This window comes from Rhizobium sp. SEMIA 4085 (assembly GCF_013004495.1).
GTDB classification, from domain to species: domain Bacteria; phylum Pseudomonadota; class Alphaproteobacteria; order Rhizobiales; family Rhizobiaceae; genus Rhizobium; species Rhizobium gallicum.
In genome coordinates this window covers 1-44,577 of the sequence record NZ_JABEPH010000005.1, presented here as the reverse complement: position 1 = coordinate 44,577, position 44,577 = coordinate 1, and the positions used below count along the sequence as shown (strand labels likewise).

Genomic DNA, 44,577 nt, shown 5'->3' with positions numbered 1-44,577 from the left:
TCTTGACGCCGTCGATCCACTCCATGGTGATGACGTCGCGGCCGGTGCGTTCCCAATCCACCTTCGGAACGCGAAAGCCTGGATCCTGTCCCGTGTTTTCGGCGATCTCCGAAAGTGCAGCCGCCTCAAGCCGGAGGTCCATTTCGACTTTGGTCGACTGCTCGAGCGTTTTCATTACTTCGACCGGCCTCAGCCGCCGGCTCGAGGGCATGAAGCGCTCCTGCATACCGGCGACGAGATACATTGCCTCGATGTCATGGGCGAAACGCTGCCGTACGCCGGGGCGCACCACCTTGACGGCGACCTTCCTGCGACCATTTGGGGTATTCACCTCTGCAGGATGCACCTGCGCGATAGAGGCTGCGGCAATCGGATCGTCGAAAGTCGCATAAAGCTCTTCCATCGGGCGACCGAGTGAGCCTTCGATACTCGCCTTTGCCGCCGCAATCGGGAAGAAGGCCATCCGGTCCTGAAGCTGCGAAAGGTCGTCGGCGAATTCGACGCCGACGACGTCCGGCCTGGTCGCTAGAAACTGACCGATCTTCACATAGGAAGGTCCGAGCCGCTCGACTGCCTGGGCCAGCCGATCGCTGCGTTTCTTGGCTTTTGCGCGGCTGCGCGCAAGCAGGCCGACAAAGGATTTGGCAAGGCTCACGGCAGGCGGCAAGCCTTCCGAAGGCAGCGCCGAAACAACGCCCTCGCGCACCAAAATCCAGCCGACCCGCACGAGCCGAAAATATGCTCCGAAAGCACTCATTTAGATCAAAGCTTCCAGCCCGAGTGCAGGGCCGCGATGCCGCCGGTGTAGCTGGTGTAGGTCACGCGCGAAAAGCCGGCCTTACGGATCATTTCCGCGAAATTCTCCTGGTTCGGGAACTTGCGGATGGATTCGACAAGATACTGATAGGGCTCGCCGTCGCCGGTTATCGCCTTGCCGAACCTGGGAATGGCATTGAAGGACCAGGCCTCGTAAACCTTGTCCAGAAGCGGCATGTCCACTTCCGAAAATTCCAGCACGAGCAGCCGGCCGCCGCGCTTGAGCACGCGATAAGCTTGCGAGAGCGCCACGTCGATGTGCGGCACATTGCGGATGCCGAAGGCGATCGTATAGGCATCGAAGGTGCCGGCCTCAAAGGGCAGGTCCTCGGCATTGGCCTCGATGAAGGTGAGATTGTCGGAGAGTCTCTTCTTGTCCGCCCGCTCGGCGCCGACGCCGAGCATGGAGCCGTTGATGTCGAGCACGGTCGCATGCGCCATGCGGTTGGATGCTTCGACGATACGGAAGGCAATATCGCCCGTGCCCCCCGCAACATCCAGCACCTTGTAGCCCGGTTCCTTGCGCGGATTAAGCGCCGCGACCATCGCATCCTTCCAGGCGCGGTGCATGCCCATCGACATCACATCGTTCATGATATCGTAGCGTCTGGCGACCTTGTGGAAGACGTCGTTGACGAGACCCTGCTTCTCGCCACTCGGCACCTCGCGGAAGCCGTAGGATGTTTCCATGCCGCCATTGGCGGAAGTACGGCTTTGTGACATCGGACTACTCCGTTACTCGAAATCGGTACGGCGACCATAGCGAAAGGCCGCTTGAGACGCTATCTGTGCAGGCGGGTAATACCCGCGGCCTACTGGCGCTATAACCCACATCGTCCGCAGTTGAAACACGTTTAAATACAGATGGGTTAAGATGCCGGAATTGCCAGAAGTCGAAACGGTGAAGCGTGGTCTTTCGCCCGCCATGGAGGGCGCGCGCATCGAGCGGCTGGAGCTTCGCCGCGGCGATCTGCGCTTTCCCTTTCCGGAAAATTTCGAAGACGAGGTTTCGGGCCGCACCATTATCGGGCTTGGCCGCCGCGCCAAATACCTGCTGATCGACCTCGACAGCGGCAAGACCATCATTTCCCATCTCGGCATGTCCGGCTCCTTCCGCATCGAGCAGGGGCCAGTCAGCCAAACGCCAGGCGATTTTCGCTACAAGCGGTCGAAGGACGAGAAGCATGACCATGCGATCTTCCATCTGGAAGGCCAAGGTGGTGAGCGCCGCGTCATATATAATGATCCACGCCGCTTCGGATTCATGGATATCGCCGATCGCTCAGAGCTTCAGAACAATGCTTTCCTTTTCGGCCTCGGGCCGGAGCCGACCGGCAACGAACTGAGTGCCGCCTATCTGGCAGACCGCTTTGCGGGAAAGGCACAGCCCCTGAAGGGCGCCCTTCTCGACCAGAAAAACGTTGCTGGTCTCGGCAATATATATGTGTGCGAGGCGCTCTGGCGCGCGCACCTGATGCCGGTACGCGCTGCGAAAACCCTGGTCACCAAAACCGGAAAGCCGAAGGAGCAGCTTAGTCTTCTCGTCGCGTCTATCCGCAGCGTCATCGCCGATGCGATCAAGGCCGGTGGCTCGTCACTTCGCGACCATATCCAGACCGATGGCTCGCTCGGCTATTTCCAGCATTCCTTCTCGGTCTATGACCGCGAAAGTCTGCCTTGCCGCACACCGGGCTGCGGCGGTACGGTCTCGCGCATCGTACAGGCAGGACGTTCCACCTTCTATTGCCCGGACTGCCAGAAATAGGGAGGCGGCATGAAAGAGGCCGCGCCCGCTGAGAGAACGGATTACTGAGATGCAGTCGATGATCGAGGGACAGTCACGCTTCCAGCCTTTCGGCTTATCCTATTGGGGTTTCGAAGATCTCAATAAGGGAGTTGGAAGCATGGCTGCCTCTTATGAATACCATATCGGGGTCGACTACCACAAATCCTACAGCCACCTTGTGGTCCAGGACAGTAGCAGTAAGACGCTGCGCTCCGGTCGGGTGAAGAACGATCGCCAGTCGCTCGGCGGGTCTCTCGAACGCTACCGCGAGAACTCGCATGCGGTTGTCGAGGCGACCCGCAAAGCACTATGGAAGGCGCGTCGACGACATCCCGGTTGTCCTGATGATTGTTTAGCGAGCCCGGCAGGTCTCTGCTGCGCTCTTTAGGGAGAATGGGAAACCGGGAGCCGAACGCCACTCTGTGAGCGAAGCCACAGGCAAGGTCACGCCTTGGAGAATGGTTCAAGAACCGAACGGCAGATGCCTGTCGTTAAGAAAGAGATTTGCTCGATCGGCGAAAACGCCGGTCAAACCACAACGGAACCCAAGGAAAAGCCGCCAAATGGTGGTGTTTTGCCCCTTGCGTTCTTTCATTGGAGACAAGCATGGCCTATGAAACGGTGATCGTCGAAACCCGCGGCAATGTCGGCCTGATTACGCTGAACCGGCCGCAGGCACTGAACGCGCTGAATTCCACGGTGCTGAAGGAATTGAAGCAGGCCTTTGCAGATTTCCACGACAACGAGGCGATCGGTGCAATCGTTCTGACCGGATCCGAACGCGCTTTCGCAGCCGGCGCCGATATCAAGGAAATGCAGCCGCTGCAGTTTGCCGATATGTATAAGGCCGAATTCATCAGCGGCTGGGACGAGATTGCCAAGGCCCGCAAGCCGGTGATCGCTGCCGTCAGCGGCTTCGCACTCGGGGGCGGCTGCGAATTGGCCATGATGTGCGACTTTATCATAGCGTCGGACACTGCAAAATTCGGTCAGCCTGAAATCACGCTCGGCGTCATCCCCGGCATGGGCGGCTCGCAGCGCTTGACGCGTATGGTAGGCAAGTCGAAGGCTATGGATATGGTGCTGACCGGCCGAATGATGGATGCGGCCGAAGCCGAGCGTGCTGGGCTCGTTTCGCGTGTGGTCGCGCCCGAGCGGCTGCTCGACGAAGCGCTGGCGGCGGCCGACAAGATTGCGTCGCTGTCGCAGCCTTCGGTGCTGATGGCCAAGGAGGCGGTCAATCGCGCGCTGGAAACCACGCTGGAGGAGGGCTTGCGTTTCGAGCGCCGTCTGTTCCACAGCCTTTTCGCAACGGAAGATCAGAAGGAAGGCATGGCGGCCTTCATCGAGAAACGCAAACCGGCCTTTAAACACCGCTGATCTTCATTCCACGGAGAAAGGCGGCGTTTCCTTGAAAATGCGCGTTGACGCGGGCCGGCTTTAGAGTTATATGCCCGCCCACGGTTCGGGAAGCCGATCAGGTTTTCCGTTTATGCTCCCGCATTGCTGAAGATTGTGGCCGCAGGGCCCGCGGTGATGGCGGAGTTTGTTCGAATTCTTGAGAGAGGCATCCATGGCCAATACAACTTCGGCGAAAAAAGCGACCCGCAAGATCGCCCGCCGTACCGACGTCAACAAGGCTCGTCGCTCGCGCGTTCGCACTTTCGTTCGCCAGGTCGAAGAGGCACTTGCAGCTGGTGATGCTGCCAAGGCAAAGGAAGCCTTCCTCGCAGCGCAGCCGGAACTCGCGCGCGCCGCAAGCAAGGGCGTCGTCCACGCCAACACGGCATCCCGCAAGATCTCGCGCCTCGCTGCCCGTGTGAAGGCTCTGTCGGCGCCTGCGACCGCATAATCTTTCGTTAACAAATTGATCGTTATGATTAGCCCGGTAATCAAGCCGGGCTTTTTCGATTCCGACGATCATCTCCGGATTGGCTAATTTGGCGACTGCTTCGTGTCACTGGGGTGACATGAAAAATTGTTTAAAAACAAATAGTTGCGCAAGGACGTTTCCAGCTTGGGCGACTCTTCTGCGTTCCGGCAGGCTTAGTTGTGAGTCAAGCGGATTTTTATTTTTTTTCTTTCAATGCGTGTCCAAAATACCCACTTCGGGAATCTCCTTGATTCTCCTGCGATTCTTTTTTGACATTAGCGTGACGCCCAAAAACGGGCCCCGGAGTCAATGGTCGCTTCTTAATTTTGCGTAAAATTCATCATTGATCTCGGCAACCGATCCTGCCTAAATGACTTCCAGCAAAGGGCGCGGATATCACCTGCAAAGGCTCAGTCTAAACTGCCACACCGGCAGGGCGATGAGTTTGTGTCATTTGTCACGGAGTAGTTATCTCTCCGTTTTTTTCAAGCACTTGAGCTATTTGCGCCGGGACCGTGGCTGGTCACGGAACGAAGATGCTTTGTGCGCTCGGCGGCTCCATGTTCAAGGGAGCTGAAGGGGATGGGGACAGTAAAATTTGCGTTCGGGCAGGCTGGTCGGAAAACGAGGTCCGGTGGCCGGCTTGGCGCGGCGAACATGACGGAGGCCGCATGAAGGCGGTATCCGCCACGGTTGTCTGCGCCGGTCTCGCTTTGCGGGACAGTGTTTGTGTGAACCGGCATGCATGATGGTCCATGAAAGGGCCGCCGGCATGCCACAACGGGGAAAATTGATCGGGCGGCTGTTTGACTGATGTCGCCCGGTGAAATGAATTTGGAAGGCGGCATGATGCAAATGAATTCATTGACGACGGGTGCTCTTGATAATGGGGATAAGGCACCGCAGGCGTTTGGCTCTATTTGCCCGGATGCGGCGGGGGAAAAAGGAGACATGAAGCATGGCATACTTTTCGAGCGTGTTGGTGCGCGTCTGAAGGCCCAGGTCGGCCCGGATGTTTATGCAAGCTGGTTCGCACGTCTGAAGCTGCATTCGGTTTCAAAGAGCGTCGTGCGTCTTTCGGTTCCCACCACATTTCTCAAGTCGTGGATCAACAACCGTTATCTTGATCTCATCACCAGCCTTTTCCGGCAGGAAGATGCTGAAATCCTGAAGGTGGAAATTCTCGTCCGTACGGCAACGCGTCCCGGCATGAAGCCGGTGGATGAGGCAGCTTCCCAAGAGCCGGCATCACCGGTTACGCCAATGCGTCGCCCTCTTGCTGCTCAGCCAGCTGGTCAGGCGGTTCAACAGGCCGTTTCGGCCGCCGCTGCCGCCCGTCCCGCGACGGTCGGCCAGCCGCTGTTCGGTTCGCCGCTCGACTCGCGCTTCACCTTCGACACCTTCGTTGAAGGCAGCTCGAACCGCGTTGCGCTTGCTGCGGCAAAAACAATTGCCGAAGCAGGGCAGGGCGCAGTGCGCTTCAACCCGCTCTTCATTCATTCGAATGTCGGTCTCGGCAAGTCCCACCTTCTGCAGGCGATCGCCAACGCAGCGGTTCAAAATCCGCGGGCGCTGCGTGTCGTTTATCTGACGGCCGAATACTTCATGTGGCGTTTTGCAACGGCGATCCGGGACAACGATGCGCTGACGCTGAAGGACTCGCTCCGCAATATCGACCTTCTGATCATCGATGACATGCAGTTCCTGCAGGGCAAGATGATCCAGCACGAGTTCTGCCATCTGCTGAACATGCTGCTCGACAGCGCCAAGCAGGTGGTGGTTGCGGCCGATCGCGCGCCTTGGGAGTTGGAATCGCTCGATCCGCGGGTACGGTCCCGTCTGCAGGGCGGTGTGGCGATCGAGCTTGATGCGCCGGACTACGAGATGCGCCTCGAGATCTTGAAGCGCCGCCTGGCTGCGGCCCGTCTGGAAGATCCATCTGTGGAAATCCCGGCCGAACTGCTCTCGCATGTTGCCCGCAGCGTAACGGCAAGCGGCCGCGAACTCGAAGGCGCCTTCAATCAGCTGATCTTCCGGCGCTCCTTCGAGCCGAACCTGTCGATCGAGCGGGTCGACGAACTGCTGGCCCATCTGGTCGGCTCCGGCGAGCCGCGCCGCGTGCGTATCGAAGATATCCAGCGCATCGTCGCACGCCACTACAATGTGTCCCGCCAGGAGCTGGTTTCGAACCGCCGCACGCGCGTCATCGTCAAGCCGCGTCAGATCGCCATGTATCTGTCGAAAACGCTGACGCCGCGCTCCTTCCCGGAAATCGGCCGCCGCTTCGGTGGGCGCGACCATACGACAGTGCTGCATGCGGTGCGCAAGATCGAGGAGCTGATTTCGGGAGACACCAAGCTTTCGCACGAGATCGAACTTCTGAAGCGCCTGATCAACGAATGATCGGCGACCGTCCACCTGAAATTTGCGGCCGGAAGCAATTCCGGCCGTTTTCTTTTATGCGTTCTTTTCTATACAGCCTCAAGAAGTGAGCGCCGCGGCTTCGACGGCGCTGGGAGGGTAAAGATGAGTTTTAAGAGGATCGCCGTTCTCGGACTTGGTAAGGTCGGACGGCTTGCGGCAACGCTTTTGCATGAGGGCGGCTTCGAAGTTGCGGGCGCGGATGCGCAATTGCCGCAGGCCGAAGTGCCGTTCGCGTGCCGCGTCGGCGATGTTTCCAACGCGGCCTTCGTGACGGAGCTGCTATCGGGTGTGGAAGCAGTGCTCTCCTGCCTGCCATACCATCTCAATATCGAGCTTGCGCGGGCCGCCCACGTGGCAGGCATCCATTATTTCGACCTGACGGAAGACGTTCCGACCACCAATTTGATCATCGAACTCTCGAAGACGTCGCGTGGCCTGATGGCGCCCCAATGCGGCCTGGCGCCGGGCTTTGTCGGCATCGTTGGTACAAGCCTTGCCGATGGGTTCGACCGCTGCCGCTCGATCCGCATGCGTGTCGGTGCTTTGCCGCAGAACCCGACGGGCTTGTTGGGCTATGCCTTCAACTGGTCGCCGGAAGGCGTCGTCAACGAATATCTGAACGATTGCGAAGTCATCGAAGGCGGTGTGCGCAAGTTCGTCTCGCCGATGGAATGGCATGAGACGATCTATGTCGAGGGCGTCAAGCTTGAAGCCTTCACCACGTCGGGCGGGCTCGGCACGATGTGCGATACGCTGCACGGCAAGGTCGACAATCTCGACTACAAGACGATGCGCTATCCGGGCCATATGGACCTGATGAATTTCTTCTTCCATGAGCTGCTGATGCGGGAGCAGCGAAAACTCGCCGGCGAAATCCTGACCAATGCCAAGCCACCCGTCGACGACGACGTGGTCTATGTCCATGTCGCGGCCGAAGGCACGCAAGCAGGAAGCCTGCGCCGCAAGGAGTTCGTGCGCGCTTATTATCCGATCGAGATTGCCGGCGCGCGCCGCACGGCGATCGCCTGGACGACCTCGGCATCCGTCGTCGCCGTCATCGAAATGGTCCGCGACGGCCTGCTGCCGGCAACTGGCTTCCTGCATCAGGAGCACATCCCGCTCGATGTGTTCCTGCAGACGCCAACCGGAAGCCTGTTCAAGGCGAGCGCCTCAAGTCGCCATTAGCTCTTGAGGCTCGTCCAATAGGCGCCTTCGAAAGGCACCGCGGCAAAACGCTCGTTGATCTCGGCAAGACTTTTTGCCGGATCGACGTCGTCGAAAAGTTCGGGCCTGACCCAGGTTGCCACCGCTTCGGCTGCCAGAATGTTCAGCGGCACGGCATTGAAGAAATTCCACATACCGTGCACTTTGCCTTCGCGAACGGCCTTCAGCGGCGCAAGTGCCGGCATCTTTACCGTTTCGCCGAGCGAGCGCTGGGCTTCTGATGGATCGACGCCGGGACCGATGGAAAAGGCCGTATAGGTGCCGCCGGGTGATCCGGTAGCAATGTAGATATCAGGCTCGGCTGCGAGGATATATTCCGCAGTCACCTGTCCGCCCTGGGGTGGAAGGTTCTTGTCGGCGGCGTTGCGGCCGCCTGAAAGCGTTATCAGTTCTCCGAGCCCGGTGCGGCCGATTGCCCAGCTTCCGCGGACATCGCTTGGAAAGGCATCCATCAGTACGAGAGGGCCGGTGTCCCTCGGCGCCTTGGCTTTGATGCGCTCAAGCCGCGTCTCGAAGAACCTGGCGAAATCTTCGGCTTGCTCATTGCGCTCGAAAATCCGGCCGAGAAGGCGCATGTCGCGCGGCGTGGTCTTCAGCGGGTCGCGATTGAAATCGACAACAACGACCGGCACACCGACGGAGTCGAGATACTGTATCGCACGCTGGCCGAGTTCGCTGTCGGCCTGCCACATCGCCATGATCGCAAGGTCGGCATTGAGCGAGAGCGCCGCCTCGAAGGACAGCCCGTCCGCCTGGCCGTTGCCGACGAAAGGCACGTTCTCGATTGCCGGAAATTTCTTTCGAAAGGCCTCATAGATAAAGGGATTGTCCCCCTTCATGTCATTTGCCCACCCGGCGAGCATGCTGACGGGATCGGGAAGGATCAGCGACAGGGCGACAAGATTGAATCCCGTCCCAAGGATGACGGCTTCCGGCTTTTTCCTGATCGTCACCTTGCGGCCGATCGCATCCGTGATGGTGAGCGGCCACGCGGATTGCGCTTTTGCAACATGCGGAGCACAAAGAACGACGGAAGCCACAGCGAGCAGATTTCGCCGTGTCGTGAGAAACGCGGTCATTGCGGGTTCCTCTGGCTTGGCAATGCGCAGAGTTTGCCGCAGCTTGGAATTCCAGGAAGCATGTATCGAAGGCAGCAGACCTTGCGCCGTGCGACCTGCTCACCCTCTTCATCCAGATAGCTGACGCAGCCGCAAAACGGGTTTACGCCGCCATCCGGCAGGTGGCCGCGCACAAAGAGCGGAAGGTCGGGGCCGTCTGATGGCTCTCCTCCGGTCAGGCGCAATGCATAATCGATATAGACGGCAGCGTTGTTCCAGCAAAGCTTCGCCGAGATGCCGCAGGCCTTCAGCCGCATGACGGCCTCGCCAAGGTGGGTTTCAAGCAGGGGGCCCACGGCCGTGAAACCTTCGGTCTCGACCCCGCTTTCGATCGTGCCGGCATGGGGAACGCCGAAGGCGCGCGGCAGGCCGTTATCCTCCAATGCGATCGTCATCTCTTCGAATCCGACCGGAAGGGCCTGGCCGCCCAGGCGCCGGGCGAGCAAGTAGGGGATCGAAAGCCCGGAAAAATAATAGAGCGACCACATGGAAACCACGGCGCGCCGGTCGCTGCCGCCGGATATTTCCGCATAGCGATCAATCGCGCGCTGAAAGCCTCCGTCCCGGAAAAAAGCAGGCAGTGGCACGCCGCCGGCAAGCTCCTTGCTGATCATCATCTTGTCTCGGCACCAGGCGTGCTCGCCGGAAAAGGCGGGCGATAGGCCAAGCAGCCCGTCCTTAACTGTCATCTCCCGATGCGAGGCACTGGCCATCGGCCTACCAAGTGTAGCGCAGGGTGCCGATCACCGAGCGGCCCTGGTCGCGGTAGCAGAAGCCTGCCGAGCAGACGGGCTCGCGGCGATCGAGTAAATTGGTGGCGTTCACCTGCAGGCTCAGACCGTCGTACTTCTTGTCGAGTGCAGCAAAGTCGTAGCTGACTGCTGCATCGAAAAGCACGCGGGCGCCGTTTTCCGTCGTGTTTTCGTCATTGCCGTAGCTCTTGCCGATGTAGCGGGCGCCGAAGCCGAAGCCCATTCCATAGACGGGGCTGCTTTCCTGGAATTTGTAGTTGGCCCAGAGCGATGCCATATGCTTTGGCACGGAGGAAACATAGTTGCCGACAGTGCCCGTCGGGCCTTCGAGGATCTTGGCGTCCGTAAAGGTATAGGACGCGACCAGCGACAGGCCGTTGTCGAGGCTCGTGTTGGCCTCGATCTCGAGGCCACGGGAACGAATCTTGCCCCGCTGGACCTGAATGTTTTCTGGGCCGCTCGGCAGATTCACAACCTCGTAGTAAAGGCTGTTTTTCTGATCGATATTGAACAGGGCGGCAGAAAGCATCGTATTGCTGTCCGGCAATAGGTATTTGACGCCAATTTCTTCCTGTTCACTCTCGGTCGGTTTGAACGGGGCGTTGGTCTCCCTGTTGATACCGGCATTCGGCGCAAAAGCGGTCGAGTAGCTGACATAGGGCACGAGGCCGAAGTCGGTCTCGTAGCTCAGACCGATTCGCCCGGAAAATTCGTTGTCCTTTTGAGAGACGGTGTCCACGGTGTCGGCTACGAGATCGGTATTTTCCGTATCAGTCCAAACCCAGTCGTAGCGCCCGCCGAGCGTCAGCAGCCAGGCGTCATAGCGCATCTGGTCCTGCAGGTAGGTGCCGGCCTGCCACTGGTCCTGAACGGTGCGGGTCTGGAAGTCGATGTGCGGGACTGAAGCGCCTGCGTTCGGATTGTTGGTATCAAGCGGCGGCGAGACGCCGCGGCCGTCGAGCGAACGCCAACGAAGCCGGGTCAAGTCGAGGCCGGCAAGCAGCGTATGGTCGATATCTCCCGTCTCGAATTTCGCCTCGAGCTGGTTGTCGATAACAAAGGCCGTCAGGCGTTCGTCAAACGTGCCGGCGCTGCGATCCAAAAGTGTTGGATCGACCGCATTCGGTGCGTAGGCAAAGGCCCAATCGGTGTCGATGTTCAATGTCGAGAAGCGTGCATTCTGGCGGAAGACGAAGGTGTCGTTGAGCCTGTGTTCGAACTCATAGCCGATGCGGCCCTGGTTCTGAACAGAATCGTTGAATGCAGGGTTACCCGCGAAGTAGTCCGTTACTTCGCCGGTGACCGGGTCGTTGTAATAAGCGGCCGTGCCACCCGTCTTCGTGCGCGAATATTCGCCGAGGATGGTAAGCTTCGTGTCCTCGTCCGGCTTCCATGTGAAAGCCGGCGCGATATAGACGCGGTCATCCGGAACGCTGATCTGCTCGGTATTGGCGTCACGATAGAGGCCGGTGAGGCGATAATAGAAGGGATCGCGGTCGTTGACAGGGCCGGAGAAATCAAACTGGCTCTGGTAGCGCTGCTGCGTGCCGTATTGCAACTGGAGTTCATGATAGGGGTCCTCCGTCGGGCGCTTGGTGATCAGGTTGTAGAGACCACCGGCGCCGGAGGCGCCATAGAGAGCCGACGAGGGGCCGCGCAGGATCGAAACACCCTCAAGGCCGTAGGGTTCGGTCTTGAAGAGGGAAGAGCCTGCGCCGGGTTGGCGCAGGTTGTCGCGAAAAACGCCCGTATAGGTGACGTCGAAGCCGCGCACCGTGAAGCTGTCGAAGCGTGGGTCGAAACCATAAGCACCCACGCGCGTGCCTGGCGTGTAGGCGATCGTATCGAGCAGCGTTTGGGGGTTGCGATCCTTGAGTTGCTGTTCCGTCACGGACGAGATCGACTGCGGCGTCTCGATGAAAGGCGTGTCGGTCTTTGCGCCGGTGGCGCTGCTCTTGCCGACATAGCCGTCCGCCTGGATGACACCGCCGCTTCCGCCCTTGACGACGATCTCCTGCAGCACAGTCGCGCCATCGTCGGGCTGGTTTTCGGTGACGGTATCCTGCGCAGCGGCGGGAAGGAAAAGATGGGCCATGGCGGCGCCCGTCAATGCGGCTGCCCGCAGCGATCTGGCAAAAACGTGTACTTTCATCAGCTTACAACTCTCGGCGGTCGACATCAATTATTCATGAGTGTAATAGTCAACAATAAGCCGGATGAAAACCTTTTTATGAGTAGTTCTCTCCACTTTTTTGGGGAAGAGCGGAGCGACCGCGAGCTCGTCAGCTCTTTACTTCCGAAAGCAGCCAACGCCGGAAGGCCGCGACGGCCGGGCGTTCGAGTGCGGCGCCCGGATAGACGAGATGAAAGGCGAGGCGGCTCGCAACACCGAGCGGGAAGGGAGCGACCACAGCGCCTTCGGCGAGTTCCTTCTTTAGAAATGACCGCCGCATCAATGCAAAACCGAGACCAGCCTTCATAGCTTCGTAGGCGCCATTGCCATGCATGAAGATCGGGCCGCGCGAGGCGTCGACCTTCGTCGCCCCTGCTGCCTCCAGCCAGAGCTTCCAGTCGTGCCGGTAAACATCATGGATCAACTGGAAGCCGGCGAGCGTGTCTGGAGAGGGATGGTCTCCAAGCTGCGCTGCCAGCCGCGGGGTGCAGACCGGCACCAGCTCATCATCCACGAGCCGCTCGCTGACAAGGCCGTCATAGCCGCCCAGCCCGTGGCGTATGGCCAGATCGATGCCGTCGCGTTTAAAGTCGAGCACGCGATGCGAGGCACTGATGCGCACGTCGATCTCCGGATGGATCTCCTCGAAACGCGCGAGCCGCGGAACCAGCCAATAGGTCGCGAAGCCTGCCGTGCAGGTGACGTTCAGTACCGAGCCGCGTGCCCGCGCTGCAATCGCGGCCGTCGCCTCTCTCATCAGCCGGAAGGCGGTCTGCAGCGTGGCGAAGTAATCAGCGCCCTCGACTGTAAGGGCGAGCGCCCGCGTTTTCCGCTCAAAAAGCCGTACGCCGAGTTGGGCTTCCAGATCGCGGATCTGCAGGCTCACGGCGCCGGGCGTCACATGCAGCTCCTTGGCGGCCAGCGTCATGCTCAAATGCCGTGCGGCAGCTTCGAAAGCCCGCAGGGCCGAAAGGGATGGCAGAAATTCGCTCATGATTTAGTTCAGCTAAAGCATATGCCGAGAAAGACTCGTTTGCCGGAATGGAATTATAGAAATAATATCAGAATGAAAGCGAGCATTAAACAAAATCGTGATGAGATATTCATCGAGCACAAATCGTAGCTGGCAGAAACTGGTGCGCAAGAAACGGGTGGCGAAATCATCCGCCGTATCGTAAGCCCGCGAACAACGAAGGGAGACAGACATGCAGAAACAAATGGGCTTGGCCGAATGGAGTATGCTGTTGGTCCTGTCCCTCCTTTGGGGCGGCTCCTTCCTCTTCAACGGTATTCTAGTCAAGGCACTGCCGCCATTTACGATCGTCACGGGCCGCGTGCTGCTGGCGGCGCTCGCGCTCAATATCATCGTGCGGCTCATGGGTCATACGATGCCGCGCGACGGCAGGAGCTGGGTCGCCTTCTTCGGAATGGGTGTGCTGAACAATATGATCCCCTTCTGCCTCATCGTCTGGGGCCAGACTCACATTGCAAGCGGCCTTGCCTCGATCCTGAATGCCACAACGCCGCTCTTTACGGTCGTTGTTGCCCATATCCTGACCACCGACGAGAAGATGAGCGGTCATCGCCTGATCGGTGTGCTCATCGGCTTTGCCGGCGTGGCTTATATGATCGGCTTCGATGTGCTTCACGATCTCGGCTCGAATATCCTGGCGCAGCTCGCGGTCCTCGGAGCTGCGATCTCCTATTCCTTCGCCGGCATCTGGGGCCGCCGTTTCCGGGCGATGAGCATGCCGCCGCTGCTGCCAGCCGCAGGCCAGGTCACGGCCTCCACCATCTTGATGCTGCCGATTGCGCTGATTGTTGACCGTCCATGGGCATTGCCCGCTCCTGGTATCGAAACCTGGCTGGCGCTGCTCGGCCTCGCACTTCTTTCGACCGCCATCGCCTATGTGCTTTTCTTCCGGGTTCTCGCAACGGCGGGCGCGACGAACCTGGCGCTGGTGACCTTCCTCATTCCCGTCAGCGCCATTCTGTTGGGTACGATCATCCTTGGCGAGCAGTTGCAGGCAAAACACCTGATCGGCATGGCGACGATCGCGGTCGGCCTTGCGGCGATCGACGGGCGGTTGATGTCGCTTAGGAAAAGCCGGGCAGCCTGAGGCTCAGCAGGCGAGATCGGCGACGACCGAATCGAGGATCAGCATGCCCGAGGGCGTGCAGCGAAGGCGGGAATTGCCGATCCGCTCGATGAAGCCGTGCTCCAGCAGAAATTCTTCACGCTTCGGATCCGGATCCCGGCCGGAAAGCTGCTGCCAGCGGGCAAGATCGACGCCTTCCTTCAGCCGCAGCCCCATGAGGAGCAATTCGTCCGCCTGCTCGTCATAGCCGAGCCGTTCCTGCTCCACAATGCCATGCCCGTCGCGCTCGACAAGCTCGAGCCAGGTCTCCGGCTTGCGCTCGGTCGCGGTTGCGATCTTCTCAGGCCCTCGCGTCAGGCGGCCGTGTGCGCCGGGGCCGATCCCGGCATAGTCGCCGTAGCGCCAGTAGGTGAGGTTATGGCGGCTCTCGGCGCCGGGCCGGGCATGGTTGGAAACCTCATAGGCCGGCATGCCCTCACGCGCCATGATCTCCTGAGTCGCCTCGTAGAGGATCGCCGATTGGTCGCCATCCGGCACGATCAGTTTTCCGGCCTTGTGCAGGCCGTAGAACGGCGTGCCCTCCTCGATCGTCAGCTGGTAGAGCGAAAGGTGATCGACCGCATATGAGATCGCTTCCTTCAGCTCCTTCTCCCATTCCCCGACGGTCTGGCCGGGGCGGGCATAGATCAGGTCGAAAGACATGCGCGGGAAGATGTCGCGCGCCAGCTTGATGGCTTTCAGTGCATCGGCCACGTCATGCAGGCGGCCGAGGAATCTCAGATCCCGGTCATTCAGCGCCTGAACGCCGAGCGACACGCGATTGACGCCTGCGGCGCGATAGCCGCGGAAGCGCTCGGCCTCCACGCTCGAAGGATTGGCCTCCATCGTGATCTCGATGCCGTTCGGCACATGCCAGTGCTTGGATATACCGTCGAGAATGGCCGAAACCGTTGCTGGATGCATGAGCGACGGCGTGCCGCCGCCAAGGAAAATGCTCGTCACCGTCTTCGGTCCGCTCATCCGGCGAACGGCAGCCATCTCCTTCAGGAACGCAGCGGCGAACCGCTCCTGGTCGACCGGCTGATGACGGACATGGCTGTTGAAGTCGCAATAGGGGCACTTCGCCGCGCAGAAGGGCCAATGCACATAGACGCCGAAACCGGGCTCGCCGGTATCGGGCAGAAGCATCGCATCGCGCGTCAAGCTTGGTGTATCGAGAATCTCCACGAACCGACCCTACGCTTCCAGGCAGGTTTCGACAAAGCGTTTGAATGCGCGCGCCCGATGCGACAGGGCTTGCGGCTTGCCAATGTTCCAGCCGTGCTTTTCCTCGGCACTCATCTCGCCGAAGGTGATGTCGTAACCTTCCGGTTGGAAGACCGGATCGTAACCGAAACCCTGGGTGCCGCGCGGCGGCCAGACGACGGTACCTTCCACCTCGCCGCGAAAAAGCTCCGTATGCCCGTCTGGCCAGGCGAGGCAGAGCACGCTGACGAAGCGCGCGCGCCGTTGTTCCGGCTTGGTGGCTCCGGCTTTGTCCAGCGCCTGTTGCACCTTTTCCATCCCGATCGCAAAGTCGCGCGTGCCGTCTGCGGTCTCGGCCCAGTTGGCCGTATAGACACCCGGATCGCCACCGAGCGCATCGATCACCAATCCCGAATCGTCGGAAAGCGCCGGCATCCCTGCTGCTTTGGCAGAGGCGAGAGCCTTGATCGTCGCGTTTTCCTCGAAGGTTGTGCCCGTTTCGTCAGGCTCGATGAAGTTGAGGTCCGCTGCCGATTTGGCGGTAAAGCCGAGCGGTCCGATCAGTTCCTGGATCTCGCGGATCTTGCCGGCGTTGTGGCTGGCGACGACGATCGTCTTCGTTTCAAGCGTGCGCATGGTCGGTCCTATTCAATGCCCCAGATTCTGGCTTCGGCGCATTCGAGGCTGTTTCCCGCGGGATCGCGGAAATAGATCGAGCGGCCGCCGTTCGGCCAGTGGACTTCGGATTCGATTTCGATGCCCGCGGCTTTGAGCTTCACCGCCATGGCATCGATGTTCTTACCAGACACCCGGAAACATGCGTGGCCCTGACCTTTCGTGCCGTGGGGCGGTACCTGCAGGGCATCGGCCGCTGGCGGTTTCACCGTTTCATCGGGGTTGAAGATCAACAGCACGCCTTGCCCGCAGCGGAAGAATACATGCCGGTTTGCGGCGCGCGTGATCTTGGCAAGGCCGAGCACGCCTTCGTAGAAGGCCTCGGCCTTGTCGAGATCCTTCGCATAAAGCGCGGTCTCCAGCATGCCTTCCAGCAGGGCAGTCATCCGGCGATGGCCTGTTTCTGCATGTCGACGAGCTCCACGATGCCGGTTTTCGCCAGTGTCATCAGCGCCGCAAATTCCCCGTCCGTGAACGGCGTGCCTTCGGCGGTTCCCTGAATTTCAACGATGCCGCCGGCACCCGTCATGACGAAATTCGCATCGGTTTCGGCCGAGGAATCTTCGAGATAATCGAGGTCGATCACCGGCTGGCTGGCGAAGATGCCGCAGGAAATCGCAGCGACATGATCCTTGAGCACGCGCTCGACCTTGATCATGTTGCGGGTTTCCATCCACTTCAGGCAGTCGTAGAGCGCAATCCAGGCTCCCGTAATGGAGGCCGTGCGCGTACCGCCGTCAGCCTGAATGACGTCGCAGTCGAGCGTGATCTGGCGCTCGCCCAGTTCCTTGAGATCGACGACGGCACGAAGGGAGCGGCCGATCAGGCGCTGGATTTCCTGTGTGCGCCCGCCCTGCTTGCCGGCCGCGGCCTCGCGTTTCATGCGCTCGCCGGTTGCCCGCGGCAGCATGCCATATTCGGCCGTGACCCAGCCCTTTCCAGTATTGCGCAGCCAAGGTGGCGTCTTGTCTTCCAGGCTTGCGGTACAGAGCACATGCGTATCGCCGAATTTGACGAGGCAGGAACCTTCCGCATGCTTTGAAAAATTGCGCTCGAAAGTGACTTTGCGCATCTGGTCGGTTTTTCTGCCTGAAGGCCGCATTGTGATCTCCTGAAGCACGACGCCGAAAACCGTAAAGCGGTTCTCGCAAAACATCATGCATGCTTGAATGGTGTCGACCGCTTCTACGATTGGCCGCAGCCATTTGCAAATTCCCTTTTGCTACGAGGGCGAGAACGGCTATATTTTAGGGATCGTCATCAGCAGCGCAGGTCTAAGGAAGGTCATGGGGTTCAGGTCGACGTCGGTTTCGGATGCCGTTGCTGCGCTGGATGAACGCTCCAAGGAAATCTTCCGCCGCATCGTTGAAGGCTATCTGGAAAGTGGCGAGCCGCTCGGCTCGCGCAATCTCTCCCGCATCCTGCCCATGTCGCTATCGCCCGCGTCGGTGCGCAACGTGATGAGCGACCTGGAGGAGTTGGGCCTGATCTACTCGCCGCATGTCAGCGCCGGACGCCTGCCGACGCAGGGCGGCCTTCGCTTCTTCGTCGATGCCTTCATGCAGGTCGGCGACCTTTCCGCCGAGGACCGTGCGAATATCGACCGCCAGGTCCGCCCCGAAAGCCGCGACAATCCGGTTGAATCGATGATGAACGAGGCAAGCCGGATGCTGTCGGGCATTTCGCGCGGCGCAGGGCTTGTCATCACCTCAAAGAGCGATCCGGTTCTCAGACACGTCGAATTCATCCGCCTGGAGCCCACCAAGGCGTTGGCAGTGCTCGTCGGCGATCACGATCAGGTCGAAAACCGCATTATCGAATTGCCGGCAGGTGTTACGTCGTCGCAGCTGACGGAGGCCGCGAATTTCCTCAATGCCCATATGTCTGGCCAGACATTGCCGGAATTGCGCAAGCAGCTCAGTCGCCTGAAGGAGAACGTCCGCCACGAGCTCGACGCGTTGTCCCGGGATCTCGTCGAGCGCGGTATCGCGGTGTGGTCTGGCGATGCGGACGAAGGCAAGCCGCCGCAGCTTATTATTCGAGGCCGATCCAATCTGCTCGATGGCCTGGCAGGCGCGGAAGACCTCGATCGTCTCCGCATGCTCTTCGACGATCTCGAAAAGAAGGACAGCCTGATCGAGCTGCTGAACCTTGCCGAAACCGGTCCGGGCGTGCGCATCTTCATCGGTTCTGAGAACAAGCTCTTTTCGCTTTCCGGCTCCTCGCTGATTGTTGCGCCCTATCGCGACGATGACGACCGCATTGTCGGCGCCGTCGGCGTCATCGGCCCGACACGGCTCAATTATTCACGCATTGTGCCGATGGTGGATTACACCGCCCAGCTGATCTCCCGGCTTGCGCGCGGCACGCTGTAAAAAACCCGGAATTTTTTCTTCTTTGTCACGCAGACTTGATTTTTTGCGGTCAAAGCTCGATATCGGGCGCATCCCAAGAGAACCCATTACCGGAGACCGTCATGACTGACGAAACGACGAAAAACGGATCTGACGCTGCCGCGGCTGAAGCCGCAGACGACGTTGCCGCAAACGTCGAGAACGAAACCACGGTGGAAGCGCCGCGCCAACCGGATCCGCTTGAAGTGCTCAAGGCTGAAAATTCCGAGCTGCGCGACCGCTATCTGCGCCTTGCCGCCGAAATGGACAATCTGCGCCGCCGCACGGAGCGCGACGTGAAGGATGCAAAGTCCTACTCGGTCGCGGGCTTTGCGCGCGATATGCTTGCCGTTTCGGACAATCTGCGCCGCGCGCTCGATGCCATCCCCGCCGAGGCGAAGGAAGCGGGCGAGACAGGCCTCAACACGTTGATCGAAGGTGTCGAGATGACGGAGCGCTCCATGCTCTCGGCGCTGGAGCGCCACGGCGTCCGCAAGTTGGATCCGATCGGCCAGAAGTTCGATCCGAACTTCCACCAGGCGATGTTCGAGGTTCCCAATGCCGAAGTGGCGAATAACACGGTCGTCCAGGTCGTTCAGGCAGGCTTCACGATCGGCGAGCGTGTTCTTCGTCCCGCAATGGTCGGCGTGGCCAAAGGCGGCCCGAAGGCAGCAGATGCAGACCTCAACACAGCGTTCACCGAAAAGGACGCCTGATCTTCTTTTCAGGCGCCTTTCATAATCAGTCCGAAAATCAGATGCGGGCGAAGCGCTCGATCATGAGATCGAAGAAGCCGTCCGCATCCACATAGCGCATCACCTTGGCATTGCGCTTGCGGTCGGTCACATGCCACCAGTCGACCACCGTCATGCCAACGGTCAGCTCCGACTTCACCTCGATCTCGACATTGCAGTCACGGCCCTTGAAGAGTTCGGGCTTCAGTAGGTAGGCGACGACCGCCGGATCGTGCAGAGGCCCACCGTCCGAACCATACTTCTCGACATCGAAGCGCTCGAAGAATTCCAGCATTTCGACCATTGCTTTGGCCGGTGCCGTGCCGAGATCGGCCATGCGTTTGACGCGATCCTTCCGTGTCAGCAACTGATGTGTCACGTCGAGCGGCATCATCACGATCGCTATGCCGGAACGAAAAACGATGTCGGCTGCTTCCGGATCGACATAGATGTTGAATTCGGCGGCGGGCGTTATGTTGCCGCCCTCGAAGAAGCCGCCTCCCATCATCACCAGTTCACGGATGCGCGGAATGATGTCCGGCGCCTTTTGCAAGGCCATGGCGATATTGGTAAGCGGTCCCAGCGTGCAGAGTGTCACCGTGCCTTCCGGCTCGCCGCGAAGCGTCTCGATGATGAAGTCGACCGCGTGCTGTGCCTGCAGCGGCATCGTCGGCTCATCGAGCTCCGGTCCATCGAGGCCGGTCTTTCCGTGCACGTGCTCGGCCGTGACCAGCTTGCGCGCGATTGGCGCGTCGGCGCCTGCGAAAACCTTCGTGCCGGGTCGTGCGCAGAGCTCGCAGACGATGCGCGCGTTGCGGCTCGTGTAGGAGAGCGGCACGTTGCCTGCGACGGTCGTGACGCCGAGCACCTCCAGCTCTTCGGGGCTGCCGAAGGCAAGCATGATGGCCGCTGCATCGTCCTGGCCGGGGTCGGTGTCGATGATGATCTTTCTGGGGGTCGCCATTGCGTTGCTCCGTCTCAAGGTGCACGTCGTCGTGGCAGGCACCATTCGTTTATTTTTCCGTCGCAGATCGGCGCAGCCGCTGCGCTCGACGATGTGATGCGAGCCGCCATGATTTTTGTCAAGCAACGGCCCCAATCCAACCGTCTTAAATTCATGTGACTGCGATGCGCCGCATATGTCTTGCGCGAAAGGCACACGCTTCCCATATTAACGGCGTCCGGATGCTACGCTTAGGTCCGGGAAGGTCGCTTGGATCAAGGACTTTGAAAGATGAGCCGCATGACACCTTTCGCCAGCCCGCTGCTTTTGGGCTTCGACGCCATGGAAAAGACGCTTGAACGCATTTCCAAGGCAAGCGACGGTTACCCACCCTATAATATCGAACGTATCGCCCCCGACCAGGGAGCGCCTGAGCGCCTGCGCATCACGGTTGCCGTCGCCGGTTTCGGCGAAGACGAGCTGGACGTTACGACGGAAGAGAATCAATTGTTGATCCGCGGCCGCCAGGTCGAGCATGGCGAGCATGAATATCTCTATCGCGGTATTGCTGCGCGCCAGTTCCAGCGAACCTTCGTGCTGGCAGACGGCATGCAGGTTTTGGGCGCCAGCCTCAAGAATGGATTGCTTGCCGTCGATCTCGTTCGTCCGGAACCGGCGCGCATGGTGAAGAAAATTAACATTTCGGTCTCACAGTAGGACAACGGCCCATTCGGCTGTTGGTCCCTTCTCCCGGAGGTACAGGAATGTTGATGAAAGAAGCGAATTCTCACCTGACCAAGTCCGAACTTGCCGGTATCGGCAACGGCGAGGTCGCCTATATCCGCAAAATGCGCAACGACGAGGTCTCGAAGTGCTTTCCCGAAGCACCGGATATCGATCCGAGCGTGGACCTTTGGGCCCTCTTCGGCGCAGACGGAACGCCGATCCTGCTCACGGACAATCGCTCCAGCACCTTCTTCAAGGCGGCTGAAGACGAATTGAAGACGGTCAGCCTGCACTAAAGATGCAGGCTTAGACCCTTTTGAATGTCAGATAGGCGGAGGACCTGCCCTCGCGCCGGGCCTTGGCCTCGTAGCGTGTGCTCGGCCAGCCCTCATAGGGCGTCAGCCAGTCGGCAGCGTCTTGCGCAAGCCAGTCGAAGCCGCCGTGATCGCGGCACTTCAAAAGCGTCCAATTCACGTAGGTATCGATGTCCGAGGCGAAGCAGAAGAGCCCGCCCGGCTTCAGCACGCGATGGAAACGGTCGAGATTGGTCTTGGAAACGAAACGCCGTTTCCAATGCTTCCGTTTTGGCCAGGGATCGGGATAGAGCAGATCGATGTGATCCAGGCAGCCGTTCGGTAACCAGTCGAGCAGTTGCGTTGCATCGTCATCATAGACGCGGATATTCTTTGCACCCTTCGTCTCGATGCTTGCCAGCAGTTTCTGCATGGAATTGATGAAGGGTTCGATGCCGATGAATCCGGTCGAGGGCATTTCCAGCGCACGGTGGATCAGATGTTCGCCACCGCCGAAGCCGATTTCCAGGCGCAGCCGTTCAGCCGGAACCGGGAAGAGGTTTTTCAGTGGCTCCGGTGGAGCCGCTGAAAGGTCGATGAGGAATGCCGGGAGCAGGGTGTTCAGTCTTTCCGCCTGATGTTCGCGGAGAGCCTTCCCCTTGCGGCGACCGAAGAATGCCTCGGTCGCGCGCCCCCGACGCTCCATATCCGTCATGCTGCTTCCCGGAGCTTCACGGTTTCCTTCAGCGCCTTGACGAGGTCGGTGCGCTCCCATGAGAACGAACCGTCACGGCCTGCCTTCCGGCCGAAGTGGCCGTAGGCCGAGGTCTTGGCGTAGATCGGCTTGTTGAGGTCGAGGTGACGGCGGATGCCGGTCGGCGACAGATCCATGTTCTTGCGGATCGCCGCCTCGCCTTGGTCTTCCGTCACAGCCTTGCCGGGGCCGTGCAGGTCGACATAGATCGACAGCGGCTGAGCAACGCCGATCGCATAGGAAAGCTGGATCGTGCAGCGGTCGGCGAGGCCTGCGGCAACCACGTTCTTCGCAAGATAGCGGGCAGCATAGGCCGCCGAGCGGTCGACCTTGGTCGTATCCTTGCCGGAAAACGCACCGCCGCCGTGCGGAGCTGCACCGCCGTAGGTATCGACGATGATCTTGCGGCCGGTGAGACCAGCATCGCCGTCCGGACCGCCGATGACGAACTTGCCGGTCGGGTTGATGTACCAGTTGCAATCCTTGGCGATCGGCAGATCGCCCAGCGCTTCGCGGATGTAGGGCTCGACGACGGCGCGAACCTTCTTGGAATCCCAGCTCTCATCGAGATGCTGGGTCGACAAAACGATCGAGGTCACCTCGGCCGGCTTGCCATCGATGTAGCGCACGGTCACCTGGCTCTTGGCGTCCGGGCCGAGCTTGGCAACATCGCCGTCGCCCTTCTTGCGGGCTGCGGCAAGCAGCTGCAGGATCTTGTGGGAATAATAGATCGGCGCCGGCATGAGGTCCGGCGTTTCCTTGCAGGCGTAGCCGAACATGATGCCCTGGTCGCCGGCGCCTTCGTCACCTTGCTGGTCGGAGGCGTTGTCGACGCCCTGAGCGATATCGGCGGACTGCGAGTGCAGCAACACGTCGATCTTCGCCTTCTTCCAGTGGAAGCCGTCCTGCTCGTAGCCGATGTCCTTGATAGCGCGGCGGGCGGCAGCCTTGAATTTCGACGGGTTGATGACGTCCTTGCCGTCCTTGCCCTTTTTCATCAGGCTCGGCGGCAGACGGACTTCACCGGCGATGACGACGCGGTTCGTCGTTGCCAGGGTCTCGCAGGCAATGCGCACGCCCCAGGGGTTGACGCCGGTCTTGGCCGCTTCACGATAGACCAGATCCACGATCTCGTCCGAGATGCGGTCACACACCTTGTCCGGGTGACCTTCGGCGACTGACTCACTGGTGAAAAGATAATTCGCGCGCATTTCGGGATTCCCCTCAAAGAACAAAAGCCGTTAGTTGGTACTCATTCCCCGTTCGAAAAACAAGCACAGAAGGACATAAATATATCTTTATATCTACCGCGAAATGATAAATTTTGCCCTTAAAACGCAAAAAAGGTGGCCTTTAGACCACCTTTTAAAAATGGGAGCCTCAAGGGAATCGGATCAGTCCGTGTCGGCCTCGGCGGCCAGTGCTTTGACAAGCTCCACGACCTTGCGGCGAACTTTCGGGTCGGAAATCTTCACGAACGCCCGGTTGAGCTGGAGCCCCTCCGAGGAAGAGAGGAAATCAACGACATAATTTGAGCTCGACGCTTCTGCCATGCCGGTCAATCCACCGGTGTGATCGCCCGGGGCGTCCTCGAAGAAAAAGGAAACCGGGACGTTGAGAATACTCGAGATGTTCTGCAGGCGGCTCGCACCGACGCGGTTCGTGCCCTTTTCATATTTCTGGATCTGCTGGAAGGTAATGCCGAGACTCTCGCCCAGCTTCTCCTGGCTCATACCAAGCATCGTACGGCGAAGCCGAATGCGGCTGCCAACGTGTATGTCGATCGGGTTAGGCTTCTTCTTGTTTTCAATCATGGTCGTGCCCTAGCAAAGAATTTCAACCTGGTTAAACCGGCAGTGCCCAGACCCATCCGTAACGCCACGTTGTAAGCGGCGCAAACCCTATCATCAAGCATACGTTAACAACGCCGATCGCCACCACTATGCAATTTTAGGGGTTTTCGGTCAATTCGGCTTGAAAATAAAACCAAAGCGGGAAATCGACGCAATCAAAATCAATAACGTTTCAGTCAACCAGAAGTAAGCTTGCTGTGAAAACAAGTTCCCGGATGCGCTGCCGAATCCCTCAAGGGTTGCGTCTATGAACCCTCTCTCATTGAGGGCGAGCCCTGCAACAATCTGCCCGCGCGCATTCACGATCGCCGAGATGCCGTTGTTGGCGTCACGAATCAGGGGCAAACCGGTTTCCACAGCGCGCACCCGCGCTTGCTGGAAGTGCTGATAAGGACCGGGCGTATTGCCGAACCACGCGTCGTTCGTGATGTTCAAGATCGCACCGGCATCGGCGATGTCGCCGGTCATCTCGTCGGCAAAGATGATCTCGTAACAGACCAGAGGATAGAGTTTCAGCCCCGTCGGCAGCTCCAGGAGATGGCGCGTTGCCGCGGCAGAGAATCCGCCCGGCATTTCGACGATATTGCGGATGCCGAAATCGTCGAGGATATTCTCGAACGGCACGTATTCGCCGAATGGAACGAGATGCACCTTGTCGGAAGCCGCGACGATCTGGCCGCGTCCATCGAACGCGTAGATCGAATTGTAGTAGCGCACCGGGTTTCCCGGCCCCATCTCTTCGGCCCGCACGGCGCCCGCAATCAGAATCTGATTATCGGCGAGCGTATCGGCGATCCGGGTAAGAGCATCCTGGTTGTCGGTGAGGATGAAAGGGATCGAGGTCTCCGGCCAGACGATGATGTCCGGCTTCTTTCCGCCGTCCAGCGGCGCTTCGGCCGAGAGCTTCAAATGCATCTCGAAGATGGCCGAGCGGTCGGCGTTGCTGTCGAGCTTGGCCGCCTGATCGATCATCGGCTGCACGAGCCGGATCACCGGCCGTTTCTCCTGCGGCAGCGTGGGAGCTTCCGGCGCGAGATAAAGCACATAGCCGCCGTAGCCGACATGAGCTGCAAAAAGCAGCGCGGCCAGCCCCACACCCGCCGTCGCACCCTGCCGCGTCCCAAGAAGAGCGGGTGCGGCGAAGACGAAGACGGCAAGCGCAGTCACGCCCGTGGTGCCGACGACGTGGGCGGACTGCATCATCAGCGGCATCGGCATGATGCCGTAGCCGACCGCATTCCATGGAAAGCCCGTGAATGTGACGCTGCGCAACCACTCGAAGAGGCCGAAGCTTGCGGCAAGTGCTGCAATGCGGCCTAACCCGTCCGACCAGAAGATGCGGGCGACAGCCGCCGCAAGGCCATAATAGATCGACAGCACTGCCGGCAGGCCAAAGATTGCCAGCGGCAGCGCCCAGGCAAACTCTTCCGAGTCAATCATCAGCGCATGGCCAAGCCACCAGAGGCCTGCGACGAAATAGCCGAAGCCAAAGAGCCACCCGATCGCGAAGGAGGGCCACAGTCGGCCGAGGACGCTTGCCTCGGGGGAGGCGGCTGCGCCATCGATCAGCCAGACAAGGAGTGTGAATGAGAGGAACATCGCGGCAAAAAAGCCGATCGGCGGAAGTGCCAGAACGGCAAATGCGCCGGCCAGGACTGCCAGCAATGCTCGTTTGAAACCCCAGACCAGGATGACCCTGTCCGCAAGCCGCTCCATGCGCACTCCAATCAAGCCGCGAATCAACCCGGTCCGCAGTCTTTCAAAAAAGCGGCGCTTTGTCGTGCCGTGCGAAAATCAGTTCGACGTGGATTCGGCGGTCCGGTCGTCAGTTGTCTCAGCACCGGTCGCACTGTCGCCGTCCGCCTTGACACGGCGGCGGATCGCCTGACGCTTGCGGGTGATGCGCACGCGCTTGATGCGGCGCGGATCGGCCTCGAGAATGTGGAATTCGAAATCCGGCAGCGCCTGGACCACTTCGCCTCGAACCGGGATGCGGCCGAGGGCGGAGAAGATGAGACCGCCGAGCGTATCGACCTCGTCCACCTGCTCGCTGATGTCGAAATCCGGACCGATCGCCTCTGCAATCTCTTCCAGTTCGACGCGGGCATCCGCCACAAAGACGTCTTCGGAAATGCGCTTGAACATGACTTCTTCGTCGTCATGCTCGTCGTCGATGTCGCCGACGACCATCTCGACGATGTCCTCATGTGAAGCAAGGCCGTCGGTACCGCCATATTCATCGATGACGAGCGCCATCTGCGTACGGTTCACCTGCATGCGGCGAAGCAGATCGGATGCCAGCATCGATGGCGGCACGAAGAGGATCTTGCGGATGATGCCGGCCTCGGCGAGCGTCTTTTGGAGGTCGACGCGGGCGAGATCGAAATTCGGCTTTGCCGAACGCACCGGCTTTTGAATGTTCTCTGTAGCGATCTCGACAAGTGGCTTGGCAGTCTTGGAGCCTGTCCGGCGCTTGTTGCGTGCCTGCTTTGCGACATAGGAAAGCAGGTCGCGGATGTGCACCATGCCGCGCGGATCGTCGAGCGTATCGGCATATACGGGCATGCGCGAGCGCCCGGATTCCTCGAAGAGGATCATCAATTCGCCGATGGTGATGTTCTGGTCGACCGCCTCGATATCGGCGCGCGGGACCATGACGTCGGCGACACGCACTTCGCGGAAACGCAGGATGTTGTGGAGCATCGCCCGCTCGTCGGGCGAAAAGGCATCGTCGCCAGTATCGTTCGTCATAAGTGCGTCGGCGAGATCTTCGCGGATGCGCGAACCCTGCTGGGGGCGGAGAATGCGGGCGGCACGCGCCCAGAATGATCGTCCTGAATGCCTGCTACTACTGCCCGCCTCATCTGAGGAGGAGGATTGATCGGCGTCCTTGGTTTCCGCCGCCGGTTTCGTTGTAAAGTCGCTCATGGTTCCATTTTAAGGTCTTGACCCTCGTATGGGTCAGATAGGCCGAGTACTGCCAAAATGCGAGTCTCCAACCCCTCCATAATTTCGGCTTCGTCGTTATTCATATGGTCGTAGCCGAAGAGATGCAAGAAACCATGCACCATCAGATGCGATAGATGCTCCTCGAACGATTTTTCGAGCTCCCGCGCTTCCCGTTCGACGGTCTCCCTGGCGATGATGATATCACCAAGCATCGGACCTGGCATCTCTCCCGGCGCTATCGGAAAGGCAGGGAAGGAAAGGACATTGGTAGCCTTGTCTTTTTTGCGCCATTCGGCGTTGATGGCGCGCATGGCCTCGTCATCCGTGAAGACGAGTGAAAGCTCCGTCGCCGTCTTGGGAAACCTCTGCCTCTCATCTTTTTCGAGAACCTCCGCTGCCGCTTTCAGCACGCGTTCGGCCAAAGCCTGAAGTTCATTCTCCGAGGGCCAGTCGCCCTCCTCGATGCTGACCTGGAAATCGATTTCGGCCATCAGACCCGCGGTCCGGCGTCTTCCGGCCGCGTCGTATAGGTGGCGTCATAGGCCCTTACGATCCGTCCGACCAGCGGATGGCGCACGACATCGACATCCTTGAAGCGGATCGTCGAGATCCCTTCCACCCCGTCGAGCAGATGCAGTGCTTCGACAAGTCCGGACTTCACGCCGCGCGGCAAATCGATCTGGCTCGGGTCGCCGGTGATGATCATGCGCGAATTCTCGCCGAGACGCGTAAGAAACATCTTCATCTGCATCGATGTCGTGTTCTGTGCCTCGTCGAGGATGATGGCCGCGTTCGACAGGGTGCGCCCGCGCATGAAGGCGAGCGGCGCGATCTCAATGACGCCGGCCGTGATTGCGCGCTCGACCTTGTCTCCGGGGATCATGTCGTAGAGCGCATCATAGAGCGGCCGCAGATAGGGATCGACCTTCTCCTTCATGTCGCCCGGCAGGAAGCCGAGGCGCTCGCCGGCTTCGACGGCTGGCCGCGAAAGGATGATCTTCTCGACGGCGCCGCGTTCCAGCATCTGGGCCGCATGCGCGACGGCGAGATAGGTCTTGCCCGTGCCGGCTGGGCCGACGCCGAAGACCAGTTCGGCGCGCTCCATGGCGCGTATATAGGCATCTTGCGTCGGCGTGCGCGCAACGATCGTCTTCTTGCGTGTCGAGATCTGCGCCATGGTCAGCTTGGCTTTTTTCTCCATGGTCGGCAGGCTCAACTGATCGTCGGCGGCAACCGCCATGCGGATTGCGCCTTCCACGTCGGATCGTTCCACGCTGCCGCCTTTCTGGAGCTTTTCATAGAGGTAGTCCAGCGTGCGCCGGGCTTGGTTGGTGGCGACGACGTCACCGGTGATAACGACGGAATTACCGCGCGCACGCGCATCGATATGCAGCCGCTCTTCGAGAAGCTTCAGGTTCTGATCGAATTGACCAAATAGCTCGCTGGCGAACCGGTTGTTCTCGAACGTCAGGACGAAGTGATTGGCGTCGCTCGCAATGCGTGGGTGGCGCGGTGAAGAAGAAACCAATTCTTGTCCGTTCAAGCGGTCGAGCTCCCTAGGTTAAACCCCAGCCTCTGCAAACTCGGCAAACAGGCTGTTCGTTCCGGTTCCGGTGATTCGCACTTTGATAATGTCACCGATTTGCGATGCTTTTGCATCAACATTCACCGACTGAAGCCAGGGAGAACGGCCGATAAGCTGTCCTGGCATGCGGCCGGGCTTTTCAAGCAACAAATCGATCTCCTTGCCGATGCAGGATTCGTTGAATCCCTGCGTCTGCTTGAGGAGAAGCGCCTGCAGGCGCTCGAGCCGTTCTGCCTTGATCTCTTCCGGCACCTGGTCCTTCAGTTCCGCCCCGGGCGTACCCGGCCGCGTCGAATATTTGAAGGAGAAAGCCTGCGCATAGCCAACCTCCCCCACCAGACGCAGTGTAGCTTCAAAATCCTCGTCTGTCTCCCCAGGAAAACCAACGATGAAGTCGCCCGAAAGCGCAATATCGGGGCGGGCTGCGCGGATGCGCTCGATCAACGTCATATATTCGCCTGCCGTATGGCGCCGGTTCATGGCTTTCAGGATGCGGTCCGAGCCCGCCTGCACCGGCAGGTGCAAGTAGGGCATCAGCGCCCGCAGATCGCGATGCGCCTCGATCAGGCGGTCGTCCATGTCGCGCGGATGGCTGGTGGTGTAACGAAGCCGCGCAAGTCCCGGAATTTCAGCAAGGCGATAGAGTAAATCGCCAAGGCTCCATTCTTCGCCATTGGCCCCGGCGCCGTGCCACGCGTTGACGTTCTGGCCGAGCAATGTGATCTCGCGCACTCCGCCTTCGACAAGTTTTTGCGCCTCTTCGACAATCTGGCTGACGGGCCGGGAGATCTCCGAACCACGCGTGTAAGGCACGACGCAGAAGGTACAGAACTTGTCGCAGCCTTCCTGCACCGTCAGGAACGAGGTCACGCCGCGCGAGCGGATCTTCTTGCTTTCGGCAATCGGCAGATGCTCGAATTTATCTTCCAGTGCATATTCCGTATCGACGACGCGATGGCCCTGCTTGGCGCGCCGCAGCGCGTCCGGCAGGCGGTGATAGGTCTGCGGGCCGATGACGACATCGACGGCAGGCGCGCGGCGGAGGATTTCTTCGCCTTCGGCCTGGGCAACGCAGCCGGTCACGCCGATCATCATCTCGCGCCCGTCGGCGGCTTTCTTCTTTTTCATCTCGCGCAAACGACCGAGCGCCGAATAGACCTTTTCGGCCGCCTTTTCGCGGATATGGCAGGTATTCAGCAGAACGAGATCAGCCTCATCCATGTTCTCCGTCTGCTCGTAACCGTCGCGGGCGAGTGCATCGCTCATGCGCGTCGAGTCGTAGACGTTCATCTGGCAGCCATAGGTCTTGATGAAAACCTTGCGGCTGTTGCTGCCATCGCGAAGGTCCTCGCTGGGGATGGTCTCCGGGGCCGGAAGAAGGGCGCTGTCTTGGGTCATGGCGGGCTATTTAGTGGTTTTTTGCCCTCTAGAAAATCGAAATCTTCCCTCAAGAGATATCGCGGCCGCGCAGGCGGCTGTGGAGCATTGCACGGATACGCCGTGCGATGGTGGCGCTGACGTCCTTCCGGTTCGAATCGGAACGGTATTCGATCGCCTCGCCGAAGGAGACTTCGGCATCGAGCGCTGCGCATTTCACGACGTCAACCAGATGCGGTACGAGTTCCACGTCGCCTGGCCAGCCGGCCAGCGGGCGGTGATAGCGGCCCATCGCAACGCCGTGCGCCTTTGTATAGGCAATCGCAACCGGCTGCACGAGGACGGAACCGTTCGGCGAGTGCGGCACAGCCATGGCGGCCGCTCCAAACAGCGAGGATTTGACTTCCAAAAGGCGATTGCCATCCGAGGTCGTGCCTTCGGGAAAGAGCACGATGATCTCGCCGTCCGCCATGCGGGCTGCGATCTCGCTTGCCTGATTGCCGGTCTTCCGCTTCTCTTCACGGACGATGAAGACGCTTTTCTGCAGCCGGGCAAGCAGGCCGAAGATGGGCCAGTCGCGCACTTCGATCTTGGCGATGAAGGCGACATCGGCAACCGAGGACAGGACCATGATATCCATCCACGATGCATGATTAACGCATAGCATCAGCGGTCGGCGCCCCTCAAGCTTGCCGTGGACCTTTACGCGAATGCCGAGGGCGTGGCAGGCAGCGCGGTGCCATAGGCGCGGTAGAATGCGGCGAAGCTTCCAGTCGAAATGGAGGCCGAGAAGCTGGAGGGGCATCAGCAGCATGCTGGCGGCAGCGACGACGACCGCGGCATAGGCGATGCGCAGCCAGACGATCAACGCGAACTCCTTGCGGCTGCGGTCATCGGCTCAGCGTTCGTCTTTCTTCAGCGGAATGCCGTAAAGCTCCAGCCGATGATCGACAAGCTGGAAGCCATGCTCACGGGCAATGCGCTCCTGCAGCGCTTCAATCTCCGGCGAGCGGAATTCGATGACCACGCCGTTCTTCAGGTCTATCAGGTGGTCGTGATGTTCTTCCGGCACCGTTTCATAGCGCGAGCGGCCGTCGCGGAAATCATGGCGGGCGATGCTGCCGGCATCCTCAAAAAGCTTGACGGTCCGATAGACGGTGGAAATCGAAATCTTCGCGTCGACCTTCGCGGAGCGGCGATACAGTTCCTCGACATCCGGGTGATCTGCCGACTCTTCCAGGATGCGGGCGATCACACGGCGCTGTTCGGTCATTCGCATGCCGCGCTCGGTGCAAAGCTCCTCAAGGGTCTTGGCTGCGTCGGTCATTGGCGGCCTTCATTCCAGATTCCAATTCTCAACGGAACTAGCGAAGAACGCGCTTCATGACAAGCGCCGTGGAAACGGTGCCGTTCGCGTCCTTGTAGTATCCGCGGCGCTCGCCGATTTTCTCGAAGCCGAGCTTGTGGTAGAGGCCGAGGGCGGCGGCATTGCCGTCGTCGACTTCCAGGAACATGCTCTCACCCCCGCGCAGCTTGGCTTCACGCATTGCTGCCTGCATGAGCCGCCAGCCGAGGCCGGCACGGGCAACCTTCGCCTGTACGGCGATCGACAGGATTTCCGCTTCGCCTGCGACCTGGCGCGCAAGCACGAAGCCCGGCAGCGGTTTTTTCAAGAAAGCGTTGGTCTGGTGCGCAACGAAGCCGAAGACATTGTCCTGGCTGAGCAGGCTGTGGAATTCACCGTCACCCCAGGGGCGGGCAAATCGTTCGCCATGCAGCGCAGCGACCGCGCGGCAGTCGTCGCTGCCCATCGCGATGATCTCGAATTCGGGTTTCAGAGTGAGATAGGATTCCAGCATGGTCACACTCGCGCGATCGCGAACCCGGCCTGCGGTTTGGCGTCGGGTCCGCGCAGATAAAGGGGCTTCGGCTTTCCTGAACCGGGATCTGCGGCTGCACCGAGGCGTGCCACGATGGAAATTGGAAACTTATTGGCGTGTTCGCTCGTCGCGCCCGGCTTCAGCAGCGGCGCGGCCGAGCCTGTGATCTCGCCGGCAAAGGACGCCGCAATCGTTTTCGCCTCCTCGATCGTCACTGCGCGAGGTTCATCGAGCGCCGGGCCGTCTTCGGAATAAGTCTGGAGATAGATTTCGCCGCGTTTGGCGTCCATGGCGGCAAGAACGGGCCGGCCGGGTGTCTTTTTGCGCTGGGCGGCGGCCATAGTCTCCAGCGTCGTGATGCCGACAGTGGGGATGTTGAGCGCAAGGCCGAAGCCACGAGCTGCCGCGACGCCGACGCGGATGCCGGTAAAGGAGCCAGGACCGATCGTGACGGCAATGCGTTCGACCATCGCGAGTTTCATATCCGCCTGTTTGAGCACGCGGTCGACGATTCCCATCAAATGCTCTGCATGGCCCTTACCGATCAGGTCGGATGCCTCCCCCAGCACCGTATCCCTGCCGCTGTCGTAGAGAGCGGCAGCGCAATCTACACCAGCCGTGTCGAGCGCCAGAACAATCATGCCATCAATTTCCGAATAAAAGCCTACCACAAATTCAGCCGGTGCAATGCCGAGCCGGCCGAATTTTGGACAAATCGTCAGGCGGCGATGACTTCCTGCACTTCGGGAACGAAATGACGAAGCAGGTTCTGGACGCCATGCTTCAGTGTTGCCGTGGACGAGGGGCAGCCGGAACAGGAGCCCTTCATGTTAAGGTAGACCTTGCCATCTTTGAAGCCGCGGAACGTGATGTCGCCGCCATCTTGGGCAACCGCCGGGCGAACGCGGGTTTCAAGTAGCTCCTTGATGGTGAGCACGATGGTCTCGTCGGCCTCATCGAAGAATTCACCGCCGGCATCGAGCTCTTCCGAAAGCACGGAGGCATCACCCATGACCGGCTTCCCGGACATGAAGTGTTCCATGATGGAGCCAAGGATGGCGGGCTTCAGGTGCTGCCACTCCTGGTTCTCCTTGGAGACAGAAATGAAGTCATAGCCGAAATAGACACCGGTTACGCCCGGGATTTCAAAAAGGCGCGCAGCAAGCGGCGACGCCTGGGCTTCCTCGGCGCTGCGGAACTCGGCCGTGCCGGTCTCCATCACCACCTTGCCCGGCAGGAACTTCTGTGTGGCCGGATTCGGTGTGGCTTCGGTCTGAATGAACATTTCGCTCTCCATGCGGGCCAGGTCGTCGCTCAGGCCGTCTTTAGAATTCTTCAAAAGAAAATAAGCCGATTGGCGGCGCTAATCAAGAGACAAAGACTCCAGAAATAGCCGCATTCTGCATCACGCCTTAGGCCAGCGCATCCAGTTCTTCGTTCGTCAGCGTGTCAGGCAGCACGGTGACGGGGATCGGAAAAGCCGCGGCTTTTCCCACAACGGACGACACCAGCGGTCCCGGTCCTTCCTTGGCGGAGCTTGCGGCCAGCACCAGGATCGCGATGTCGCGGTCTTCTTCGATCACCGCATTGATTTCCTCGACCGCACTTCCCTCGCGGATAACGATTTCCGGCTCGATGCCGATCGTTTCGCGGACCACCTGTGCCGATTTGGCGACAACGGCCTCGGCCTCCTCACGGGCTTCGGCCCGCATGATCTCCTCGACGCCCAGCCATTGCTGAAAATCGCCCTCGGGAATCACGTAGACAAGCACCAGCCCGCCATTGGAATTCTTGGCGCGCCGGCCGGCATAATGCACAGCGCTCTGGCATTCAGGTGTGCCATCGATCACCGCCATGAATTTGCGGCGATGCCCTTCGAGCCGTGAGAGTCGCTTTGATACCATGGCGCGGACTCTGACACCCTAACCGGGAAATTTGCAAGCCCCCGTCACCGTGGCCCTCGCGGGTCTTCGCAGGATAATACACCAGCAGGTGAACACAGATGTTAACGCACGGGAGCTCGCCGTCAGCGGCATGCCTAGTAGAGGAAGCCGATGATGTCACGGACATCCTTCATGGTCGCTTCGGCGCGCGCCCGAGCACGCTCTCCGCCATTGCGCAGGATTGCGTCGATATGGCTCGTATCGTCCATCAGACGGCGCATTTCGCCGGTGATCGGCGAGAGCACCTGAACGGCGAGGGCGACCAGCGCCGGCTTGAAGACGGAGAACTGTTGGCCGCCGAATTCGGCAAGTACCTCAGTCTTCGTCTTGTCGGCAAGAGCCGCATAGATGCCGACGAGATTGTCGGCTTCCGGGCGGCCCTTCAGGCCCTCGACCTCGCTCGGCAAGCCGTCCGGATCGGTCTTCGCCTTGCGGATCTTCTTCGAGATGGCTTCCTCGTCATCCAGCAGATTGATGCGCGAGAGATCGGACGGATCGGATTTCGACATCTTCTTCGTGCCGTCGCGCAGCGACATCACGCGCGGAGCAGGGCCTTCGATCAACGGTTCGACCATCGGAAAATAGGCGTGCACCGGCTCGTCGCCGACGGTAATGTCGATGCCGCGGCCGGCACGGCGAATGTGTTCCTGATAATCAAGGTTGAACTTCATCGCGATATCGCGGGCGAGTTCAAGATGCTGTTTCTGGTCGTCACCGACCGGAACATGCGTGCCGCGATAGACGAGGATGTCGGCCGCCATCAGGCTCGGATAGGCAAGCAGGCCGAGGGAAGCATTTTCGCGGTCCTTGCCGGCCTTGTCCTTGAACTGCGTCATGCGGTTCATCCAGCCGATGCGGGCAACGCAATTGAAGATCCAGGCGAGCTCGGCATGCTGCGGCACGGCCGACTGGTTGAAGACGATATGCTTTTTTGGATCGATGCCGGAGGCGATAAAGGCTGCGGCGATTGAGCGGATCTGGCCCGGCAGGTCGTCGTGCACGAGCTGCGCCGTGAGGGAGTGCAGGTCGACGACGCAATAGATGCAATCGTTGCCTTCCTGCAGTGCCACGAACTTGCGGATCGCGCCGAGATAGTTGCCGAGATGGAGATTGCCGGTCGGCTGAACGCCAGAAAATACGAGCTCTTTGAATTCGGTCACGTTGTCCTCGATCAGGCTGGTGGAGGGCCCCAGGGCTCAGTCGCCCATGTTGCTAACGCGGCGGCTTATGCACGCGCTCCGTGCTGCAATCAAGAGGCGGTCGGTGCGGCATGCCGGATCAGGTCAAAAGTATTGCCGTAAGGATCGGAAAATACGGCCACCGTGCCGTAAATCTCACGCCGGGGCTGTTCCAAAAAGCGCACGCCCCTGGCCAGCATGGCGGCATGATCTCGCGCAAAATCATCGGTCTTCAAAAAGAACCCGACGCGGCCGCCGGTTTGATTTCCGATCGCCGCTTTCTGTGTCTCGTTGACTGCTTTGGCAAGGAGGAACGCCGCTCCGTCCCCACCCTTCGGTTTGACCACCACCCAGCGCTTGCCCTCCGGCCGCACTTCGTCCTGCAGGCAGTCGAAGCCAAGCGCTCCGCAATAAAAGGCCTTTGCACGATCGTAGTCGTCGACGAGGAGAGTGACCAGGAAGAGGGATTGGGACATTTGCAAGCCTCCAGTTGCCGGGGTTTGTTGATCTGTCGCGGTGTCGTGGGGCAGGTGCAAGCGCCGTGCGAAAGGATTGGCATCTTTTTATTGCCCCAATCTCCAGCGTTTAAAGGCCGCTATTTCGCATTATGCATTCCGTTCTTAAGTTTCACAGCCCTTCTAATACAAGCTTGGTGCAAGGCCTTGTTTTTCATCGAAAGGTAGAGAGTAATTTATACTCAATTTGAGTTATAACTTTTATATAGAGTCCAGCAATATGAGGATGATTCACTTTTCGCGTAAGTATAAAATTTCACAAATTGGCCATTTTTTGAATGAACGTTCTCGGCGCCAATCCGAGCCCGGCGAAAGACCAGCCGCGCTCTACCTGGAGGGGACGTCATGCATACGATTTTATCACTCGTTCTTGCTGGCTTGTTCGCTTTGTCCTGTTACGCCGAGGCAGGCGCGCAGAATGCTAAAAAACCCCCAGTAAGACTTCTTAAACACACCACGTCACAGCCCTATACCGTTCAGACCGTCAGCGTCAAAGTCGGCTGCTTCCCGCCGAAACTGAGAGCCATTCTCGCGCATATCGCCGCCAAGACCGGCCGAACACCGATGGTCACGTCCGGTCTTCGGCATTCCGGACGTGCGCATTCTCAGCATCGCCATTGCAACGCCGCCGACATTCGCGTGCCGGGCTTATCGGAACGGACGATCGTCGCGGCAGCGCAGACGGCGCCGGGTATCGGCGGGATCGGGCGCCACCGCCACGGCCTCGGCCACGGCGGAATCGGGCCGGAGCGGGGCCGGGCCCCCTTGTGAGAACCAGGCTGCGGTGGGCCCCGCGGCGTTGGGGGCGAGCGTCCGGTGTGAGGTTGGCCGGGGCAGGGCGAGGTCGGCGCCGCCGATCAAAAAGGCGGTCGCGAAATAGACGATCATCGAAATGGCGATCAAAAGGCCGAGCGTACCGACCTTGGTCGCCAGGTGGGCACTGGAAGCGAGCCAGGGTTCCCAGCGATGCTGCAGGAAGACGATGACACCGCTCATCACGGATGCCGAAACAACGAGCAGAGCTGCCCGACGAGCGAGCGCCCATTCCCAGGCCAGATGGCCGCGGCGAAGCAGCGTTGCGAAAAGCAGAACCGTGCTGATCCAGCCGGCGGTTGCTTCAGCCACTGCAATGCCCGGTGCGCCAAGATAGGGAAAAAGCGTCAGAGCCGTGGCGCAGTTGACGCCGACAGCAACGGCTGAAAAGCGCATCGGCGTCTTGGTATCCTCGCGGGCGTAGAAGCCCGGCTGCAGCGCCTTGATGAGCACGAAGGCCGGCAGGCCGATGCCGTAGATCGCGAGGATCGAGCCGACAAGCGCTGTGTTCTGCTGATCGAAGGCGCCACGTTCGTAAAGCACGCGGATGATCTCGTCAGCGAGGACCCAAAGGGCGAAGGCGGCGGGGATCGTCAGGAACAGCACGAATTCGATCGAGCGGTTCTGCAGGTTCCCGGCTTCGCGCAGATTGCCGCCCTTCAGTGCACGGGCAAGCTCCGGCAACAATACGACACCGACGGCAACGCCAACGACGCCGAGCGGCAGCTGGTAGATGCGATCCGCATATTGCAGGGCGGCGATCGCACCATCGCGGGACGAGGCGATCGCCTGGCCGATCAGCTGGTTGATCTGTGTGATGCCGCCTGTGACAGCGGCGGGGACTGCGAGGATCAGCAGCCGCTTGACGTTCGGCGTCATTCGCGGGAAGCGAAAGCCAATGCTCATGCCTGCGTGGAGGACGCCGACATAGACGACGGCGAGCTGCAGGATACCAGCGGCCAGTACGCCCCAGGAGAGATACCAGGCGGTCGCGAGCGGGTCTGCGCCAGAATAGAGCGCGTAGGCGAGCGCACCAATCATCACGACATTGAGGAAAATGGGCGCGACCGCTGCGGCGAAGAAGTGGTGCAGCGAATTCAGCATGCCGCTCATCATCGCCGTCAGCGACATGCACATGAGATAGGGGAACATCACTGCCGCCATGCGGATGGTGATTGAGAACTTATCCGGATCGTCGGCAAAGCCCGGCGCGATGATGAAGCGTACGAGCAGCGGCATGCAAAGTTCCATCACGATGGTGATGAGCAGCAGCACCGAAAAAAGCACTCCGAAAACCTCTTCGGAAAACCGCTTTGCTCCTTCCGTGCCGTTCGCTTCGATCTCTTTGGCGAAGAGCGGCACGAAGGCTGCGTTGAAGGCGCCTTCGGCAAACAGCCGGCGGAAGAGGTTGGGAAAGCGGAAGGCCGCGTAGAAGACGTCAGCCATGGAGCCGGTGCCGAGGGCGGCCGCCATCAACGTCTCGCGGGCAAAGCCGAAGATGCGGCTGCCGAGGGTTGCGCCGCCGACGGTGGCGAATTTCTTGACGAGGCTCATGCCGGCGGCCCGGCTTTCTTTTCGCCCGGCTGCGATGTCCGCGCGGAGGCGGCGGGCGCGATGATGCCGGACGGCATGCGCTCGCGAAGCTCATCTTCTTCGCCGGCCATCACCGCCTTCAGCCGGGCGGTGATATTGGCCCGCTTGGTGTCGCTGGAAATTTTCTGGCCGACGAGGTCTGTGACATAGAAGGTGTCTATGACCTTTTCGCCAAAGGTGGTGATGCGGGCTGACTGGATGTCGAGCGAAAGATCAGAAAGCATCGCGGTGATTTCCGAAAGCAGGCCGGTGCGGTCAAGGCATTCGACTTCGATGACGGTGAACTTGTTCGATAGGTTGTTGGTGATGTTGACCGAAGGCGGAATGACGAAGGCCTTGCTCCTCTTGCGGTTCTTCGTGCGCGTGGCGATGACTTCCGGCAGCCGCTTGTGGCCCGACAGTACGTCTTCGATCATGCGCCCGATCGTGCCGGCGCGGCGAAGCTCGTCCGCATCATCCTGGAATTCGCGGCTGACATGGATCGTATCCAGCGCGCGCCCGTCCGACGTCGTGAAAATCTGCGCATCGACAATGTTGGCTCCTGCTGCAGCACATGCACCGGCAATAACGGCGAGCAGGCGCGGGTGGTCTGGCGAGAGCACGGTGATTTCGGTGATCGCGTGGAAACTGTCCGTTCGCACGGTTGTCGCGAGCGCCTGGCCGTTCTTGTCCGCCTGGCGGATGAAATCGGCGTGACGGACTTGGTCTTCCAGCGGCACGGAAAGCAGGTAAGGCTGGTAGTGCAGCTTGCTGTAGGTCTTGCGATCCTTCTGGCTCCAATCGGAAAGCGCGTTGAACAGCGCTTCGGCCGCGGAATTGGCGCGCTCCTTGCGCGAGACCTCCGAAAAGCCGCCGGCAAGCAGCAGTTCGGTCTCGTAATAGAGCGTCCTCAGCAGCTGGCCCTTCCAGCCGTTCCAGACGCCGGGGCCGACGGCGCGGATGTCGCAGATCGTCAGGACCAGCAGCATCTTCAGGCGATCGAGCGATTGAACGCGATCGGCGAAGTCGGTAATCGTCTTGCGGTCGGTGAGATCGCGGGTCTGGGCAACCATCGACATCGTCAGATGCTCCTCTATCAGCCAGACGACGAGTTCCGTCTGCTTCTGCGACAGGCCGAAGCGGGAGCAGAGTTTGCGGGCGACGCGGGCGCCGGCGATCGAATGGTCTTCCTGGCGGCCCTTGGCGATGTCGTGGAGAAGGACTGCGACATAAAGCGCCTCCCGGTCTTCGATCCCCGGCATCAGCTTGTTGGCGAGTGGATGCAGGTCGTCGGCCTTGCCCTTGTCGATTTCCGAGAGCACGTCGACGGTACGGATCAGATGCTCATCCACTGTATAGTGGTGGTACATGTTGAACTGCATCATCGCGACGATCTTGCCGAATTCCGGAATGAAGCGGCCAAGTACGCCTGCTTCGTTCATGCGGCGCAAAATGAGCGCCGGGTCGCCGTTGGAGGTGAGGATCGACATGAAGAGGCGGTTCGCCTCGTCGTTTTCGCGCAGGTTGTTGTCGATGAGGTTGAGCGATCGGGTGACCCGCTTCAGAGCATCGGGATGGAACTCGAGGCCATTGATATCGGCAACGTGGAAGAGGCGAATGATGCTGACGGGATCGTGCTTGAACACGTCCGGGCTGGCGAGCGCGATGCGACCGCGATCCTCCATGAATTCGGTGCTGCCGGCGATCTTGCGGCTGCGATGGGCAAAACGGCTGATCACCCCGGTGAGCCCGGGCGTCGATTTTGCCTGCTGGTCTTCGAGAGCCGCGCAGAGGATGCGCGTCAGGTCGCCGACGTCCTTTGCCACCAGGAAGTAGTGCTTCATGAAGCGCTCGACGGCCGAAAGGCCGGGGCGCGAGTGATATCCGAGCGCTTCGGCAATCTCCCGCTGGATGTCGAAAGAAAGCCGTTCCTCCGCCTTGCCGGTCAGAAAGTGCATGTGGCAGCGCACCGCCCAGAGGAAATCGTCGGCCTTCTCGAACACGCGGTACTCATGCTTGGAGAGAACGCCGAGAGCTACGAGTTCGGCCGTGTCGCGGACGTGATAGTAGTATTTCGAGATCCAGAAGAGCGTGTGGAGATCGCGCAGCCCGCCCTTGCCCTCCTTGACGTTGGGTTCGACGAGGTAGCGTGTGTCGCCTGCCTTGCGGTGGCGTTCATCGCGTTCGGCAAGTTTGGCGGCGATAAATTCCGGTCCTGTGCCGGTCACGATCTCCTTGTCGAAGCGGGTCTCAAGCTCCGTTGCAAGCGATTTCAGGCCGCAGATGTAGCGCATCTCGAGGATCGCCGTGCGGATCGTCATGTCGGACCTGGAGAGCGCCATGCACTCCTCGATCGTCCTTGTCGCGTGGCCGACCTTGAAGCCCATATCCCAAAGGACATAGAGCATGAACTCGACAGCCTTGTGCGTCTCCTCTGCTGGTCTTGGCTGAAAGAGGAAGAGCAGGTCGATGTCGGAGCCCGGCGCCAGCGTATCGCGGCCGTAGCCGCCGACCGCCGTCACGGCGAACTTGTCCTTCTGCTGCGGGAACATATGTGCGCTGACGAACTCGTAGAGTACCGTGATGATCTGGTCCTGCAGCCAGGAGATGCGCCGGGCGCAGCCAAGTCCGCTGCCATCGGCAGATAGAAGCTCGCAGGCCTTTTGGCGCCCGTCGCTGCTTGCCTTTTTGAGCATGGCAAGCAGGTCGGAGCGCATGACGTCCGGCCGGGTCTTGTTGGCTTCGGCAACGGCGTCGCAGAGTCTTTGCAACAGGGCCGTGTCGAGAATTTCTGAGAAATCGATCTCACTCATCGTCGCCATGCGCGGAGCGGCTTCCTGTTCGCGCGGTGCGACCGCGTCTCGTTTCGTCTGCATGCGCTATAGCCTCTTTACCCCGCGTTTGACACGGGCCTTCATACTGCAAGAACCCTTAATTTTGGCGAAAAGGTGGTTGCCTTCCACTTGCGGAGGCGAAGACGAACAGCTTTAAGCCGCGCCTTGCATATTCACCGAATAAAGGACTTTGCGCGCCTCGCTGGTAATCTCCTCCAGCGTCGGCCTGTCGCATTCGCGGTAGCCCGCTTTGGCAATGGCCGCCGCAAGGTCGCAGATGATGGCGCAGGATTGAGTGATTTCGAGCAGGCCGACTGGCGAGTTCCAGCTGCGCGGATTACCGTGCTCGTCGGCGTTACGCAGCGCTTCGAGCACGGTGAACATATCGGCGAGGCGCTGTGTTTCACGGACAAGGCTGCGCATGAACATTTAGGCTTCCTACTTCAACTGCTTCTTGAGACCGTAAAGCGCCTCGAGCGCCTCGCGCGGCGTCATGTCGTCGAGGCTCATTCCCTTCAACGCTTCCTCGATCTTGGACGGTCCTCGATTGGCATCCTCGCGCCGAACCGCGACTTGAAACAGCGGCAGATCGTCGATCAGTTGGCTTGCCGGGTTCTTGCGGTCGGCATCTTCCAGGCGCGTCAGCACGTCGCGGGCGCGTGCGACGACAGACGCTGGCAGGCCGGCGAGCCTGGCCACCTGGATGCCATACGAACGGTCCGCCGCACCCGGTCTCCTGTCGTGCAGGAAGATGACGTCGCCGTCCCATTCCTTGACGCGCATGGTGGCGTTGGATAGTCGCGCAAGCTTTTCCGACAGCACCGTCAGTTCGTGGAAATGCGTGGCGAAGAGACCGCGGCATCGGTTTGCCTCATGCAGATGTTCCACGGCCGCCCAGGCAATCGAAAGGCCGTCGAAGGTCGCAGTGCCGCGGCCGATCTCATCGAGGATGACGAGAGAGCGGTCGGTCGCCTGGTTGAGGATCGCGGCTGTCTCGACCATCTCGACCATGAAGGTCGAGCGCCCTCGTGCCAGGTCGTCCGAGGCGCCGACGCGGGAGAAGAGGCGGTCGACGATGCCGATGTGAGCGGAGGTCGCGGGCACGAAGGAGCCCATCTGCGCCAGGATAGCGATCAACGCGTTCTGGCGCAGGAATGTCGACTTACCGCCCATATTCGGACCGGTCAGCAGCCAGATCGCCCCATCTTTGCCGTCCGCCACAGGCGAGAGATCGCAATTATTGGCAACAAACGGACCCGAGGACTGACGCCGCAGCGCCTGTTCGACAACGGGATGGCGCCCGCCTTCGATTGTGAACATTTTCGAGGCATCGACGAGCGGGCGGCAATAGGCCTGTTCCTCCGCCAAAAGCGCAAGGGCGGCAGCAACGTCGATGATGGCAAGCGCTCGGGCGCCGGCCTTGATCGCCTCGGCTTCAGCGACGACGGCGGCCGTCATCCGGTCGAAGGCTTCGAGCTCGATCTGCAACGCGCGGTCCGCCGCGTTTGCGATCCGGCTTTCCAGGTCGGCAAGCTCGGTCGTCGTAAAGCGCATGGCATTCGCCATCGTCTGGCGATGGATGAAGCGGGCTTTGGCCTCCGGCGCATCCGTCATCGGCCCGGCATTGCCGGCCGTCACTTCGATGAAATAGCCGAGGATATTGTTGTGCTTGATCTTCAAAGACCTGATGCCGGTCTCGTCGGCATACTGGAGCTGCAATCCGGCGATCACCCGGCGCGACTGATCGCGAAGCGCCCGCACTTCATCGAGATCGGCATTGGCGCCGTCCCGCAGGAAGCCCCCGTCGCGCTTCAACAGCGGCAGTTCGTCGGCGAGCATCTCCGCAAGCAGAGATTGGAGAGCTGTAGGCAAGGCCTGCAACCCGGAAAGGGCCGCATCGAGTTCTTGCGGCAAAAGCGCATTGCCGAGCAGCTTTGCAAGATCGGAAGCAGCGCCAAGTCCTTGCCGGATCGCCCAGAGATCGCGCGGGCCGCCGCGGTCGAGCGCAAGGCGGGAGAGTGCGCGTGGCATGTCCGGCACGTGCTTCAGCGCGTCGCGCAGGTCGCCGCAAAGCCTGGGCTCCTCGATCAGGAAACCGATCGAATCCAGCCGCTCGTTGATGCGGGCGGGATCGGTCAGCGGGGACATCAGCCGTTCTGCGAGAAGGCGGGCTCCTCCACCGGTGACCGTCCGGTCGATTGCTTTCAGCAGTGAGCCGTTGCGGTCGCCGGACAGCGTGCGGGCGAGCTCCAGATTGGCGCGGGTCGCGGGATCTATGAAGAGCGTCGAGGCGCCGCTCTCGCGCTCCGGTTTGCCAAGCGCCGGGCGTTCGGCGATCTGTGTCTTCTCGACATAGGCAACAGCCGCCGCCGCTGCCGCAAGCTCGGCGCGGGAGAAAGTGCCGAATCCGTCGAGCGTCGAAACGCCGAAATAGCGCGCGATGCGGTTTTCTGCTGTCGCACTGTCGAAAAGCACGGAGGGCTGTGGCACGGCCGTGCGGCCAAGCACGTCGAAGACCGGCTTCAGCTCGGGATCGTGAAACATCGTATCCGGCAGGATCAGTTCGCGGGGATCGATGCGCAAGATGTCGGCAAGCAGCCGTGATGTCTCAGTTTCGGCCAGCCGGAAGACGCCGGTAGAGATGTCGATCCAGGCCAGCGCCATCAGCGGTTCGGACGCGCCTCTCACCCGGGTAAGCGCCATTAGATAGTTCGATTCAGAGGGTGATAGCAGCTTTTCTTCGGTGATGGTTCCCGGCGTGACAAGGCGGATGACGTCGCGTTTGACGACGGATTTCGAGCCCCGCTTCCTCGCCTCCGCCGGGTCTTCCACCTGTTCGCAGACGGCGACCCGGAAGCCCAGTCCAATCAGCTTCTGCAGGTAATCGTCTGCCGCATGCACGGGAACGCCGCACATCGGGATATCTTGCCCCATGTGCTGACCGCGCTTCGTGAGCGTAATGCCGAGCGCACGCGAGGCTTCCAGGGCGTCTTCGAAGAACAATTCGTAGAAATCGCCCATTCGATAGAAGAGCAGCGAGTCGGGATTGTTCGCCTTGATCTCGATGAATTGCTCCATCATCGGCGTGGCCGAGGCACGGCTTTCCTCCGTGGATAGCTCGGCAGCCGAAAAGGCTTCGTTCCTGGCGTCTATTCGTTGGTTCACGGAGTAGCAATTTTCCAAAAAAACAGGTGCCAACCCTAGCCGCCCGCCGCTATAGATGACAACCGCCATTGAGGAAGAGCAAGGCGTCACCCACAGGACGTTGGAGGAAGAATGCCCGATATCGAAAAGAAGCCGCAGCCGGTGACGTCCGTTACCGACAATGAAGCGCTCGAGTTTCATGCCATGGGGCGGCCCGGGAAGCTGGAAATCAACCCGACGAAACCGATGGCGACGCAGCGTGATCTGTCGCTGGCCTATTCGCCGGGCGTCGCGGTGCCGGTAAAGGCCATCGCCGCCGATCCGGGCACTGCCTACGACTACACAACGCGCGGCAATATGGTGGCTGTCATCTCCAACGGCACAGCAATTTTGGGCCTCGGCAACCTCGGCGCCTTGGCATCCAAGCCGGTGATGGAAGGCAAATCCGTCCTCTTCAAGCGCTTTGCCGATGTCGATTCCATCGACCTTGAGGTCGACACGGAAAACGTCGACGAGTTCATCAACTGTGTGCGTTTCCTTGGCCCGTCTTTCGGCGGCATCAATCTGGAGGACATCAAAGCGCCAGACTGCTTCATCATCGAGCAGCGTCTGCGCGAGCTGATGGATATTCCGGTCTTTCACGACGACCAGCACGGCACGGCGATCATTGCAACGGCCGGCCTCATCAATGCCTTGGAGCTGACGGGACGTGACCTGAAGACGACGAAACTCGTCTGCAACGGCGCAGGAGCTGCCGCCATCGCCTGTGTCGAGCTCATCAAGTCGATGGGTTTTACGCCTGAAAACATCACCCTTGTCGACACCAAGGGCGTAATCTATCAGGGCCGCACCGAGGCCATGAACCAGTGGAAAGCGGCACCCGCGGTCAAGACAAAGGCCAGAACG

42 protein-coding genes and 2 pseudogenes are annotated in these 44,577 nt (G+C 60.1%); 13 read left to right on the top strand and 31 right to left on the bottom strand.

Annotated features, from left to right (window positions below):
• Together C9413_RS01515 and ubiE are read right to left on the bottom strand one after the other, a co-directional pair.
• Positions 1–757 (bottom strand): AarF/UbiB family protein (locus tag C9413_RS01515; protein WP_246703675.1); only part of this gene is annotated, 757 nt, incomplete at its 3' end.
• 5 nt (positions 758–762) lie between these two features.
• Positions 763–1,539, bottom strand: coding sequence for a bifunctional demethylmenaquinone methyltransferase/2-methoxy-6-polyprenyl-1,4-benzoquinol methylase UbiE (ubiE, locus tag C9413_RS01510; protein WP_039843693.1), 777 nt, complete (start codon positions 1,537–1,539; stop codon positions 763–765).
• 151 nt (positions 1,540–1,690) lie between these two features.
• On the opposite strand from ubiE, the gene mutM reads away from it, so the two are divergent.
• The 6 genes and pseudogenes from mutM to C9413_RS01480 all read left to right on the top strand — a co-directional run bounded on the left by mutM (position 1,691) and on the right by C9413_RS01480 (position 8,084).
• The gene (gene mutM, locus C9413_RS01505; RefSeq protein ID WP_039843694.1) at positions 1,691–2,581 is read left to right on the top strand and encodes a bifunctional DNA-formamidopyrimidine glycosylase/DNA-(apurinic or apyrimidinic site) lyase; all 891 of its coding nucleotides are present in this window, start codon (positions 1,691–1,693) and stop codon (positions 2,579–2,581) included.
• 49 nt (positions 2,582–2,630) lie between these two features.
• Positions 2,631–2,903, top strand: a pseudogene (locus tag C9413_RS01500) (IS110 family transposase); the annotation flags it as partial.
• A gap of 305 nt (positions 2,904–3,208) precedes the next feature.
• Positions 3,209–3,982, top strand: a complete 774-nt coding sequence (locus tag C9413_RS01495; RefSeq protein ID WP_039843696.1) for an enoyl-CoA hydratase — start codon at positions 3,209–3,211, stop codon at positions 3,980–3,982.
• A 193-nt stretch (positions 3,983–4,175) separates the two neighbouring features.
• Entirely contained in the window at positions 4,176–4,454 is a 279-nt protein-coding gene (rpsT, locus tag C9413_RS01490; RefSeq protein WP_039843697.1) for a 30S ribosomal protein S20, read from the top strand.
• Between the two features lie 870 nt (positions 4,455–5,324).
• Entirely contained in the window at positions 5,325–6,878 is a 1,554-nt protein-coding gene (gene dnaA, locus C9413_RS01485; RefSeq protein ID WP_039846589.1) for a chromosomal replication initiator protein DnaA, read from the top strand.
• Between the two features lie 123 nt (positions 6,879–7,001).
• The gene (locus C9413_RS01480; protein ID WP_039843698.1) at positions 7,002–8,084 is read left to right on the top strand and encodes a saccharopine dehydrogenase C-terminal domain-containing protein; all 1,083 of its coding nucleotides are present in this window, start codon (positions 7,002–7,004) and stop codon (positions 8,082–8,084) included.
• Here C9413_RS01480 and C9413_RS01475 read toward each other — a convergent pair.
• The 4 genes from C9413_RS01475 to gcvA form a co-directional block, all read right to left on the bottom strand.
• Positions 8,081–9,202 carry an ABC transporter substrate-binding protein gene (locus C9413_RS01475; protein WP_039843699.1) on the bottom strand — a complete coding sequence of 374 codons (1,122 nt, stop codon included), beginning with the start codon at positions 9,200–9,202 and terminating at the stop codon, positions 8,081–8,083. The two genes, C9413_RS01480 and C9413_RS01475, sit on opposite strands and share 4 nt — an antisense overlap.
• Entirely contained in the window at positions 9,199–9,954 is a 756-nt protein-coding gene (gene fhuF / locus C9413_RS01470) for a siderophore-iron reductase FhuF (protein ID WP_039843700.1), read from the bottom strand. The genes C9413_RS01475 and fhuF overlap by 4 nt, the downstream gene beginning before the upstream one ends.
• Positions 9,955–9,958: 4 nt before the next feature.
• Entirely contained in the window at positions 9,959–12,145 is a 2,187-nt protein-coding gene (locus C9413_RS01465) for a TonB-dependent siderophore receptor (protein WP_082046588.1), read from the bottom strand.
• A gap of 130 nt (positions 12,146–12,275) precedes the next feature.
• Positions 12,276–13,160 (bottom strand): transcriptional regulator GcvA, encoded by an 885-nt coding sequence (gcvA, locus tag C9413_RS01460; RefSeq protein ID WP_039843701.1) that lies wholly within the window; start codon positions 13,158–13,160, stop codon positions 12,276–12,278.
• A gap of 211 nt (positions 13,161–13,371) precedes the next feature.
• Between gcvA and C9413_RS01455 the strand changes: the two genes are divergently transcribed.
• Positions 13,372–14,286 (top strand): DMT family transporter, encoded by a 915-nt coding sequence (locus C9413_RS01455; RefSeq protein ID WP_039843702.1) that lies wholly within the window; start codon positions 13,372–13,374, stop codon positions 14,284–14,286.
• Between the two features lie 3 nt (positions 14,287–14,289).
• On the opposite strand, the gene hemW is transcribed toward C9413_RS01455, so the two are convergent.
• The 4 genes from hemW to rph are packed head-to-tail and all read right to left on the bottom strand — an operon-like array spanning position 14,290 to position 17,287.
• A complete protein-coding gene (gene hemW / locus C9413_RS01450) occupies positions 14,290–15,492 on the bottom strand; it encodes a radical SAM family heme chaperone HemW (protein ID WP_039843703.1) in 1,203 nt (400 codons plus the stop codon).
• Between the two features lie 9 nt (positions 15,493–15,501).
• Positions 15,502–16,146 (bottom strand): RdgB/HAM1 family non-canonical purine NTP pyrophosphatase, encoded by a 645-nt coding sequence (gene rdgB / locus C9413_RS01445; protein WP_039843704.1) that lies wholly within the window; start codon positions 16,144–16,146, stop codon positions 15,502–15,504.
• Between the two features lie 8 nt (positions 16,147–16,154).
• On the bottom strand, positions 16,155–16,571 hold the full coding sequence (locus tag C9413_RS01440; protein ID WP_039843705.1) for a VOC family protein: 417 nt from the start codon (positions 16,569–16,571) through the stop codon (positions 16,155–16,157).
• The gene (gene rph / locus C9413_RS01435; RefSeq protein ID WP_028739408.1) at positions 16,568–17,287 is read right to left on the bottom strand and encodes a ribonuclease PH; all 720 of its coding nucleotides are present in this window, start codon (positions 17,285–17,287) and stop codon (positions 16,568–16,570) included. Before rph ends, C9413_RS01440 begins: the two co-directional genes overlap by 4 nt.
• A gap of 184 nt (positions 17,288–17,471) precedes the next feature.
• Between rph and hrcA the strand changes: the two genes are divergently transcribed.
• Both hrcA and grpE read left to right on the top strand, forming a co-directional pair.
• Entirely contained in the window at positions 17,472–18,560 is a 1,089-nt protein-coding gene (gene hrcA / locus C9413_RS01430; protein ID WP_039846591.1) for a heat-inducible transcriptional repressor HrcA, read from the top strand.
• 101 nt (positions 18,561–18,661) lie between these two features.
• Positions 18,662–19,294, top strand: coding sequence for a nucleotide exchange factor GrpE (grpE, locus tag C9413_RS01425; protein ID WP_039843706.1), 633 nt, complete (start codon positions 18,662–18,664; stop codon positions 19,292–19,294).
• Positions 19,295–19,331: 37 nt separating this feature from the next.
• Here grpE and C9413_RS01420 read toward each other — a convergent pair whose 3' ends face one another.
• Positions 19,332–20,276: a nucleoside hydrolase gene (locus C9413_RS01420; protein ID WP_039843707.1), complete on the bottom strand. Its 945-nt coding sequence runs from the start codon at positions 20,274–20,276 to the stop codon at positions 19,332–19,334.
• Positions 20,277–20,546: 270 nt separating this feature from the next.
• On the opposite strand from C9413_RS01420, the gene C9413_RS01415 reads away from it, so the two are divergent.
• Both C9413_RS01415 and C9413_RS01410 read left to right on the top strand, forming a co-directional pair.
• Positions 20,547–20,972 carry an Hsp20 family protein gene (locus tag C9413_RS01415; RefSeq protein ID WP_039843708.1) on the top strand — a complete coding sequence of 142 codons (426 nt, stop codon included), beginning with the start codon at positions 20,547–20,549 and terminating at the stop codon, positions 20,970–20,972.
• Positions 20,973–21,019: 47 nt separating this feature from the next.
• Positions 21,020–21,277, top strand: coding sequence for a DUF1150 family protein (locus C9413_RS01410; protein ID WP_022713464.1), 258 nt, complete (start codon positions 21,020–21,022; stop codon positions 21,275–21,277).
• Positions 21,278–21,287: 10 nt separating this feature from the next.
• Here C9413_RS01410 and C9413_RS01405 read toward each other — a convergent pair whose 3' ends face one another.
• The 16 genes from C9413_RS01405 to C9413_RS01330 form a co-directional block, all read right to left on the bottom strand.
• Positions 21,288–21,989 carry a tRNA (guanosine(46)-N(7))-methyltransferase TrmB gene (locus C9413_RS01405; protein WP_039843709.1) on the bottom strand — a complete coding sequence of 234 codons (702 nt, stop codon included), beginning with the start codon at positions 21,987–21,989 and terminating at the stop codon, positions 21,288–21,290.
• Positions 21,986–23,239, bottom strand: a complete 1,254-nt coding sequence (gene metK / locus C9413_RS01400) for a methionine adenosyltransferase (protein ID WP_170250125.1) — start codon at positions 23,237–23,239, stop codon at positions 21,986–21,988. The genes C9413_RS01405 and metK overlap by 4 nt, the downstream gene beginning before the upstream one ends.
• Positions 23,240–23,422: 183 nt before the next feature.
• Positions 23,423–23,842, bottom strand: coding sequence for a helix-turn-helix domain-containing protein (locus C9413_RS01395; RefSeq protein WP_022713467.1), 420 nt, complete (start codon positions 23,840–23,842; stop codon positions 23,423–23,425).
• 150 nt (positions 23,843–23,992) lie between these two features.
• Positions 23,993–25,597 carry an apolipoprotein N-acyltransferase gene (gene lnt / locus C9413_RS01390; RefSeq protein ID WP_039843711.1) on the bottom strand — a complete coding sequence of 535 codons (1,605 nt, stop codon included), beginning with the start codon at positions 25,595–25,597 and terminating at the stop codon, positions 23,993–23,995.
• A 78-nt stretch (positions 25,598–25,675) separates the two neighbouring features.
• Positions 25,676–26,809: a hemolysin family protein gene (locus C9413_RS01385; protein ID WP_039843712.1), complete on the bottom strand. Its 1,134-nt coding sequence runs from the start codon at positions 26,807–26,809 to the stop codon at positions 25,676–25,678.
• The gene (gene ybeY / locus C9413_RS01380; RefSeq protein ID WP_039843713.1) at positions 26,806–27,321 is read right to left on the bottom strand and encodes an rRNA maturation RNase YbeY; all 516 of its coding nucleotides are present in this window, start codon (positions 27,319–27,321) and stop codon (positions 26,806–26,808) included. The genes C9413_RS01385 and ybeY overlap by 4 nt, the downstream gene beginning before the upstream one ends.
• Positions 27,321–28,373, bottom strand: a complete 1,053-nt coding sequence (locus C9413_RS01375) for a PhoH family protein (RefSeq protein ID WP_039843714.1) — start codon at positions 28,371–28,373, stop codon at positions 27,321–27,323. Before C9413_RS01375 ends, ybeY begins: the two co-directional genes overlap by 1 nt.
• Positions 28,374–28,391: 18 nt before the next feature.
• Positions 28,392–29,813, bottom strand: coding sequence for a tRNA (N6-isopentenyl adenosine(37)-C2)-methylthiotransferase MiaB (gene miaB, locus C9413_RS01370; protein ID WP_039843715.1), 1,422 nt, complete (start codon positions 29,811–29,813; stop codon positions 28,392–28,394).
• A 49-nt stretch (positions 29,814–29,862) separates the two neighbouring features.
• The gene (locus C9413_RS01365) at positions 29,863–30,660 is read right to left on the bottom strand and encodes a lysophospholipid acyltransferase family protein (RefSeq protein WP_039843716.1); all 798 of its coding nucleotides are present in this window, start codon (positions 30,658–30,660) and stop codon (positions 29,863–29,865) included.
• 30 nt (positions 30,661–30,690) lie between these two features.
• Positions 30,691–31,119, bottom strand: a complete 429-nt coding sequence (locus tag C9413_RS01360; RefSeq protein ID WP_170250124.1) for a Fur family transcriptional regulator — start codon at positions 31,117–31,119, stop codon at positions 30,691–30,693.
• Between the two features lie 37 nt (positions 31,120–31,156).
• Positions 31,157–31,651, bottom strand: coding sequence for an N-acetyltransferase (locus C9413_RS01355; protein WP_039843717.1), 495 nt, complete (start codon positions 31,649–31,651; stop codon positions 31,157–31,159).
• A 2-nt stretch (positions 31,652–31,653) separates the two neighbouring features.
• The gene (gene tsaB / locus C9413_RS01350) at positions 31,654–32,313 is read right to left on the bottom strand and encodes a tRNA (adenosine(37)-N6)-threonylcarbamoyltransferase complex dimerization subunit type 1 TsaB (protein ID WP_039843718.1); all 660 of its coding nucleotides are present in this window, start codon (positions 32,311–32,313) and stop codon (positions 31,654–31,656) included.
• Between the two features lie 77 nt (positions 32,314–32,390).
• The gene (locus tag C9413_RS01345; RefSeq protein ID WP_022713477.1) at positions 32,391–32,957 is read right to left on the bottom strand and encodes a NifU family protein; all 567 of its coding nucleotides are present in this window, start codon (positions 32,955–32,957) and stop codon (positions 32,391–32,393) included.
• Between the two features lie 127 nt (positions 32,958–33,084).
• Positions 33,085–33,576 (bottom strand): universal stress protein, encoded by a 492-nt coding sequence (locus tag C9413_RS01340; protein ID WP_039843719.1) that lies wholly within the window; start codon positions 33,574–33,576, stop codon positions 33,085–33,087.
• 134 nt (positions 33,577–33,710) lie between these two features.
• Positions 33,711–34,775: a tryptophan--tRNA ligase gene (gene trpS, locus C9413_RS01335; RefSeq protein WP_170250123.1), complete on the bottom strand. Its 1,065-nt coding sequence runs from the start codon at positions 34,773–34,775 to the stop codon at positions 33,711–33,713.
• A gap of 89 nt (positions 34,776–34,864) precedes the next feature.
• Positions 34,865–35,269, bottom strand: coding sequence for a VOC family protein (locus C9413_RS01330; protein ID WP_039843721.1), 405 nt, complete (start codon positions 35,267–35,269; stop codon positions 34,865–34,867).
• 384 nt (positions 35,270–35,653) lie between these two features.
• Between C9413_RS01330 and C9413_RS01325 the strand changes: the two genes are divergently transcribed.
• Positions 35,654–36,079: a D-Ala-D-Ala carboxypeptidase family metallohydrolase gene (locus tag C9413_RS01325; protein WP_170250122.1), complete on the top strand. Its 426-nt coding sequence runs from the start codon at positions 35,654–35,656 to the stop codon at positions 36,077–36,079.
• A gap of 57 nt (positions 36,080–36,136) precedes the next feature.
• On the opposite strand, the pseudogene murJ reads toward C9413_RS01325, so the two are convergent.
• From murJ to mutS, 4 genes and pseudogenes are all read right to left on the bottom strand, one after another.
• Positions 36,137–37,675: pseudogene (gene murJ, locus C9413_RS01320) on the bottom strand (murein biosynthesis integral membrane protein MurJ); the annotation flags it as partial.
• Positions 37,672–40,569 (bottom strand): [protein-PII] uridylyltransferase, encoded by a 2,898-nt coding sequence (locus tag C9413_RS01315; protein WP_039843724.1) that lies wholly within the window; start codon positions 40,567–40,569, stop codon positions 37,672–37,674. The pseudogene murJ and the gene C9413_RS01315, both read right to left, overlap by 4 nt.
• A gap of 111 nt (positions 40,570–40,680) precedes the next feature.
• Positions 40,681–40,956 (bottom strand): hypothetical protein, encoded by a 276-nt coding sequence (locus tag C9413_RS01310; protein WP_039843725.1) that lies wholly within the window; start codon positions 40,954–40,956, stop codon positions 40,681–40,683.
• A 9-nt stretch (positions 40,957–40,965) separates the two neighbouring features.
• Complete coding sequence (mutS, locus tag C9413_RS01305) at positions 40,966–43,692, bottom strand: DNA mismatch repair protein MutS (protein WP_170250121.1); 2,727 nt, start codon at positions 43,690–43,692, stop codon at positions 40,966–40,968.
• Positions 43,693–43,803: 111 nt separating this feature from the next.
• Here mutS and C9413_RS01300 point away from each other — a divergent pair.
• Positions 43,804–44,577: malic enzyme-like NAD(P)-binding protein (locus C9413_RS01300; RefSeq protein WP_281408597.1), on the top strand; the 774-nt coding region annotated here is incomplete at its 3' end.

Bases quoted from the DNA above. Each gene is read 5' to 3' on its own strand.
- ubiE (WP_039843693.1), bottom strand. From the start codon at position 1,539: ATGTCACAAAGCCGTACTTCCGCCAATGGCGGCATGGAAACATCCTAC.
- mutM (WP_039843694.1), top strand. From the start codon at position 1,691: ATGCCGGAATTGCCAGAAGTCGAAACGGTGAAGCGTGGTCTTTCGCCC.
- C9413_RS01495 (WP_039843696.1), top strand. From the start codon at position 3,209: ATGGCCTATGAAACGGTGATCGTCGAAACCCGCGGCAATGTCGGCCTG.
- rpsT (WP_039843697.1), top strand. From the start codon at position 4,176: ATGGCCAATACAACTTCGGCGAAAAAAGCGACCCGCAAGATCGCCCGC.
- dnaA (WP_039846589.1), top strand. From the start codon at position 5,325: ATGCAAATGAATTCATTGACGACGGGTGCTCTTGATAATGGGGATAAG.
- C9413_RS01480 (WP_039843698.1), top strand. From the start codon at position 7,002: ATGAGTTTTAAGAGGATCGCCGTTCTCGGACTTGGTAAGGTCGGACGG.
- C9413_RS01475 (WP_039843699.1), bottom strand. From the start codon at position 9,202: ATGACCGCGTTTCTCACGACACGGCGAAATCTGCTCGCTGTGGCTTCC.
- fhuF (WP_039843700.1), bottom strand. From the start codon at position 9,954: ATGGCCAGTGCCTCGCATCGGGAGATGACAGTTAAGGACGGGCTGCTT.
- C9413_RS01465 (WP_082046588.1), bottom strand. From the start codon at position 12,145: ATGAAAGTACACGTTTTTGCCAGATCGCTGCGGGCAGCCGCATTGACG.
- gcvA (WP_039843701.1), bottom strand. From the start codon at position 13,160: ATGAGCGAATTTCTGCCATCCCTTTCGGCCCTGCGGGCTTTCGAAGCT.
- C9413_RS01455 (WP_039843702.1), top strand. From the start codon at position 13,372: ATGCAGAAACAAATGGGCTTGGCCGAATGGAGTATGCTGTTGGTCCTG.
- rdgB (WP_039843704.1), bottom strand. From the start codon at position 16,146: ATGCGCACGCTTGAAACGAAGACGATCGTCGTCGCCAGCCACAACGCC.
- C9413_RS01440 (WP_039843705.1), bottom strand. From the start codon at position 16,571: ATGACTGCCCTGCTGGAAGGCATGCTGGAGACCGCGCTTTATGCGAAG.
- rph (WP_028739408.1), bottom strand. From the start codon at position 17,287: ATGCGGCCTTCAGGCAGAAAAACCGACCAGATGCGCAAAGTCACTTTC.
- hrcA (WP_039846591.1), top strand. From the start codon at position 17,472: ATGGGGTTCAGGTCGACGTCGGTTTCGGATGCCGTTGCTGCGCTGGAT.
- grpE (WP_039843706.1), top strand. From the start codon at position 18,662: ATGACTGACGAAACGACGAAAAACGGATCTGACGCTGCCGCGGCTGAA.
- C9413_RS01420 (WP_039843707.1), bottom strand. From the start codon at position 20,276: ATGGCGACCCCCAGAAAGATCATCATCGACACCGACCCCGGCCAGGAC.
- C9413_RS01415 (WP_039843708.1), top strand. From the start codon at position 20,547: ATGAGCCGCATGACACCTTTCGCCAGCCCGCTGCTTTTGGGCTTCGAC.
- C9413_RS01410 (WP_022713464.1), top strand. From the start codon at position 21,020: ATGTTGATGAAAGAAGCGAATTCTCACCTGACCAAGTCCGAACTTGCC.
- C9413_RS01405 (WP_039843709.1), bottom strand. From the start codon at position 21,989: ATGACGGATATGGAGCGTCGGGGGCGCGCGACCGAGGCATTCTTCGGT.
- metK (WP_170250125.1), bottom strand. From the start codon at position 23,239: ATGCGCGCGAATTATCTTTTCACCAGTGAGTCAGTCGCCGAAGGTCAC.
- C9413_RS01395 (WP_022713467.1), bottom strand. From the start codon at position 23,842: ATGATTGAAAACAAGAAGAAGCCTAACCCGATCGACATACACGTTGGC.
- lnt (WP_039843711.1), bottom strand. From the start codon at position 25,597: ATGGAGCGGCTTGCGGACAGGGTCATCCTGGTCTGGGGTTTCAAACGA.
- C9413_RS01385 (WP_039843712.1), bottom strand. From the start codon at position 26,809: ATGAGCGACTTTACAACGAAACCGGCGGCGGAAACCAAGGACGCCGAT.
- ybeY (WP_039843713.1), bottom strand. From the start codon at position 27,321: ATGGCCGAAATCGATTTCCAGGTCAGCATCGAGGAGGGCGACTGGCCC.
- miaB (WP_039843715.1), bottom strand. From the start codon at position 29,813: ATGACCCAAGACAGCGCCCTTCTTCCGGCCCCGGAGACCATCCCCAGC.
- C9413_RS01360 (WP_170250124.1), bottom strand. From the start codon at position 31,119: ATGACCGACGCAGCCAAGACCCTTGAGGAGCTTTGCACCGAGCGCGGC.
- C9413_RS01355 (WP_039843717.1), bottom strand. From the start codon at position 31,651: ATGCTGGAATCCTATCTCACTCTGAAACCCGAATTCGAGATCATCGCG.
- tsaB (WP_039843718.1), bottom strand. From the start codon at position 32,313: ATGATTGTTCTGGCGCTCGACACGGCTGGTGTAGATTGCGCTGCCGCT.
- C9413_RS01345 (WP_022713477.1), bottom strand. From the start codon at position 32,957: ATGTTCATTCAGACCGAAGCCACACCGAATCCGGCCACACAGAAGTTC.
- C9413_RS01340 (WP_039843719.1), bottom strand. From the start codon at position 33,576: ATGGTATCAAAGCGACTCTCACGGCTCGAAGGGCATCGCCGCAAATTC.
- C9413_RS01330 (WP_039843721.1), bottom strand. From the start codon at position 35,269: ATGTCCCAATCCCTCTTCCTGGTCACTCTCCTCGTCGACGACTACGAT.
- C9413_RS01325 (WP_170250122.1), top strand. From the start codon at position 35,654: ATGCATACGATTTTATCACTCGTTCTTGCTGGCTTGTTCGCTTTGTCC.
- C9413_RS01315 (WP_039843724.1), bottom strand. From the start codon at position 40,569: ATGCAGACGAAACGAGACGCGGTCGCACCGCGCGAACAGGAAGCCGCT.
- C9413_RS01310 (WP_039843725.1), bottom strand. From the start codon at position 40,956: ATGTTCATGCGCAGCCTTGTCCGTGAAACACAGCGCCTCGCCGATATG.